At 46.4% G+C, this 56,760-nt stretch carries 61 protein-coding genes, 2 tRNA genes and 1 pseudogene (1 of these 64 only partly in view); 44 read left to right on the top strand and 20 right to left on the bottom strand.

Annotated elements, in window-relative coordinates:
* The 3 genes in view from H6F63_RS20810 to H6F63_RS20800 are tightly spaced (at most 7 nt apart) and all read right to left on the bottom strand, a layout consistent with a single transcriptional unit that may run on beyond the window.
* A protein-coding gene (locus H6F63_RS20810; protein ID WP_190639377.1) for a hypothetical protein crosses the window boundary here: on the bottom strand, positions 1 to 102 show its beginning. The gene continues 252 nt to the left of window position 1, outside the view; the window shows 102 of its 354 coding nt (coding positions 1-102); it begins with the start codon at positions 100 to 102; the stop codon falls past the left edge of the window.
* Positions 95 to 910 carry a hypothetical protein gene (locus H6F63_RS20805; protein WP_190639376.1) on the bottom strand — a complete coding sequence of 272 codons (816 nt, stop codon included), beginning with the start codon at positions 908 to 910 and terminating at the stop codon, positions 95 to 97. Before H6F63_RS20805 ends, H6F63_RS20810 begins: the two co-directional genes overlap by 8 nt.
* A 7-nt stretch (positions 911 to 917) precedes the next feature.
* The gene (locus H6F63_RS20800) at positions 918 to 1,142 is read right to left on the bottom strand and encodes a hypothetical protein (RefSeq protein WP_190639375.1); all 225 of its coding nucleotides are present in this window, start codon (positions 1,140 to 1,142) and stop codon (positions 918 to 920) included.
* A 146-nt stretch (positions 1,143 to 1,288) separates the two neighbouring features.
* On the opposite strand from H6F63_RS20800, the gene H6F63_RS20795 reads away from it, so the two are divergent.
* From H6F63_RS20795 to H6F63_RS20670, 26 genes are all read left to right on the top strand, one after another.
* Complete coding sequence (locus H6F63_RS20795; RefSeq protein WP_190639374.1) at positions 1,289 to 3,175, top strand: hypothetical protein; 1,887 nt, start codon at positions 1,289 to 1,291, stop codon at positions 3,173 to 3,175.
* A gap of 15 nt (positions 3,176 to 3,190) precedes the next feature.
* On the top strand, positions 3,191 to 3,445 hold the full coding sequence (locus H6F63_RS20790; RefSeq protein ID WP_190639373.1) for a hypothetical protein: 255 nt from the start codon (positions 3,191 to 3,193) through the stop codon (positions 3,443 to 3,445).
* Position 3,446: 1 nt separating this feature from the next.
* Positions 3,447 to 3,779, top strand: coding sequence for a hypothetical protein (locus H6F63_RS20785; RefSeq protein WP_190639372.1), 333 nt, complete (start codon positions 3,447 to 3,449; stop codon positions 3,777 to 3,779).
* A gap of 86 nt (positions 3,780 to 3,865) precedes the next feature.
* A complete protein-coding gene (locus tag H6F63_RS20780) occupies positions 3,866 to 4,645 on the top strand; it encodes a hypothetical protein (protein ID WP_190639371.1) in 780 nt (259 codons plus the stop codon).
* Positions 4,646 to 4,648: 3 nt separating this feature from the next.
* Positions 4,649 to 5,341: a hypothetical protein gene (locus H6F63_RS20775; RefSeq protein ID WP_190639370.1), complete on the top strand. Its 693-nt coding sequence runs from the start codon at positions 4,649 to 4,651 to the stop codon at positions 5,339 to 5,341.
* Positions 5,338 to 5,736 (top strand): hypothetical protein, encoded by a 399-nt coding sequence (locus H6F63_RS20770; RefSeq protein ID WP_190639369.1) that lies wholly within the window; start codon positions 5,338 to 5,340, stop codon positions 5,734 to 5,736. Before H6F63_RS20775 ends, H6F63_RS20770 begins: the two co-directional genes overlap by 4 nt.
* A 34-nt stretch (positions 5,737 to 5,770) precedes the next feature.
* The gene (locus H6F63_RS20765; protein ID WP_190639368.1) at positions 5,771 to 6,190 is read left to right on the top strand and encodes a hypothetical protein; all 420 of its coding nucleotides are present in this window, start codon (positions 5,771 to 5,773) and stop codon (positions 6,188 to 6,190) included.
* A 27-nt stretch (positions 6,191 to 6,217) separates the two neighbouring features.
* Positions 6,218 to 6,913, top strand: a complete 696-nt coding sequence (locus H6F63_RS20760) for a hypothetical protein (protein WP_190639367.1) — start codon at positions 6,218 to 6,220, stop codon at positions 6,911 to 6,913.
* An 82-nt stretch (positions 6,914 to 6,995) separates the two neighbouring features.
* Positions 6,996 to 7,694 (top strand): hypothetical protein, encoded by a 699-nt coding sequence (locus H6F63_RS20755; protein WP_190639366.1) that lies wholly within the window; start codon positions 6,996 to 6,998, stop codon positions 7,692 to 7,694.
* 29 nt (positions 7,695 to 7,723) lie between these two features.
* Positions 7,724 to 8,221, top strand: coding sequence for a hypothetical protein (locus H6F63_RS20750; protein WP_190639365.1), 498 nt, complete (start codon positions 7,724 to 7,726; stop codon positions 8,219 to 8,221).
* Complete coding sequence (locus tag H6F63_RS20745; protein WP_190639364.1) at positions 8,206 to 8,607, top strand: hypothetical protein; 402 nt, start codon at positions 8,206 to 8,208, stop codon at positions 8,605 to 8,607. The genes H6F63_RS20750 and H6F63_RS20745 overlap by 16 nt, the downstream gene beginning before the upstream one ends.
* Complete coding sequence (locus H6F63_RS20740) at positions 8,607 to 8,981, top strand: hypothetical protein (protein ID WP_190639363.1); 375 nt, start codon at positions 8,607 to 8,609, stop codon at positions 8,979 to 8,981. The genes H6F63_RS20745 and H6F63_RS20740 overlap by 1 nt, the downstream gene beginning before the upstream one ends.
* Positions 8,982 to 8,996: 15 nt before the next feature.
* Positions 8,997 to 9,428, top strand: a complete 432-nt coding sequence (locus H6F63_RS20735; RefSeq protein WP_190639362.1) for a hypothetical protein — start codon at positions 8,997 to 8,999, stop codon at positions 9,426 to 9,428.
* Positions 9,428 to 9,823 (top strand): hypothetical protein, encoded by a 396-nt coding sequence (locus H6F63_RS20730; RefSeq protein WP_190639361.1) that lies wholly within the window; start codon positions 9,428 to 9,430, stop codon positions 9,821 to 9,823. The genes H6F63_RS20735 and H6F63_RS20730 overlap by 1 nt, the downstream gene beginning before the upstream one ends.
* On the top strand, positions 9,820 to 17,472 hold the full coding sequence (locus H6F63_RS20725) for a tape measure protein (RefSeq protein ID WP_190639360.1): 7,653 nt from the start codon (positions 9,820 to 9,822) through the stop codon (positions 17,470 to 17,472). The genes H6F63_RS20730 and H6F63_RS20725 overlap by 4 nt, the downstream gene beginning before the upstream one ends.
* Positions 17,469 to 17,948 carry a hypothetical protein gene (locus tag H6F63_RS20720; RefSeq protein WP_190639359.1) on the top strand — a complete coding sequence of 160 codons (480 nt, stop codon included), beginning with the start codon at positions 17,469 to 17,471 and terminating at the stop codon, positions 17,946 to 17,948. Before H6F63_RS20725 ends, H6F63_RS20720 begins: the two co-directional genes overlap by 4 nt.
* 98 nt (positions 17,949 to 18,046) lie before the next feature.
* Positions 18,047 to 20,128 carry a hypothetical protein gene (locus H6F63_RS20715; protein ID WP_190639358.1) on the top strand — a complete coding sequence of 694 codons (2,082 nt, stop codon included), beginning with the start codon at positions 18,047 to 18,049 and terminating at the stop codon, positions 20,126 to 20,128.
* On the top strand, positions 20,125 to 20,826 hold the full coding sequence (locus tag H6F63_RS20710) for a hypothetical protein (RefSeq protein WP_190639357.1): 702 nt from the start codon (positions 20,125 to 20,127) through the stop codon (positions 20,824 to 20,826). Before H6F63_RS20715 ends, H6F63_RS20710 begins: the two co-directional genes overlap by 4 nt.
* Complete coding sequence (locus tag H6F63_RS20705; RefSeq protein ID WP_190639356.1) at positions 20,827 to 22,545, top strand: hypothetical protein; 1,719 nt, start codon at positions 20,827 to 20,829, stop codon at positions 22,543 to 22,545.
* Positions 22,526 to 23,092: a 2OG-Fe(II) oxygenase gene (locus tag H6F63_RS20700; RefSeq protein ID WP_190639355.1), complete on the top strand. Its 567-nt coding sequence runs from the start codon at positions 22,526 to 22,528 to the stop codon at positions 23,090 to 23,092. Before H6F63_RS20705 ends, H6F63_RS20700 begins: the two co-directional genes overlap by 20 nt.
* Before the next feature lie 119 nt (positions 23,093 to 23,211).
* Positions 23,212 to 23,418 carry a hypothetical protein gene (locus H6F63_RS20695; protein ID WP_190639354.1) on the top strand — a complete coding sequence of 69 codons (207 nt, stop codon included), beginning with the start codon at positions 23,212 to 23,214 and terminating at the stop codon, positions 23,416 to 23,418.
* A 96-nt stretch (positions 23,419 to 23,514) separates the two neighbouring features.
* On the top strand, positions 23,515 to 24,321 hold the full coding sequence (locus H6F63_RS20690; RefSeq protein ID WP_190639353.1) for a hypothetical protein: 807 nt from the start codon (positions 23,515 to 23,517) through the stop codon (positions 24,319 to 24,321).
* A gap of 10 nt (positions 24,322 to 24,331) precedes the next feature.
* Complete coding sequence (locus H6F63_RS20685) at positions 24,332 to 25,636, top strand: hypothetical protein (protein ID WP_190639352.1); 1,305 nt, start codon at positions 24,332 to 24,334, stop codon at positions 25,634 to 25,636.
* Positions 25,636 to 26,310 carry a hypothetical protein gene (locus H6F63_RS20680; protein ID WP_190639351.1) on the top strand — a complete coding sequence of 225 codons (675 nt, stop codon included), beginning with the start codon at positions 25,636 to 25,638 and terminating at the stop codon, positions 26,308 to 26,310. Before H6F63_RS20685 ends, H6F63_RS20680 begins: the two co-directional genes overlap by 1 nt.
* Complete coding sequence (locus H6F63_RS20675) at positions 26,307 to 26,765, top strand: hypothetical protein (RefSeq protein WP_190639350.1); 459 nt, start codon at positions 26,307 to 26,309, stop codon at positions 26,763 to 26,765. The genes H6F63_RS20680 and H6F63_RS20675 overlap by 4 nt, the downstream gene beginning before the upstream one ends.
* A gap of 466 nt (positions 26,766 to 27,231) precedes the next feature.
* A complete protein-coding gene (locus H6F63_RS20670) occupies positions 27,232 to 27,921 on the top strand; it encodes a hypothetical protein (protein WP_190639349.1) in 690 nt (229 codons plus the stop codon).
* Between the two features lie 23 nt (positions 27,922 to 27,944).
* On the opposite strand, the gene H6F63_RS20665 is transcribed toward H6F63_RS20670, so the two are convergent.
* Complete coding sequence (locus H6F63_RS20665) at positions 27,945 to 28,103, bottom strand: hypothetical protein (protein ID WP_190639348.1); 159 nt, start codon at positions 28,101 to 28,103, stop codon at positions 27,945 to 27,947.
* A 152-nt stretch (positions 28,104 to 28,255) separates the two neighbouring features.
* On the opposite strand from H6F63_RS20665, the gene H6F63_RS31145 reads away from it, so the two are divergent.
* The 10 genes and pseudogenes from H6F63_RS31145 (at position 28,256) to H6F63_RS20625 (ending at position 34,737) form a co-directional block, all read left to right on the top strand.
* Entirely contained in the window at positions 28,256 to 28,462 is a 207-nt protein-coding gene (locus H6F63_RS31145) for a hypothetical protein (protein WP_347276821.1), read from the top strand.
* Positions 28,459 to 28,728, top strand: a pseudogene (locus H6F63_RS31140) (hypothetical protein). Before H6F63_RS31145 ends, H6F63_RS31140 begins: the two are co-directional and overlap by 4 nt.
* Positions 28,703 to 28,930, top strand: a complete 228-nt coding sequence (locus H6F63_RS20660) for a hypothetical protein (RefSeq protein WP_190639347.1) — start codon at positions 28,703 to 28,705, stop codon at positions 28,928 to 28,930. Before H6F63_RS31140 ends, H6F63_RS20660 begins: the two are co-directional and overlap by 26 nt.
* Positions 28,931 to 29,003: 73 nt before the next feature.
* The gene (locus tag H6F63_RS20655; RefSeq protein WP_190417924.1) at positions 29,004 to 29,204 is read left to right on the top strand and encodes a hypothetical protein; all 201 of its coding nucleotides are present in this window, start codon (positions 29,004 to 29,006) and stop codon (positions 29,202 to 29,204) included.
* A gap of 989 nt (positions 29,205 to 30,193) precedes the next feature.
* Positions 30,194 to 30,260, top strand: a tRNA-Leu gene (locus H6F63_RS20650).
* Between the two features lie 68 nt (positions 30,261 to 30,328).
* Positions 30,329 to 30,712, top strand: a complete 384-nt coding sequence (gene rplL, locus H6F63_RS20645) for a 50S ribosomal protein L7/L12 (RefSeq protein ID WP_190639346.1) — start codon at positions 30,329 to 30,331, stop codon at positions 30,710 to 30,712.
* Positions 30,712 to 31,146 carry a hypothetical protein gene (locus tag H6F63_RS20640; RefSeq protein ID WP_190639345.1) on the top strand — a complete coding sequence of 145 codons (435 nt, stop codon included), beginning with the start codon at positions 30,712 to 30,714 and terminating at the stop codon, positions 31,144 to 31,146. The genes rplL and H6F63_RS20640 overlap by 1 nt, the downstream gene beginning before the upstream one ends.
* Positions 31,147 to 31,378: 232 nt before the next feature.
* Positions 31,379 to 32,812 (top strand): hypothetical protein, encoded by a 1,434-nt coding sequence (locus H6F63_RS20635; protein WP_190639344.1) that lies wholly within the window; start codon positions 31,379 to 31,381, stop codon positions 32,810 to 32,812.
* Positions 32,813 to 32,955: 143 nt separating this feature from the next.
* Positions 32,956 to 33,618 carry a translation elongation factor Ts gene (gene tsf / locus H6F63_RS20630; RefSeq protein WP_190639343.1) on the top strand — a complete coding sequence of 221 codons (663 nt, stop codon included), beginning with the start codon at positions 32,956 to 32,958 and terminating at the stop codon, positions 33,616 to 33,618.
* Between the two features lie 294 nt (positions 33,619 to 33,912).
* On the top strand, positions 33,913 to 34,737 hold the full coding sequence (locus tag H6F63_RS20625) for a hypothetical protein (RefSeq protein WP_190639342.1): 825 nt from the start codon (positions 33,913 to 33,915) through the stop codon (positions 34,735 to 34,737).
* Positions 34,738 to 34,901: 164 nt separating this feature from the next.
* Here the strand turns inward: H6F63_RS20625 and tnpA are convergent, their stop codons facing one another.
* Positions 34,902 to 35,297 (bottom strand): IS200/IS605 family transposase, encoded by a 396-nt coding sequence (gene tnpA, locus H6F63_RS20620; protein ID WP_190639341.1) that lies wholly within the window; start codon positions 35,295 to 35,297, stop codon positions 34,902 to 34,904.
* Positions 35,298 to 35,428: 131 nt separating this feature from the next.
* On the opposite strand from tnpA, the gene H6F63_RS20615 reads away from it, so the two are divergent.
* The 3 genes from H6F63_RS20615 to H6F63_RS20605 all read left to right on the top strand — a co-directional run bounded on the left by H6F63_RS20615 (position 35,429) and on the right by H6F63_RS20605 (position 37,647).
* Entirely contained in the window at positions 35,429 to 36,226 is a 798-nt protein-coding gene (locus H6F63_RS20615) for a vWA domain-containing protein (RefSeq protein WP_190639340.1), read from the top strand.
* Positions 36,227 to 36,468: 242 nt separating this feature from the next.
* Positions 36,469 to 37,329 carry a TlyA family RNA methyltransferase gene (locus H6F63_RS20610; RefSeq protein WP_190639339.1) on the top strand — a complete coding sequence of 287 codons (861 nt, stop codon included), beginning with the start codon at positions 36,469 to 36,471 and terminating at the stop codon, positions 37,327 to 37,329.
* A 75-nt stretch (positions 37,330 to 37,404) separates the two neighbouring features.
* Entirely contained in the window at positions 37,405 to 37,647 is a 243-nt protein-coding gene (locus tag H6F63_RS20605) for a hypothetical protein (RefSeq protein WP_190457407.1), read from the top strand.
* Positions 37,648 to 37,734: 87 nt separating this feature from the next.
* Here the strand turns inward: H6F63_RS20605 and H6F63_RS20600 are convergent, their stop codons facing one another.
* Positions 37,735 to 39,090, bottom strand: coding sequence for a GTP-binding protein (locus H6F63_RS20600; RefSeq protein ID WP_199298187.1), 1,356 nt, complete (start codon positions 39,088 to 39,090; stop codon positions 37,735 to 37,737).
* 233 nt (positions 39,091 to 39,323) lie between these two features.
* Here H6F63_RS20600 and H6F63_RS20595 point away from each other — a divergent pair, with 233 nt between their 5' ends.
* Entirely contained in the window at positions 39,324 to 39,554 is a 231-nt protein-coding gene (locus H6F63_RS20595) for a DUF433 domain-containing protein (RefSeq protein ID WP_190639338.1), read from the top strand.
* Positions 39,551 to 39,916: a DUF5615 family PIN-like protein gene (locus H6F63_RS20590; protein ID WP_190639337.1), complete on the top strand. Its 366-nt coding sequence runs from the start codon at positions 39,551 to 39,553 to the stop codon at positions 39,914 to 39,916. Before H6F63_RS20595 ends, H6F63_RS20590 begins: the two co-directional genes overlap by 4 nt.
* Before the next feature lie 96 nt (positions 39,917 to 40,012).
* Here H6F63_RS20590 and H6F63_RS20585 read toward each other — a convergent pair whose 3' ends face one another.
* Entirely contained in the window at positions 40,013 to 40,438 is a 426-nt protein-coding gene (locus H6F63_RS20585) for an FxLYD domain-containing protein (RefSeq protein WP_190639336.1), read from the bottom strand.
* A 169-nt stretch (positions 40,439 to 40,607) separates the two neighbouring features.
* The gene (locus H6F63_RS20580; protein ID WP_190639335.1) at positions 40,608 to 42,029 is read right to left on the bottom strand and encodes an NAD(P)/FAD-dependent oxidoreductase; all 1,422 of its coding nucleotides are present in this window, start codon (positions 42,027 to 42,029) and stop codon (positions 40,608 to 40,610) included.
* Between the two features lie 14 nt (positions 42,030 to 42,043).
* On the opposite strand from H6F63_RS20580, the gene H6F63_RS31135 reads away from it, so the two are divergent.
* Entirely contained in the window at positions 42,044 to 43,948 is a 1,905-nt protein-coding gene (locus H6F63_RS31135; RefSeq protein ID WP_190639334.1) for a right-handed parallel beta-helix repeat-containing protein, read from the top strand.
* A 213-nt stretch (positions 43,949 to 44,161) separates the two neighbouring features.
* On the opposite strand, the gene H6F63_RS20570 is transcribed toward H6F63_RS31135, so the two are convergent.
* From H6F63_RS20570 to H6F63_RS20530, 9 genes are all read right to left on the bottom strand, one after another.
* On the bottom strand, positions 44,162 to 45,676 hold the full coding sequence (locus tag H6F63_RS20570; protein WP_190639333.1) for a DUF697 domain-containing protein: 1,515 nt from the start codon (positions 45,674 to 45,676) through the stop codon (positions 44,162 to 44,164).
* Positions 45,677 to 45,768: 92 nt separating this feature from the next.
* A tRNA-Met gene (locus tag H6F63_RS20565) sits at positions 45,769 to 45,842 on the bottom strand.
* A 49-nt stretch (positions 45,843 to 45,891) separates the two neighbouring features.
* Positions 45,892 to 46,845, bottom strand: coding sequence for an asparaginase (locus H6F63_RS20560; RefSeq protein WP_190639332.1), 954 nt, complete (start codon positions 46,843 to 46,845; stop codon positions 45,892 to 45,894).
* A 147-nt stretch (positions 46,846 to 46,992) separates the two neighbouring features.
* A complete protein-coding gene (locus H6F63_RS20555; protein WP_190639331.1) occupies positions 46,993 to 47,493 on the bottom strand; it encodes a CGLD27 family protein in 501 nt (166 codons plus the stop codon).
* Between the two features lie 4 nt (positions 47,494 to 47,497).
* Positions 47,498 to 47,977, bottom strand: a complete 480-nt coding sequence (gene rsfS / locus H6F63_RS20550; protein ID WP_190639330.1) for a ribosome silencing factor — start codon at positions 47,975 to 47,977, stop codon at positions 47,498 to 47,500.
* A 153-nt stretch (positions 47,978 to 48,130) separates the two neighbouring features.
* Positions 48,131 to 48,751, bottom strand: coding sequence for a bis(5'-nucleosyl)-tetraphosphatase (symmetrical) YqeK (yqeK, locus tag H6F63_RS20545; RefSeq protein WP_190639329.1), 621 nt, complete (start codon positions 48,749 to 48,751; stop codon positions 48,131 to 48,133).
* Between the two features lie 161 nt (positions 48,752 to 48,912).
* Positions 48,913 to 50,142, bottom strand: a complete 1,230-nt coding sequence (locus H6F63_RS20540; protein ID WP_190639328.1) for a glycosyltransferase family 4 protein — start codon at positions 50,140 to 50,142, stop codon at positions 48,913 to 48,915.
* Positions 50,143 to 50,429: 287 nt separating this feature from the next.
* Positions 50,430 to 50,882 (bottom strand): ATP-binding protein, encoded by a 453-nt coding sequence (locus tag H6F63_RS20535; protein WP_190417888.1) that lies wholly within the window; start codon positions 50,880 to 50,882, stop codon positions 50,430 to 50,432.
* Between the two features lie 22 nt (positions 50,883 to 50,904).
* Complete coding sequence (locus H6F63_RS20530; protein ID WP_190417886.1) at positions 50,905 to 51,903, bottom strand: anti-sigma factor antagonist; 999 nt, start codon at positions 51,901 to 51,903, stop codon at positions 50,905 to 50,907.
* 299 nt (positions 51,904 to 52,202) lie between these two features.
* On the opposite strand from H6F63_RS20530, the gene H6F63_RS20525 reads away from it, so the two are divergent.
* On the top strand, positions 52,203 to 52,991 hold the full coding sequence (locus tag H6F63_RS20525; protein ID WP_190417884.1) for a 7-carboxy-7-deazaguanine synthase QueE: 789 nt from the start codon (positions 52,203 to 52,205) through the stop codon (positions 52,989 to 52,991).
* A 225-nt stretch (positions 52,992 to 53,216) separates the two neighbouring features.
* On the top strand, positions 53,217 to 54,692 hold the full coding sequence (locus tag H6F63_RS20520; protein WP_190639327.1) for an esterase-like activity of phytase family protein: 1,476 nt from the start codon (positions 53,217 to 53,219) through the stop codon (positions 54,690 to 54,692).
* 76 nt (positions 54,693 to 54,768) lie between these two features.
* Here the strand turns inward: H6F63_RS20520 and H6F63_RS20515 are convergent, their stop codons facing one another.
* The 3 genes from H6F63_RS20515 to H6F63_RS20505 form a co-directional block, all read right to left on the bottom strand.
* Entirely contained in the window at positions 54,769 to 55,413 is a 645-nt protein-coding gene (locus H6F63_RS20515) for a DUF3318 domain-containing protein (protein ID WP_190435492.1), read from the bottom strand.
* A 79-nt stretch (positions 55,414 to 55,492) separates the two neighbouring features.
* On the bottom strand, positions 55,493 to 56,050 hold the full coding sequence (locus tag H6F63_RS20510; protein WP_190435701.1) for a hypothetical protein: 558 nt from the start codon (positions 56,048 to 56,050) through the stop codon (positions 55,493 to 55,495).
* A gap of 161 nt (positions 56,051 to 56,211) precedes the next feature.
* Positions 56,212 to 56,445 carry a hypothetical protein gene (locus H6F63_RS20505; protein WP_199298185.1) on the bottom strand — a complete coding sequence of 78 codons (234 nt, stop codon included), beginning with the start codon at positions 56,443 to 56,445 and terminating at the stop codon, positions 56,212 to 56,214.
* Between the last annotated feature and the right edge of the window lie 315 nt (positions 56,446 to 56,760).

Genomic DNA, 56,760 nt, shown 5'->3' with positions numbered 1-56,760 from the left:
TGCCGGGTTAGTTGTAGCAATAAGGGCTGCGTTGATGTGAGCTGGAACTGCATAAGACGTAGCAGTGGTAAATCCATAGAAGCGGGCAACGAAGTCAGTCATAGTTTCTCATTCCGTATTCAATCCCCTCAGCAATTGTGGGGAATGGGTTCTTGAAAATTTCGTCTATCTCGTCCCATTTGGAAAAAATGGCATTTTCATACGACTGCTCACCATACTTAAGGAGTAACAAAAGGTACTGGCTGATCTCTTCAGACCATGTATAGCCCACGAAGGTGTACATTTCGCCTTTGTATCTGCAACTATCCCCTAGTTGTGTGCGACTCCAGTCCTTTGGTTTATTCTTATATTCGATTTCGTATGGTTTGCCACAGTTCAGGCAGTCCACCATATAAGTAATTGCGGGATGTCCGCACCAGGGGCATAGTCCTGCTTGAGTTCTGGCAAGGCGTTGGGCTTTGATTCTTTCTTCCTCTTGTCTAAGCCTTTCTTCTTTTTGTTGTTCTAATCTTAACCGCTCATTCCTGGCTTCCTGAATTGCTTTCTGCCAAGGTTTGTTTAGAGTGTTAGGGTCAACATTGAGCAAGACAATTTTCTCAAGAAAGTCAATTTTGATTTCCCAGTCAGGTCTTAATGTCCAACCCTTCCACTTTTTTAATTCTCGATATAATTTCCGTGAATTAGAATAATTTAATGCTGGATGAGTGTGGCTCCAAGATATAAACTGAATCATCCAAGAGTCCCAAAGTTCTTGGCGGTGAGTACGTGCTTCCGGCTTCCAAACGTTGCAGCCCGGCAACCCTGTCCGTAGCTCATCAGGTTCCTCGCACTTGTACCAGCGACGCGAAAGAAACTCACATAAATCCCGCCACATCCTCAGCTCTTGATAGCTTAAAATCATTGGAGCCACGGCGCTATCAAGCCTTGGAGAAATCTACATAATATTCGGCACCTACGGCAAATAAAGAAGTTGTATCCGGATTATTGATTTGCATTTCAATCTTGCCAGTAGGGGTTGCCTTCCAAAACTGTTGGTTTTCTGGACTGTCGCCATAAACTGGATTCATTTCAACTTTGATAGCATCAAACTCAAACTGAGTAATTGATGTAACTTTAAATTTAGCTCTAACTGTTGTTTCCATAGAAATCTCCAAGCTTTGATTCAAATATTCTAACCTTCCGCTCTTCCGCTAAGAAAGCTCAGTCACGACGAACAAGACCCATAAAAACTAAGTTCAGAGTATGGAATTTTACTCTTAGCTGCGACAGTGGTTTTTATGGGGTTTTTATGGATTTGAATAAAAATAAAAAAGTAAAAGGGTTTGGTGTTAAGGGGAATGATGCGGTAGGCTCTGGCGGCTCTGAACTAGATGCCATCCGCGCAACCAACGCTAAGAAAGGCTTTCGCGGCAAAGACGGTAAGGACTCCACTGAAGCCCAGCCTGAGACGGAAGCTCCCGCTGCCACACCCGCCACTGTCGCTGGTAGCGATAGCGCTGCACCACAGCCACCTAACAATAACGATATAAATGTCAGCGCTGATGGCGCTTTGACCCTGACCAAAGAGCAGCTACACGCTCTGATGGACACTCAGGTCAACAACAAACTTCGCCAGGTCAATGACGAACTGAACGCGCTGAGATCCAGAGTCGAGAATTTCGACGCGGAAGCTGATGCAGCTAAGCGTAAGCACGATGAAGAATTAGCTACTCTTGAGCGCCAAATTGAAGACCAAAAGCGTCAGAAGAATCAGCTCTCTGACATCTTCACTGAGTTCGGTTATGCAGTCCCCGGAAGCGATGCCTCCGCTCCCCAAACTGCCTATATTGCTCCTGCCTCCATGCGCGGCGGAATGAGCAAGCGCGATGCCGTCCGCGAATTTGAGAAGATTCGGGAAGACAGAACCCAGACCAAGCCTCAGATGGTCGTCAATCCGGAAACTGGGGAACAGTCATTACATACTGATAACCGGGCGTTACGCAGATTTATCAGAACCCACCGCGAAACCTTGCGCGATGGCATGGAAGATTTAGCACGAAAATCTGGACTACTCCGAGGTCAGACATCTGACTATACAGGCAGTGACGCTCCTACAAGTTTCGCAACAATTCCCCCAGCACTGCAAACCTATTTGAGCGAAATTACTCGCTCAGAGCATAGCTCCAAATTTATTCTTTGGCAGTTCCCGAATCGCAGCGTTGCCAACGGTATCCCACCGGGACAGACCATATTAGTTCCCCGCGTACTTCACCTAGAAGCAGGCACCTCTTCAGCAGATTGGCAGCTTGATCCATCTGTAGCGATTGTTAACGACTCGCAGCCATTACAAGGTTCGGGTCAGCCAATTGTTATTCGGGAAAACGGTATCGGCAAAACTCCAGCCTCTGGCCCCGCACTGATGCGCCCAGTCGCAATTCCTGAATTTGTGATGAGTACATCACTGATTCAATTGGAGAACGTCCTACAGCAACGCCTGGGCTACAACTACCACCTGTTTGAAGAAATCTCAATCCTAGAAATGTGGCTGGCAACAACTGCCGTCGCCTACAACCGGAATGGAGATGTAGCAACAGCAGCGGCAGATGTAACTGCTGGTAGCGGCGGACAGTTGGGTGTTGACTTCCTGGGTTCCCTGTTTGCTCACATGAGCATGATGAAAATCCCAACCTATCGCGATGGGTGCTACGGATTTGCGGCAACTCCTACGCAAATCGCTCAACTGAACAAAGATTTGCGAATCAACCATCAGTACCTTGATCGCCAAGGTGTTGAAGAATTGACCAATATGCTGTTTGCCTCCACAGGCAACGAAGATACAAGCGATCGCATCTCCGGTTATGTCGGCAAGATTGCTGGGTTCCACCTGTTCCAAGGCAACAACTTCTCTACAGGCATTGTCGGCACGCCTGGAGTTCAATCCGAATCTTTAGGCGGTTCCGCCAAAACCACCCGTTCCGGTTTTGCGTTCGGCGCTGACAGCATCGGCTGGTCAACTGCCATGCCAATGCAGGTTCGCGAATCCAATGACAACGATTATCAGCGGATGCGGAAGTTTATCTGGAAATCCCAAGAAGGTTGGGGCCCGTTGGATGTTGATCCAGCTTCCAATCCTCCTACTTCCAATAACCAGCAGCTGCGGGTTATTGAAGTCAGAACCGCTGACACCAAAGTATAGGAAGTTAAAAACTAGATGGCAGAAGAGACAGAAGGCATGGAACAAGCTGAGACTCCAAAGGTTCAGCCTCCAGACAAAAAGCCAGCCAAGCGATCGCTTCCAGAGATTCCAGAAACACAGTCGGAATCCCCAGAACCGCAATCGGTTTTTGCAACTGGATTTTATCGAGCCGCTGGGATTCCTTTTTGCAGCTCATGTGGCGAAAAACGCCGCACTAACGAAAGCGGGGTGTTTTGCCCCAGCAATAAACCTGATTGCCCAATGCTTTGATATGCCATTCTCCCGAAGCGATCGCAACCAAATCCTAGAAGTCCTCGAAGTTCCCGCAGGTTGTCTCTCCACGCTAGAGGCGTGCCTGCGGCGAACTGAAGAGGAATCAGAAGACTTAGTGAACCGAGCGATGGGTTTGGTTGCCAAGTTGCTCAAGGCAGATGAGGCGCTTGACGAGGCGAGTACGGATGAGGCTGGACTGCTCAAAGCTGGGGAACTCCAGTATTCCGAACACAAACCTTGCTCCATCGAAAAGTACAAGGCAAAGCTCAGACTCCGGTTGGCGAGGCTCATCGACTACAAACTAACCTCTGAGGTCGCCAATATTTTTTAGGGAAGACGGGAAAGCGATCGCGCCCGTAACACCACCCAGGTTAAAGACTATGCGATCGCCAAAAACCAGAATTAGGTTTTCATATTATGCCTGGAAGTTTTACCAATTACGGAAGAAATAAGGTACAGGATAAAGTCTTCGGAGGGACTGAGTTTTCACCTCCAAGTCTTTATCTTGCGCCTTTTGTGACAATGGCTGACCCCAATGGGCCTGGTGCTGAACCAGCAGGAAGTCAGCGGGCATCCGTACCTCCCAGCATTTGGCTGTCTTCAACAGCGCAGATGACTCAAAACCTTGATGACATCAAGCTGCCTCGCTCTGGCAACCGTCAGGGTGACATTATTGGGCTGGGTGTTTTCGATTCCTCTGTTGGTGGGAATTGTATTTCTTACTTCCCTGCCGAAGATGGGATGCTCATTGAGACAAATGACTCGCTAGTAGTTTTGGCAGGTGGCTTGGTTCACCGCTGGCAGCCTGGATGCTATAGCAACTGGCTGAAAAACCAAATATTAAATCATATCTACAAAGGCATTCCAATGCCTGCTTTCCCTGTACTGGATTCCGTGTATTTCACGAGCGCTCCTAGCGATGTCGCGGCGGGGACTGTGCCAAATGTGGGTGGTTTTCTTGCCCAGCCTTACGCCAACAATGCCAGCAATTTTGCTGCTTCTGTTGGTGGGTTGAAAGAAAACAGCACGAGGATTGAATTTCCTGTAGTGACAGCAGCTCAGGGAACGACCAACTGGTTTGGCTTCATGGTTGGAAATCAATTGCTCTCTTATGCCGAGCTAGATTCAGCTAAGTCGATGGCAATTAACACTCAGCTAATCATTGAGCCTGGTGACATTGAATTCAGGCTGGTGTAAGCAATGACTACCAAGATTTACGCCAGAGCCATAGGAATAGCCACGTCACAGACCGATGATGTCCCGGTGGCAAAGTTTAAAATCCTGCACTTTGCCGTAGCAAGAGGCACGGCAGTAACTCAAGGCGATTTGTCTTTGTGGGGACGCAACAGGCATCTGAAACTAGAAACTGCCATTAGTAAAGGGACAGGTAAAGCCAAAGCATTACTAAAGCATTTCACGAAAGTGGTAGGCGAGGCAGTTTCAGAGACGACTTGTAAATACTTGGATGTCAGCCCGCCAATTCCAACGCCAGTGGGAGAACTGTTTCTTAATAGCAAGCGATTGCAGGAACAGCGGCTGCCAAAATCACGCCGTCACAGCTTTAGTTTCTCAATTTCTGGTAAGCGCCTAGCAAGGATTCAAGACGGCTGCCCCGTTCTAGAAGGTGGCCTTGAGTTTAGTTTTAGCCTGAGAACTTTGTCAGGACAAACTTTACTAACTAAGACGAACCACTCAGGAATTTATTTGGATGAATTGGTCACTCATTCAGATAACTCGCAAACTCTCACCGGGTTTGTGAACCTGCTACCTCACGAAACAGTTTTCCCTGATACGTCCACTGAGGTCGAGCTTAACTACATCTTCTCGCTGGGGAATGGCTCAACCCGCGATTACCTGATCGAATCTGAGTATTTCACTTTTTATTCCGCATGAGAAGTTACAGGTTCTACCGCAAAAGCACTAATCAGCCAATAGCTGGCTCAACCTTCATGAGAGGCGATGACCTGGACGACATAGCCGTATTGGTTGTCGATCCCTCTCAAAAAAGTGAAGACGGACAGCCAGCAAAGGTTATCAGCTTGCGATTGGTAATCAAGCTTGCCTCCGAACATCCCCACGGTGCGCCTCTGCTGGTCAAGGAAGGAAGCGACTTCCTGATTAGCGTAACTGGCAACGTGCTGGAAGCTTCTACCGATTTATCAGGGCTAGAAACCTCCATCTTCCCAGAGGTAACTACTTTGATCTACGACCTGGAGCGCACGATTGACGGCAAGAGAAAGACGATTGAGCAGGACAGGTTCACAGTGATTCCAGACGTAGCGGTTTGACGTGCGGATTTACGCACATTTTTGAGGTAAAGCAATGTCAGAGAAAGTCCTAAGTATTGACCTGTATTACGAGCTGACTGGAAAGCCGATTAATTCCAGGTCAGAAGATCCCACTTTTATTCGCGGTGATTCCATCTTGATTGAAGGCAAAGTCTTCGGCGCTGTATTGACGGGAATAGCCGCAACTCTGACCGGAAAGATGATTTTGCCTGATGGCACCGTTGGGCCAGTTGTGTTCACAAAATCTTCGACGGGAACCGGGGCAGCAATCACGCTCACGACAGTAAACCCCAGTATCTCCCTAGTAGATATTGCCTTGCTCCCAGAGGACACCAAAGCTTTCGAGCCAGGTCAGAGGTTTGTGTTCGATGTGGAGTTCAAAACCACAACGCCTGCCATTACCCGCACTATCAAGGGCGGCTTTGGGATTGAGGAAGACTACACCACCGTTTAACTACTACTAGCTAACTAATTAATTATCATGAGTAACGGACAATACGAAGTAGGAAGAGGCACTAAGGTGCGCGTCGCAGTTTTGAATGATTGCGATCGCGTTTTCCCCGAAAGCACCGTCTTTACGGTTGCCACTACCGCTGTACTAGCAAACGCTACTAGCATCACAGTCACCGTAGCTCCAGCAACTACCCGCATCATTAAAGCACCTGTATGGCTGCTGTTTGAAGATGCAACCGGAAAGCAGGTTCCAGTGAAGGTAACTGCTGACATCGCCGCTGGCGCAACAACCTTAACAATTCTCGCTCCTAAGAGAGGTATTGCCATTGGAGCAACGGCTCCCTATCCAGTGCTGTTGAGAAACCGCACCAACGCGAACTTGACCTCCGACGACGCGCAGCAGGACGTAATGACCTTCGACAACGACGGTTGGAAGGATCAAATCACTACGATGCTGGGCAATGGTGTTTCCGCCAACGGTTATTTCTCCTCCACAGATCCGGGCTTAAAGTCCATCATGTTCGCCCGTGAAAACTTCAAAGAGCTGTATCTAGAACTAGAACTTCCTAAGCCGGGGTGTGATAACACCTACACCAAAGGCTTTGTCTTTAGGGGCTTTGCTGGTGTCCAAGGTGTGCCAATCGAAATCCCAAGTGACAACATCATGAACTGTAACCTGGAATTCAAATTCCGGGGGCCGGTTACGACAGTTGAGCCAACCTAAGAAATATCAGACTCGTAATTGTGAGAGCAAAATCAGACAGTTGTGGATGAGATCGTCTGCAACTGTCTATTTTTTTTAAGTTATGAAGAAACTGCCTTTCAAGATTACTCCGAAACAAAACACTAAATTAGTCGGCGATGAAGCTTCCGGCGTTCTGGAAATTCCTGTTCTAGGTGGGTTGAAAGTAGGGGAGCAAATTGCTGTAGATGAAGCAATCCGTAGCTTGCCTAATACTTTCGCTGAAGCTTCTAGACTGGCAGTAAAGGTTGATGCCGAGCAAGAGTTAGGCGATTTATTATTTGCTTTTGATATAGTTGCCACTCCCAGCTGGGAAGAGTATCAAAAAGAGGAAATTGAAATCCTGCAATCGGAAGGTAAGCTTTCTCCTAAAGAAGCGCAGAAGCGCCAAAGTGAACTTGAAGCGAAAGCTAAAATTTTCCGCCAGTGCCGCATTCGCTACGCTCCAGATATTTTGGCTCTCAATGCCAACTCTGAACAGGCTGGACGCGCTAAGCAACTGGCAGCAGTGTCAGCAATTCTCGCTCACCGGGTTGATGATAGCTGGACAACTGAAGATTCTAAAGACCTTTCTGACGCTCTGTTCCAGAAGATTTGGGAATTTGCCCAAGACGAAATGACCGGGGAAGCTGAACCGGAAAAGCCAACCGCTGAGACGGTGGGAAAGCAGCTAGAGGAGAAGTCCGAGAATCCATCGACTGGGGAAAGCTCTACTGGAGAATCCAGCACTACTGGCCAGGAGATTCCCGCTTTAGCAGTTTAAATTTCTCAGACCAGCCAACGTGGTTAGTGTTGCAGGCGCTAGAGCAAGGAAAACAAATTGAGCGTGAACAAGACCATAGAAAAGAGTTGCCCACTGCTCTTTCTACGTCTATTTACGCCAATAGCCAGAAAACCAAACCGCCTTACTTCTCGCCTGTAGACTTCTGTTTCTTTCACAATCCAGAAGAATCGCGCATCCCATCTGATATCTGTGATGCGTTCACTGAGTTATCCAGAGACGAGATGCTGCCCACTTGGGCGCTGGAATATGCGCCAGTAGAAGACCTACGGAAGAACGTCAAAGGTGAAAAAGCTAGAGGCTCCAGAGCCTGGATGACCAAAGGCTTAATCGTAATCCTTCCCGTAACTTCAGGCAATTTGGTGAGCGGGATGGCGATCGCATCCGAGGATGTTCCACAAGGCAAAACACTTCTCTGGGATATCGACACTCAAGAAGCCCACACCATCGTTATCCCACCGGGTACAGAACCCGGAGCCAATCTAAATTCCAAGTGGATATTGTTGTAAATGCTAATGCTATGGAAGAAACTTACATCCTAGTTCGTTCTCACATCAATCCTTTAGACGGTAGCGTTTACAAAACCTACGAATGGCAAGACACAAGCGCCCCAGTCCGAATCAATCGAGAGTTGTATCCAGAAATAAAAGACCTTTGGCAAATCGAAGTAATTAAGGAGGATAGACTCTATCTGACTTGCATTCGTACTGATACGCCGTTCCCTTGGTATGCCTATCACCGTTTCCAAAGAGATATCTGCAAATTAGTTGACTTTTTTAAATATGAAATAGGTTGCAGGCTAATACTAACCGCTCAAGTTTGGGGCTTGGCTTATGTGCCTCCAGGCGAAGTACCCAACTGGAAACACTTAGGCAAGAAGCGGTGGGGGATATAATGCGTTCTCCTTTTTCCCGCTACGCCAATGCACTTTTATTTGTCCCAGTGATGGGCGATCGCATTAAGGTTGACCCCGAAACCGGGAACGAAACCCCAGTGGAGGAAATAGTGGAGATCGTAGCAATGCTGAACCAAAATGGCAGTTCTAAAGAGCGATCGCTTCCGGGCGTGGACTTGAGCGAAGTTTTTCTAGAAGGCTATTTGGTAGCGCCCATGCAGCTACCGGAGCGCGTCAGATTGCCATTGGAATGTGATGCGATTGTTGATGGATGCAAAGGACGAATAAAAATCCGGCTTCTAATGAAATCCTCCTACAGGAGTGAGAAGAAGAGCGGACGCAAAATTCAAGCTTACTTTCGCCAGTCTTCGTGAGGATTTCCGCACAAAATGAAATTCACTTTAAATCCCAAAGGTATCGGCAAAGTTAACCAGGCTTTAGATGAAGCCTGGGGTGATGTTGTCGCATCCCTGGAACTAGAAATGGAAGCGGTCATCCGTGATCCCAGCGCTTTCGCAGATCAGGGGTTCACTGACCAAGACATCGTAGACACAGAACGATTTGTAAACTCTCAAGTTGTCACTGTCGAGAACCGCGTGGCGAAGTTTGCCTGGAACCCGACCAGCCCAGAGACGGGATATAAATACGCGATCGCGCTTTACTCCGGTTTCAGAGCTTACGGGAGAGGCAAATATATTCCCGGTCGGAAGTGGCCCGAAAAAGCCGTAGACCGGGTAGACGTACCTGAAAAGTTAAAGGCTGCCATGAAAGAGCGCGGCATCAAAGCCAAAGTCAAAATCAAGCGGAAGGTCTACAGCTGATGGAAGCGCGGGAGATGCGATCGCTTGTTGAGTCAGCTCTAGAAGGAATGTTGGGCTGGTACGTTTTCCCCAATGGTCGGAAGGTGAAAGCGATCGCGGTCATCAAAGCCTTTGAAACTTTTCCACCTGACGGCACTCAGATTCAGGGATTAGAAATCGTCATCCCCTACCCGCGGCCTATTACTCAGGCTTTGCTCGACTGCTACCGGGTCGAAAACGAATGGACGATTCACATCAAGCAGTGGGACAGAGGCAAGTCTATGAGAGAGGTGTTGCCCAAAATCCTTAGTCTCAATGGCATCAAGAAAACTCTATTAATTCCCGCCGATGACCAGATGGGAACGCCTGAGATTTTGACAATTACTCTATCTGAATTTGAAGGCTTAGGATCATGACCAGCATTGGAGAATTATCAGTCGATCTTAAGCTCGATACCGCCCAGTTTGATCGCCAAATTAAGGGGCTGGGAAATCAATACAAAGATTTCCAGATGCCAGTTCGGTTTGAATTTAGCGGACTAGAACAAGAATTTAAACATTATCGAGACAAGTACCGCACGCAAGGGATTAACGTACCTGTGAGGCTAAAGCTTGATATGCAGAGCCAAATGGCTCAATTGCAGCGGCAGGTGCGATCACAGGTTTTAGAAGTTCCAGTCAACGTCAAATATGCCAGCTCTAGCGGCTCTCGAAGCGAAAATAATACTACAACCATCATCCGTATTGATGAAGCTGCATTAAAACGAGTCATCTCATCTTCAATCGATGATGTTGAAGAGGGTTTATCAAAAAGTATTTCCAATTCTCTTCGTAAAATCCGCTCCGGAGGTTTGCTTGATTTATTAGCCTCCCCGTTAAAAAATGCGGTTCGCGGATTTCAAGAAGGTATCGGTCTTACTTATGCCCAAAAGCTAACGACTGGATTTGTTAAAAATCTAGAGTCAGAAATAGGCACCTCTTTAATTAATGTTGGGAACAACCTTTCAAAATATTTCACCAGTATTGGCAAAGGAGTTGGTAACAAACTTCTCCAAAAAGCCGGGTTTGAACAGGGCATTGAAGACCTGAAGCCCAAGCTCCTAGAAATCAGAAATGTTTTCACGGAGATAATTGATACCCAGGCAATAAACAATAAGCTAGAGGTTTTAGAAAAAAGAATCGTCACATTTTTCGACGGAATTCTTCGCTTAAATCCGCTCAAGGCGAACCTGAAAAATCTAGCAAGAGTCGGAGAAACCTTTGGTGACATCGCTGCAACTCCTTTTGAAGGAATGGGAAAGCGCAGGCAAAGGATAATTAGGGAGACAGCTAACGACATTAAAAAAAATTACGCCCCGAATGAACAAGCCGAAAGTGTTTCTGAATTAGCAGAATATATAACGTTAGTTTCGGGTGGGTTTGCTGGCGAACAGGGAAAATCATCTGAAAAGGTAGCACAGAAGGTAGGGGCGTTACTTGGCTCAAAACACCATATTGTACCTATCAAAGATATACACACTGACGTATCTGAATCAGTAGGGAATCAAGGCGCATTAAAATGGACTGCTGAATCTGCGTTAAAAATCGCGTCCCATAACCTACAGAACGGAATAAACCCTGATGCTGTTGAAATGGCAAAAAAGGCCTATGAGTTACACCAGCAAACAAAAAAGCCCGTTAGATTAGTTGGTTATTCGGCGGGTGGATTTGTCGCTCATGATGCCGCAGAAATTCTTAAACAGCTAAAAGTTCCTGTCAAAGCTATTGGGTTAGGAACCCCTCATTGGGGTAAGCTTTCAAAGCTAGATCCTGCAACATACCAGACGGTCTTAAGAGAAAGCGACGGGGTAACAAATCTTGTTAATAAAGCAGCTCCAATCTTAGGAGCCGTTTCTCCGAACAAAACTAAGATTACACCTGGCTTTGGTCATGAATTAGCAACCTACTTATCGGAGCCGACTGCCCAGAAACATCTGTTGTCTTTTCTCGAAGGTGCCTCATCCGGAGTAAAAAAGGATTTTCTAAATCCTGAAGCTTTTAGGGTTTTTGATTACAAAAAGAACATTGAAGTATTGCTATCTCAAGTAGAATCTTCAATCGCTTCACCCATCAAAGACCCCACTATTCAAAAAGCTATTCTTAGCCAAAGTTTAGAAGGAATAAAAGAGCTAAGGGTAGAACTTGACAAATCCTTAGAAGGATTATCGGAAAATTTAAAAGAGGGAATAGACGAGTATTTGGATGCCCTAAAAGAGGCAGAAGAAATTCTCTCGGATATGCTAGGGGTGTCCAAGCAAGAAGTAACACCTAATGTCAAAATTTCCCAAGAGGAAATAACAGAAGTTGCTAACAAAGTCAAAACCGAGCTAGAGTCAAACTTAGAGAGCAAGCCAATAAACTTGCACCCAGACATGGAGATTTCAGAGGAGGCCTTGCTTAAAGAAGTAAAAAGCATCCAATCCAAAATCACCACCAATCTAAGGAAGGCTTTCAAAGGAACGGGTAAAAACAAGCAATTAGTCAACGAACAATTAGCAGGGGAAACCTTAACCGAGGTAGATGTTTTAAGGGCAAGACTAGATAGAATCTTGGCTGAAAGGAAAGATTTATCGTCTAAAGCTAGGCAAACGCTAGGACAAACACTCGGTACAACTGCTAATCAATACAATAATTACTCTCCCCTACTTAGGGATGCCCAGTCTAAAAAAGTCAAACAAGCTTTAAATAACGAAGTAGTAACCGCTTCAAATCTAGATATTGAAGGTCTACCCAGAGTTGACACAAGTAAGGAAAATGCCCTCCAGAGAATAAAAGCAATTGCATCAAGGTTACTTAAGCGTCAAACCTCTTCTAGCGACCCTCAAAAAATTTACGAATCCATTATTAGAGAATCAGCTAGAGTATCCAAGGTCAAGCTCAATCAATCTGATATTCCTAAACTGGTTGTCGATGACACGTACCTAAAAGGAATTGGCGCAAAAGCATTTTATTCAATCAAGAAAAATCAAATAATAATCTCTAAAGAAACGGAGAAGATATTAAAATCAGGCTATGACCAAATCATTAAAGACTCCAACAAGTTAGTAGATATTGTTCACGAGTCTCGCCATGCTTTTCAATTTGATTTTGGCAGAAGTTCTTTAGCGCAAGTATTCACGGGTATTAAGAAGTTAGGGGTAAACTTAATTCCCAAAGAAGCTGCTCCGCAACGAGCGTGGTTAAACGCCTTGCGATCCATGCAGTCAGTCAAAGAAGGTGCTGGAAAATTATTACCCAAGGATTTTGTAAAGTTAATTGGGCGAACAGAACTCGATGCCTACGCTTTTGAGTCTTTCACTCCGGATATTATTCGGGGTGCCGTGGGGAACGTAAAAAATAAATCTTTAGGCAAAACTATCACAGAAGGTCTTTTTGGAAAAGCGTCGGAGATCAACAACAGCGTCAGGAACCAATTTAAAGATTTAAAGAGTATAGGGAGAGAAATAGGTAATGCGTTCAATCTTGGAGGTGACTTCAAACAGAAGTTATCAAGCACTATTGAATTAGTGCGAGAACTAGGCAACAAAGCTATCCCTGGTTTAGGAGATAGCATTATCAATCTAGGTGGGGCATTGTTATCGCTAACAGCTCTAAAAGCTGCTTTTAGCACGTTTAGTAATTTTGTCAAAACCAGTTTAGATATCAGCCTGAAATTTGAAACGTTATCCAATACGCTTAAGTTTGTTTCGGGTGGCTCAGCACAAGCTGCACGGAACATGAGCTTTATTCGAGAGGAAGCAAAGCGGCTAAACACGCCACTAATGGCAGGTGTAGAAGGATTTACTAAATTCAGTGCTGCCGTCAAAGGAACTCTTTTAGAAAAACAAGCGCAAGGAATATTTGGTGCGGTCAGCCAAGCATCGTCGGTGATGGGTTCTTCAGCAGAAGAAACTCAGGGGATATACGTTGCCCTCCAGCAGATGTCTGCAAAAGGCAAAATTAGCGCCGAAGAATGGAGGGGCCAGCTGTCAGAACGCCTCCCAATGGCAACGGCTGTTGCTACTAGAGCGCTGGGAGTTACAACCGAAGAATTTAGCAGAATGCTGGACAATGGACAGCTATTATCTCAAGATTTCTTACCACGATTTACCCAGCAATTAGCATCAGAAACAGCCGGAGGTGTAGCAGGAGCCGCCAATACAGGACAGGCAGCTTTGAACCGCTTTAATAGTTCCCTGACAGACCTACAGCTTTCAGTCGGGCAAGGGGCGCTCCCCATTCAAAAGCTAGGTTTGAACTTATTGTCGGGAATTTTAGAGAGTGCCAGCAAAAATGGTGCAGCGTTGACACAAACCTTGTCAGCGATGGCAGTAGTAGGAATAGCTCAACTGATTCCTCCGGTTTTTGCACTAATCAAGTCTTTACCCTTTGTGAAGACTGCATTAGGAGGCATTTCAGCAGGGATGGCAGCAGTAGGAGCAGCAGCAAAAACAATGGCGCTTCAATTTGCCTTTGTCTTCGGTGCAATTGAATTATTTAAGCTGGGGTCTACCCTGTTTAGCGGTGGCGACCTTGCTAAAGATTTCAAGAATCTAGAAAGTGCAGCTAATGACGCAGCCAAGGGAATTTCTGAAGTTAAAAACGCCACAGACAGCCTCAGCAAAAATGAGTCCCCTTCAGCCTCTAATTGGAGTGATGCCGGAATTCTAGGCTTGCGCTCTATCGACCCAACTGGACTCTCAAAAAACATTGTTACGTTTAGCGAACTCGACCGTGATCGCGCTGTGGAGTCCATTTATGAATCTCGCGGGGCTATTTTTGAGGCTCTCTTAGAGGTTAGAAAGCAGGTGGGAGCCGTAGAAAAAGGCTCATCCCCACTTAACCTGCTTGAAGGAGTCGATAGTGAGTTACAACGAGTCTCCCAAAACCGCAAAATCCTACAAGCCCAAATCAAGCGAGAGTTCACAGACCTTGGAAAAGCAGTTCCTCCCGAACTAAAAAAACAACTCGCCGAACTAAACACGCAGTTTGGTAATTTATCTCAACAAAGAACTGATATTGCTAAACCATTTACAGAGAAATTAACCCAGCTTCAGAAAGCCGCTGACGAAGCCAAGGCTAAGTTAGATTTTCTGGACACGCCGGAGGGGAAAGATTCAATGGGGGGAGCGGATATTGAAGGGTTGAGGAGAGAGCTAACCTTAACCTTCAATCAAGCTCGTGAAGGGCAGATGGCACTTGAGAAACTGCTACAAACCAGTAAGGCAGACCCAGTGTTGGCACTTTCTCAAGCCTTCCGCCTATTGAATATTGAATTGGCAAATAATGCCGAGAAGTCCCAGTTTGCAGCGGCTGCTAGGCAGGAAGGAATCGCACAACAGCAGTTGTCTGGCTTCTCCAAAGATTACTTCGCTCCTCAACGGGCGGCACTGGCGAACGCTCAGGCAGAACGCGATCGCATTGAGCGTGAGATGTCCAACTTAGAATCTTCCATCCAAAAGCGCCGTACAGCTATCGGAGAAGGCGCTAACGCCCCAATCCTGGCAGAGTTAGGAGTTACCACAGAAACCTCGGCAGCTGAGATTCAATCAGTATTGGACAGGCTTCCAGATTCTTCTGAGGCTCAAAAGAAGGCGCTGGAGGGCATGAAGGCAATTAAGGAGGATGAGCTAAAACTAGCTCAGTCTCGTGTCCAGGTGGCGACAAGTGAATTGCAGGAAAGGCAGCAAGTGGAAGCGGCTAGTCTCGCCATCATGCAGAAAGCTGTCAACGAGCGCGAATCCTTACTTAAACGCGAGGAAAATGGCACGATTATTGCTGTCCGCCGTAAGCAGCAGGGATTGCTGCTCACTGAAGAACAAGCGGCTGAGGAGATAGCTAAAATCTCCCTCAAATCCACAGAGCGTCAGATTGGTAATATTTTCGACCAGCGCAAAGCCTACTTTGACTTGTTCACTCAAGGCAAGATTAGCGCCCAGCAATTTCATGATAAAGACCGTGAACTCACCAACCAACTATCTGACCTTAAAAAGCAGGCAGTAGAGCAAGAGCTGCAACTGAGGCAGCAGGCTAATCAGCGCATTTTAGCTGATCTAGAACTAGCCAATCGCAAGGTTGAAAGCTCCATCGCTCAACTTCAACAATCGCAAGTTGCTGGAGTAAAGGACGCTCAGCTTTCTGGCAAGCTAAACGAAACCGATGCTCAAGCTCAAATCCATACTATTGGGCAGAATTCAGCAGTTCGGGAAATTGAGCAGACTAAAAATAAGCTCACGCAGCTGGATGACTTGGGCAGAAGAGGCGTTAAATCAGCACGGGAAGTATTAACTGAAAAGCTCCAACTTCAGCAGCAACTAGGTCAACAACAAATCCAACTGTTAGACACCCAGCTCCAAGAGCAGAAGCGCCTACGTGATGAAGCCAACGCTCAGCAGGAGGCAGATTTAGCTCAAGGTAAAGAACTTGCTATCCGAGGGGTTAAGTCCCGTCAAGCATCTGGGGATATCTCCGAGCGTGAAGCCGCTAAGGAGATTGAGGCAATCCAAGCGCGATCGCTTTCTTCAGAAATTCGCCTAACCGAGCAGAAACTAGCGCAGAACATTTCCACTCAGGAACGCCGCCAACTCGAAGGGCAGTTGCAGCAACAGCTCACCCAAACAGTAGACTTCCAAATTTCTGCGGAAAAACGCACAAGAGAAGAAGCTCAATTTGCGCTGGATGATAAGATCCGCAACCACCAGCGCATTAGCGAAGAACAATCTCGTCAGATAGACCTGCAAAGCAAGCAGAACGAGCTGTTAGTCAAGTCAGATGAACAGCTAAAAACCGTTCTAGAGTCCCGCCAGAGCCTATCTAAAGCCCTATCGGATGCCAAGATAGCGTCTCTGGAAGCTCCCCTAGAACAACTCAAAAAAGCTGAGGAATTGTTTGGGCGGCTCTTAAGTGAAGATGGATTGCTCAACGCCGCTGGCAACTCGTTAGCGAGTAAGGCTACGGCTAATCTTAGAGATGTGATTGTTGGGCAAATCCGGGCGGCTGGCGTTGCCATTGACCCGACTCAGTTGCGATCGCTTATTGCCCAATCCAAACAGTCAGGCAGCGCTGGCGAGGCAGCCAAAGGGAAGCTGGCAGAGATAGAACTTGCGGTTCTTAATAATCGCTTCGCCCTAGAGAATCAGCTGGCAGAAGCCAAGAAACAGGCACAGGAGGCAGAGCGAAAGCATTCAGAAGTGATGATGCAGTTCGACCTCAAACGCACCGAGATGCAGGCAAGGCAAGCTCTGTATGCCGCAAAGAAAGAGGAAATAGAATCCAGAAGCGCGATTGAAGCTGCCAAAATTGAAGAGGAAAAAGCGGCGCTACTCGAAGACCCCAGAGAGCGGAATCGTGCGATCACTGATGCCCGCTCGAAAGAGCGTCTGGCTAAGGATGCGTTTGCTAATGCTCAGGGCAATCTGCAATTGGCTCAGGAAAATTTGAGCTATCAAAGTGAGATGCAAGCCAATGCCCTAAGAACGATGCAGGCAACCCAGCAGTCCCAGCGTTCTCAGGAAGCAGCGGCGGATGCAGCGAGAAACAATGCTCAGCAGCTAGAAAGAGCTGAAAAAGCAGCTAAGCGGCTGGCAGAGAGTGCGGCATCGGAAGCAAGCTCCAGAAGTGGTGGGGGCGGCTTCACCTTCCGGGTTGGCTCCAAAGAATGGGAACAGAATCGTCAAGCCAAGGACGCATTCCAGCAGTCTTTCAATAGTGGAGTTGGCGATCGCAAGTCCAACCTACTCACAACAGCTATGTCAATGCAGGACAATCCATTCTTCGCCATGATGCTGCAACAGAACAATATGGGGGACATCGCCCAACTAGCCGGACAACTCAAGGATGCAAACCCGATTCAGCTACAGGCAACGATGGCATCTGCCAAAGTCGGCAATAAAGATGTAATCGAAGAGTTGAGAAAACTCAACGAAAATATCTCCAGCATGGCATCCCGCCCCACAAACTTAAACGTATCGACAGCCAGCCCAGTACGAGATGCCGCCAGCATTTATGGAGACTTGGGCAAGCAGTCAATGAGGAGCAGTAACTTATGAGCATTCAGCTAATACTTGGCAGCTTGTCCGTCACCCTTACCAAGTTTCCCGACAACAAACTACCAAGAGCAGTTGTAGAGCCTTACGCTGGACTGGAATACAGCATTTACGGTACCAGTATCGGTGTCGGGCCGCGAGTTGAACCAAAATTCATCTGGTCAGTGAACGCCTTTGTAGATCAAAACCAAGAAGCTCTAATCGGAGCAATCTACTTTGAGTTCGATTTACTCCGGAGAACCCAGCCTTATACTCCCGCAGAAGTCCGATTAATAGACACCAACCAGAAATATCAAGAGCGATTGCCGAGAACGAGAGCGATCGCATCTGGGACAACCGCCACCAATATTGGCAGCAGTCACGTTAGCTATTTCGCTCAATTCAATGTTTGGTTTGTCAAGCCTCCAGACTTCACGGAATTAGGAAGAATCCGAACGGTGAATCTGACATTTCAAGAATCCTCAAAAGTACCAGCTTAGTGTCTGGACTTCCTGCGGATTTCCGCACATCTAACTCAGCCTAAACAAGTTGGGGCATAACTTTTAAGCTGAGACAAAACACGGTCTACCGCGCCTAGATGCCCCTTGTCAACGTTTCAGCCAGAGATTACGCCCTTACTATCGGGGGGCTAAACTGCACCACCGCTCTTAAGAGTGCTGATGGTGGCTACGCCCATCGTGATCAATCGGGGTTGATATTAATCTCGGCGACTTTTGTTTTGGGCAGAGCTTTTGGCTTCGCCGAGAACATGGACGACCGGAGCAATCCCCGCTGGGCTAGGGGACAGCTTATAAAAACTTTTATTGCTGATGCTTCTGGGGAGTTAGCGATCGCGCCCATCCTCGGCACTCTCTATATTTTGAATGCCGAGTACAACGGCATCAACGAATTAAAGATTGAAGCAGGCTGCATCTTATCCCTGTTGAGCTTCCGCAGCGCCGCCGATGATGGCGCGTGCGTAGACCTTGGAGAATCCAGAAACTTTGATTACTTTGCTCTCAGGCTGTTACAGAGGGCGGGGATCTCTGGATTCGTGGGGTCATTGGGCGGCTACACACTAAAGACAAGTTTGCCCAAGCTCACCAACGAAAGTTATATCGAATTGTTTGGAAAGCTTTGCTGGGCATCAGGAAATATAGCTTTTCAAAATAAGCATGGGCAAATACAAGTAAAGTCTTCAAATCCAAAAATCTCACCACGAATACTTAGCCGCCAGCTAGGTTTAAATGATGTCCGTTACGAAAGACTTACAGGCGCAGAAAAACCCTGTGATGTTATCAAAGTTTCTGGAGTCATTCAGGAATTAGAGCCGACAAAGAAGGACGACACTACCACAACAATCGAGTACGGCCCTGCCAGGATGGTCAATCCACTCGCGGGGCTGAGTACCATCATCGTTGAGATCACTAAGACTAAAGAAGAACTAAAGTTCGATAACCGGACAAAAATAACAACTACAACAAAGCGCCAACCATTAGGCTTATTGATGCCAGAGCAATCTGTATTTAGAGGCAGAGTATCCTTGGCGACTGGCGAACAGAAAGTAGAAAAAAGTTATTACGAGCCAAGCACAAACGCCAAATGTAATGAGCCAGACGAAGGACGTATCACCAGAACGGAGATTTCAGTCTATAAACCTTACGGCGTTGCCTATCGCGAATACATTGCAGCTCAGCCTACCAATAGCATTAGCTTCGGGTTAATGCAGCTCGTACTTGAAAGCAAAACTGTTATTGAATATGAATATGTGGACAGTGATGCCACGCCACTCATCAGCCCTACAATCACGACTACAACTTCCCAGCCAGCGGCGATAATCCTACCTGAAGAAAAATTCGCAGTTGGAACTAGCAGCCTTTTCGCAGTCGAGCGCCGCATTCAGAAATGGCGAAAAATCCGGGAGGGTGAGTGGGAAGAGACAGAAAAATCTTACAAGCCGCTGGGTGTAGCAAGACCAGAAGTTATTGAGAGCCTGGAAGCGAATAATGTCTTCCTGACATTGAATGCAAAGCTGGCTCTGGTTCCCTTTGAAGATAGGCTGGTGAAATCAAATTCAGGAGGAGCGCAGCCACCAGCTCCCGACAGATTTCCCCCAATTTACGAGATCAAAGAAAAGCAGACTAGCGTCGAAGTTCGCCTCCCCTCCATGTTTGGCAATCCTCTATTCAGGGAACGGGAGCGGGAATTCATGGTGGATGGCGGCTTGCTGGTTTCGGAACAGCAGGCTCGGATGATTGGGGAGATTGAGGGCGCAATCCTCTGGGGACGCTACAAGGGGCAATCTTGTTCTGTCTCCCTAGAGCAGTCGATGTTTAGCGCAACGCCTTTAGATCGGGTTGATTGGCTCGATCCGTTCAATAACTTGAGCCACGCCTTCGCCATCGACGGGTTAACAATTGCGCTGGCTCAAAAGCGCGTTGTCATGCAGTTTGACGGTATCTGGATCGGGACAGTCCCCACCCTAACCCCAAATGCTCCCCCAGTTCCGCCCTATCTCGTTGTCTTTCAGGCAAAAGCAGCGATGGGCATGGAGTTTAGAGTCTCCACATCATTGCAACCAGACCAGGGAACAACAGTTAGCAATATCGTCTCGGTTGTCAGCAGTTCGCGCCTGGTGACAGTTGGAGGCGATCGCGTAGTAGTGGAGCAAAACACATGAGCAGCGGATTTTTTACTAGCTGGATACTTCACAGCACAAAGCTAAATCTGGGACTTGCCACGCCCATCGACCCCAACAGAACCAGGCTTATCTTGTGCAATAGCGCCACCTGGACTAGCATCAGTTCCGAAGCAGCGGTGTTTGCTTCAGAAGTAAAGGAAGCCAACGGATACGAGAGGTTTAGCATTGTTGTAGACTCTCAAGCTATTGCCTACGACCCAACGACAAGACGAGTAAAAGCCCCTATTGTGAACTGGACTTTCACTCCGACACAGGATATTTACTGGAATGCGATCGCGCTTATTGGTAACTCCACCAGCACCGCAAACAAAACCGTCACTGATATTGACCTCAGCACAGGAATTTTCACCATACCCGATCACGGGCTTTCCTCTGGAAGTAAAGTTACTTTCAGTATTAGCGAGAATGGAAGCTTCCCAGGTCAAGTCAGCAGCTCTACATATTTCGCTATAAACACTACTGGCAGCACCTATCAAATTGCCTCAACTATTGGCGGAAATCCGATTATCCCAACATCAAATAAGTCCGGAATCTTAACTTGCCACTACGCGGATGGAACTCTAATCAGCGGTCACAAGGCTGATAGTCTTCAGGTCGTGCCTGCAAATACGCCCTTTAAGGCTGTCCTCGATTTGAGTTTCTTCAATACGAATCTTGGCACGGGGGTGAACTGGTAAATGGCTACCCCGGAAGAACTAGCAGCAAGACGGATCGCAATTAACAGAGCAGTATTCAATCAAAAAACAATAAATTCCCAGGCAAGACTAGATAACCAAACCCGCCATACTCAGTACAAAGGCTTCAAGTCTTCAGAGGGTCGTGGCATCGTGCAATCCCTTGGCAGCGAACCTTTAGGAGCTAAAGTCATCACCAATGGGCAAATACTACCCAACGACCAAGTATTGTTCGCACAAACTTTAGAAGGTGGATTAAGCGCTGACTTCACACCAAGAACTAAAAAGGAGAAAAAGGAAGAAAGATTCTCTACTAATAAAATTAAATATTTTGTTCCTATACTTTTTACTACTGAAGCTAATTCCCCAACAAATTTCGACTGCCCCACTTGGGAAAAATCAGGCGAATTCTGTATTCAAATGCCGGATGCAACTGGAGTATACCCAACGCTTGCATCTTGTCTATACGAACCTCCGCCGCCTCCACCTCCTCCACCGCTTCCACCTCCGCCTCCGCCTCCACCTCCTCCACCGCCTTCATATCCACCTCGCAGAAAGCCCAACAAATCGGTTTCCTTTGAGCTGCGGTACAAGGCCTCGGTGTTCTATGTCGAGGTCTGCCCTAATGACTTTGATCCCCCCGCCGCAGATTTTAGGGAATATACTGCGGGAGAACTCTTCTGTAATGCTGATTTTGGGGATACATACAGTTTTGCCAGAGTAACCTCTTTCCATGAAGCCGTTATTTCAGCTCCGGGAGTTTTCGATCCCGATAATGATGCTTGCATTAATGGACAACAAACAGCACCTGCTTCTTATCCGTTTTATTTTTATGTTCTTACAATTTACAAAGCTGACGGTAGAATTTTTGAAATAGCCACTCCCGGATCAACCGCTGTTAATAATAGTTATTATGATTTACCTTCTCTTCAAATCCAGGGGCTAACCGCCTATCTTATTGCAGATGATGGCGAAAAAATCCATCCTGACGAACCACCACCACCACCACCACCACCACCACCTCCGCTGCCACCTCCGCCACCTCCGCCGCCACCTCCGCCGCCTCCTGTAAGAACAGAGCTTCGACCAAACAAAATTATCAAGTTTTGGATCGGAGGCTTTTGCAAGCCAAGGTTCCTGAACTTCTCAATCGCTAAAGGTGAATCTTTTGAAACTTATTTATCCGCTTTTCCAAATGGTAAGTGGATAGCAACTATCAAGCATGGCAGGCACAAGAATAAATCTTGGTGCAGGATTACGACGATTACAGGAGATAACAAAACTGATGAAAACAATCAACTAAAAATAACCCCATTAATTACCACAACCTATAACCCTAATCCACCAATAACAGACCCTGAAGATTGGCGGAAGTCATTGACTTGGAGTTTTGCAGCTTTAGCTCCGCCTGACGCTGATAAGTGCATCCAACTTTACCGGGATGCCACTACTAAAAACCTGGTCGTCACGCCCGACCAAAAACAGCTTTTTGATATAGATCCAGCTCAAATCATTGAGGAGTTGCCTCTAGGTGAAGCTATTAAGGCTAGGAACGAACTAAAAGCCATTATCAAAATTTCTGATTTAGGCATTGAAGAAGGAGCCTGCAAGGTAGCTTCTGCTCTCAAAGAAGAACAAGTCAAATTGCTGCGAATTACCGCAGCATCAGTCACTGAAAATCCAACTATTGTTATTCGATGCTATGCTCCTGTCTCCTCATAAACAATTCGTTAGTCAGTCCAACTTTCTAGATCCAGAAACTCATCGCGAAATTTTAGAGGTTGCGATCGCATCCGAATCCAAATTTCACTCCTCTGTTAATACCAGCGCTATCTATCCCGATTGGCGGCATTCCAAAATTCTGTATCACTGGGATTTTCTGGAGCATTATGAAAAAATCTCCCAAGAAGTGCTAAAAGCTGTACCGCAAGCTGCAAGGGCGTTATCCCTGCCTGAGTTCAGCCCCAGACAAGTAGAAATGCAGATGACTGGTCACAATCACGGACAGTATTTCCGGAGGCATAAAGATAATGCTTCCGCTGACACAGCAACGCGGTGCCTAACGTTTGTTTACTACTTTTTCTCTGAGCCACAAGCATTCAGCTACGGAGAGCTACAATTTTGCGACTCCGGAGAAAGATACTGCCCGAAAAACAACGGCATTGTCTTCTTCGATAGCGGCTTAGACCACGAAGTGCTGTCTGTGACTTGCCCTTCCGGGCTGTGGCGAGATTCAAGATTTACATTAAATGGATGGATTAGAGTATGAGTTGTCCCTTGGGCGGGTGCGGTAATAGCTCGGAATGCTCCGAGTATGTCTCGTGTCTAGCTACAGCAAGGCTAGGCAATTCAAGAGTCGGTTTATATCAGAAGACTGCTCAGGTTCAAATGGCAGTTGATAACTCGCAACAAGTATCGGGAGCCTACGCAGGATATGACTGCAAGAGCGGGGAATGCCTGATCCGGAACACATCCGGAGGCGTAATTCGCGCAAAGTCTATCTCTAATGGGCAAGCTAGATTAGATGATCCGCTCAACGCCACAATTCCTCTGGGGGCTGCGAGAGCGATCGCGGACTCAATGCCTCGCGGTTAATTTGTGCGGAAATCCGCGCAAACACACATAAAAATCAGCCTAAACAACAAACCTACGAGTAACTAAGCTGAAAACTAAAGTTACTCGTAGGTTTGTGTGGCTGATGTTCTCTTAACTGAAGTTCATGGTGCGGGGCCGCAGGCGCTACGCCCGGAAGCGGAGCCAGATAATGCTGGCTATTTTTGGCTGTCTTCAGACGTGAACAACGGAACGCTCTATCGGAGTGATGGAAGTAGCTGGGTACAAATGGCCCCAGGACGCACAGAGCTAACTGCGCCCGATGGCAGCGCCGCAGTGCTTTGGGAAAATATCAACAACAAGCCATCGATTTTAGTCGCTATCGGCGAGTTAGCTGGTGCAGGATTACTGCAAAAAAACGCAGACGGGACAGCCTCAATTGTCTCGCCTGACTCGTTTGCCGGGGTGATATTTGGTTCTGGATCTCCTGAAGGAGTAGTTGCTGCCGCAACTGGCAAGTTCTATATCAACACAACAGCAACAGCCGGGAATGTTCTCTGGTTCAAGGAATCCGGTATAGGTAGCACTGGCTGGGGGCTAATCTCCCCAGCTCAGCAGAATACGCCGTGGGTGGAGTTGAACGTTAGTTCTACCTTGCAAGTCAACCGCGGATATCGCCTGACAAATTCTAGTCCGATTAATTTGAGCCTACCTGCAACAGCCGCTACAGGCGACACCATTTATATCTTTGGCGAAGCTTCCGGACTGTGGAAGATCGTCCAAAACGTCAATCAATATGTCATTTTCGGCAACCAAAGCTCGACCCCAGGAACAAACGGCTTTATAGAGGGCGGGGACACTGGGGACTATCTGGAATTGGTGTGCATTGAAGCCAGCTTCAAATGGCTGGCTCGTTCAGCTCAGGGAAACTTTTCTATTAACTAGATAATCTAAAATGGCTCTACAAAATACTATTAATAGATCGCTTGTTGCCGGAACAAAAACCGCGTTAGGTGGCGATGCTCCCGGCGATTTATATTACAGAGATCCGTCCGGGTTACTGACCAGGCTTCCAATAGGAACCCCTGGACAACTACTCTCTGTTTCGGGTTCTAACTTCCCCTCATGGACTGCTGCACCGAGTACGCACACCCAGAACACGGACACCGGAACAACCAGCAGCTTTTTCCAAATAGATTCCGGGAACGTTGGCCCACGGCTTAAAAATAGCGCCGGGGGATTGCAAATTAGGAATGCTGGAGATACAGCATTTGCAAACCTAGAAGCCCTAGATTTAATCATCAACGGGAATCTGGTTGTCAACGGCACGACAACGACAATAAACTCAGCCACTCTCACGGTTGACGACATTAATATAGTTCTCGGCGACGTTGCCCCTCCGACCGATGCCACGGCAAACGGTGGTGGCATCACTCTAAAAGGAGCAACCGATAAAACTATTGTCTGGGATAGTTCCAATACGAACTGGACTTGCTCCGAGCATTGGAATCTTCTCTCAGGGAAGAGCTACAAAATCAATAATGTCAACGTCTTAACTGCAACAGGATTAGGTTCAACTGTTGTTAGCTCATCATTGACTTCTGTTGGAACAATCACCACAGGAACCTGGAATGGAACCAACATTGCTGTCGGTAATGGCGGTACAGGAAGGAACACGGGCGGAACAGCTTATGGATTGATTGCAGCAGGAACTTCCGCCACTGGAACACAACAAACAGTCCCTACGGGCACAGCATCACAAGTTTTAATTGGCGGCGGCGCTTCGGCATTGCCTAGCTGGGGGTCTTTAAACCTAGCTTCGATGGTTACGGGCAAATTACCCCTGGCTAACGTTGCTAACGGGACGGCACTCCAACAAATTCGAACCAATTCATCTGCGAACGCATTAGAGTTCTTTACTCCTGATCCGTTTGGAATGCCTCTTGTCGCTGCTTCGGCATCACTAACAGCCGCAATTAATACGCGATACGTCTGCGATGGAGCAACCCTGGTAACGCTCACACTTCCAGCAACTGCACCAGCCGGGAGCGTGATTCAAGTAATTGGACGCGGAGCCGGAGGCTGGAGAATAGCGCAACCAGCAGGTATAACAATATTCGCTGGAGATGTGAGTACAACTGCTGGAACACCAGGTAGTGCGAATTCAACCCACCAAAGAGACTGCCTGACGCTGACTTGTATCATCGCCAATACAGAGTGGGTGGCTGAGATCAATCAAGGAAACGTGGACTTTATCTAATGCCATTTCAGAATGCGATCAACAATAGGGCCAGACAGCCATTCTCCTTGGCTTCCTACACTGTGGCGGGACTCCCAGCAGCTTCCCAAAATCAGGGCGCGATCGCATGGGTTACGGATGGCGATGGCGGCAATAGACGCATGGTATGGAGCGATGGCTCAAATTGGCGCTATGCCTACAACAACGCAATAGTTTCAGTGTCTGCATCCTCCGGATTATCAGGGGATTATATATTAATTGCCGACGAAAAAGCTAGTGGAACTCATGGAGGCAGCTTCACTTCTGGAGCATGGCAAACTCGGATTCTAAACGTAAAGAAAAGCGACACAGGAAATAATGCAAGCTTGTCCAGCAATCAAATAACATTGCTTTCCGGCTCTTATCGCTGCAAGATTTCCGCTCCCGCTTACTACGCTTCAGTACACAAAGCACGGTTAAGAAATATTAGCGATAACTTAACGGCTGTAGTTGGATCAAGTGAACAAACCCAAGACGCTGGGAGCGGAGTACAAACCAGAAGTTTTATTGTTGGAGTGTTTACCATTACTAGCAGTAAGGCTTTTGAAGTTCAGCATCGTTGTGGCAGTAACGCCCCCACTACCGGGTTAGGAGTAGCAAGCAACTATGGAGAAGTTGAGATTTATACCATAGCTGAATTCTGGAAAATTTCATGAACTGGAAACTAAGTAGCAACCCGAAACTAATAATTAACCTAGACAACGAAACTTTTTATCCAATTGAGAATGAAGAGTTTCAAAAGTTTTTAAACAACGGTGGCAATCCCATCTCAGCAGATCCAGAAGCAAAAAAACCTGATTGGGGTAAATTTCGCTTCTCTCTTGGTGGAAACTTTGCATTCAGGAGAATGAGGTTGGCGCTCAAAAGCTCGCTTGATGGCGACGAGGCGATGCAGAATGCCGTATATTTCACTCTGCTTGAATCACATGAGTGGGCATATTTATGCGCCTACTGGAATACAGCATGGTATTTCTGTCCCACAGTCAGCCGGCCTAACAAACTTGAGACATCTGACTGGAATTTGCTACTTATCGAATGCGGATTAGATCAATATGTCAGTTTTTTGGCAGACGGGCAAATGGTAGAAACCGCCTTGGTATCACATTCTTAGATAACTGTCAAATAAAGATGCGTAAATCCGCATAAAACATACTACAGGATGTATTAGCCAAACTATTTGTCATTCGCCAAACTATTTGTCATTGGCTGGACAATCTATCTGTCCCTCCATATACAGGTGATACCTGTAAGGGTTCGATTCCTTCATCTTCTGTTTACCCACCGGAAGCCGAGAAGCGAGGCACTGTGCTGATAACGCAGAGGTAGAAGGGGCAGTACCTTCCCGGTGGATTGCTCATAAGCAGACCGCAAGTGCGGGATAATATTACCAATAGGGGAGTTAAACTGTAGCTGCGGCACAATTAATAGTTAGACGCTTTTGGTTATCTGTGAGGATGGTACTTTGAGATGATTGGTGGGTAGCCTAAGCCTGTTTAGGGCATCGGTAGAAGCTACAAAGTGGAAGTAGATCTGAATTACCTATTTCATTTAGGGTACTGAGAGGTTATCCGTCAAGCATGAACACCGAACAAAAGAGTTTGTTAACGACACTTGGTATAGGAGCAGCGGTTACTCTGTTTCTATTCTCGATTGGATTTGGTGCAGGATGGTTTACCTCCCCCAATTCAACTTCTTATAAAGACGAAAAGATAAAACGTGAAAATTTAGAGCAAGTAGTCTTAAAACTGACAGCAGAGAATGAAAGGCTAAAGGCGGATTTACAGGGTGGTCGAACAGCTTCTGAAGAACAGTTGTCTCTGGAGAAAAGAGGGCAAGAACTAGCTAGGCGCGAACAACTTTTAGACAAACGTGAAAACGATCTAGAGAGCAGAGTTCAAGATTTTAATTCTACTGTTAGAACGACAGGAGAAGAGGTAGGACAAGCATCACAGATTCAGAAGGATTATGAAGACACGAAACAGCTACTGAGAGAGGTTACAAATTCAAGAAACACATGGCAAATTTCGTCAGTAATATTGCTTGTTGTCTCACTAATAGCTGGCTTGTTTATTTTTGACTACATCCGTAAGCTCCGATACTCAAAATGGAGTTTGGAGAAAGTTATAGAAGTGCTGCGAGGTAAATTCAACAATCCGTCTGTATCTGTGGAGGAAGTGAAAAGTGTAGTTGATGCATTTACACAGCTATCAGCTCAAACTTCAAAGGCTCTACCTCCTAGCAACAAACCAGAAGAAGCTGCAACATGAAATGAGATGCAGTTGCCAAGCGTCTAACAACCCTGTTGCAGCGGAGACGAACGAAAGCCACTGTGGGGATGCAAAGGATGCTTGCCGCCGCTCAACGGGAACGTTAGCGCACCAATTATGCGATCGCACCATAACTTCTGCAAAACTTGTGTAGAGAGAGTGCGATCGCGCTTACCTTCCATCTCGCTTCAAGCGTTCGACTTTGCTTTGGGGTTATCGGTCACTGATGAGTTTAGCTGTTAGCTTTCAAGGATGCGATCGCTGTATATTGCTATGATGCCTCTTAGAGGATTACCTACCTTTTGGAACCAGGACTGAATTACTTCAGCGCGTCATCGCAGAGCTTGAGAAACTGCCACAGGAAGAGCAAGATGCGATCGCTACTCGTCTTCTAGCTGAATTAGAAGATGAACGGGCATGGAAAGTCCGCTTTGAATCCACTACAAACGAGCAATGGGATCGTTTAGCCCAAATGGTACGTCAGGAAATCGTTGCTGGTGATACCACTCCACTCGATGAAGTTTTTCCGCCTAAGCAATGAAATCGAGTGTAACAAAAGCATTTCGTAAGCAACTCAGTCAGTTACCTGAATCGGTTCAGGAACAGGCTACCAAAGCATAAGCTCTCTGGCGATCAGACCCTTATCAAAACAGTCTTCAGTTCAAACGGGTTAGTCAGCGTCAACCTATTTACTCAGCTCGCGTTGGACTGAACTACCGAGTTCTCGGTTTAGTGGAGGAAGATCATATTTACTGGTTCTGGATTGGGACTCATGCAGAGTATGACGAGTTGCTTGGGCGGTTGTAGTGCGATCGCCCATCGTCATAGCTTGAGTTGGCGCAAGGAAACCCAACCTATACTTCTGCTTTGCATATACGCCAATACGAGTTTAGCTGTTAGCGTTCCAAGGATGCGATCGCTTGCGCCGATACCAAAGGGTATGGCTTGCTTTCAGGATGAAAGAAAGAATTTTTTCCATCCCCTTGACAATCATGTATTACAATTGTAGTATATAAATTAAGGCAAACAAATCAAACCTGTTTAATACGCTTTGCCAACCAGCTTTTAAGGAGGTGTCTAAAATGGTTCACATTCGTTTTGAAGGTCGTTCCTACGACATCGCAGAAAATCAACTGGGTGTGACGGCTGGAATGAACGACAAAGCCGTTAAGGAACGCCTCGCACAGCATTTTGATGTTAGACGCGATCGCTTAGAAACATACGTTATTGAGCGTCGTCCTAGCGGCGATCTAATCATCCGTCCAGAAGCCGTATACGGCTAGATAAAAACTTTCACTCCGTGTCCCGATAGAAGAAGCATACACTCTTTTCGTAACTATAACGGCCCTAAGGTAGCGATGTTCGGGCGACCGACTAGCGAAGCATTCTAAGTCTCACGTTAGATGAAGTTTGCGCGTCCACTGCCAGGTGTAAACCTGGTAAGAACGGCAGATGTGAAATAGCTTTTTCGACTTGCATGGAGCAACCTTTTAAAAGCTTTTCCCGCGCCCTAATTTGTGAAGCATACACACATTCCCGCTACGACCGGGGAGGTAGTGGGTACTCTTCGAGAAGGCTTCGCCTACGATTCCCACCAGCTGCATTAAAAGCGGCTGTAGCTCAATGGATAGAGCGCCAAAGTGAAAACAGCTTTGCTAACTTGTGCGGGATTAAAAATTACAAATCGTGGGTGTCGATGGCACGCGCCCCGACTTTTGAAGCATACAAACTGGTAACGTTCGGGACACCGAATTGTAGGTTCAATTCCTACCCTCTCCGCCTTTTGGAGAGGTGTAAAAAAAGCTTCTTAGACTTGCGTGTAGCCTCCCATATTTCTCCACAAATGCAGAGAAAAATATCCACTTCGCACCCTAACTGAGAAAGCTTACATACTAACTCTGTGGTAGAGTGATCGACTCTTAATCGATAAGTCGGGTTCAACTCCCGAAGCAGCTTTCTGAACTTGTGCGAGGTGACAATTTTTTCAAAAACAGATTGCAAACTAGATAGTGTCTTTTATGGATACTCAGCTTTAAATTTTGTGTTTCGCGCCCTAACCTGAGAAGCATACCTACATTTCCCGCTTGATAAGCGGGAAATGTAGGTATGCGCTTACGCGCAGGCTACGCCAACGATTCCTAGCGCTGCCATTATTTGGCAGTGTAGAGTAACGGTAACTCTCCAGTGAATAGCTTTTTAAACTTGTGCGGGACACTCATTATTTCTAATTGTCAAAATTTCCACTACGCGCCCTAATCGATAAAGCTTACATACTAGCTCATCTGGTTAGAGCACTTGACTCAGAATCAAGCAGTGACGGGTTCAACTCCCGTGTATATCCGAACAGCTTTCTCAACTTGCGCGTAGTGTCAATATTTCATTTCTAATTATGAGGAGGAGTATAACAATGTCTGTAAAAACACTTGATATTTTAGAACAGTTGAAATCTTTAACGCTAATTGAGACTGCTGAACTGGTTACGCAAATTGAAAATACTTTCAGAGTTGATGCTTCTCCTCGCCAGTGGACAGTGATTACTGAGGAAAAGGAAGACAAGTCTGAAAAACCACCAGTACAAACTGAGTTTGATGTGGTTCTGGAGGAAGTTCCTGCTGATAAGAAAATTGCAATCCTCAAAGTTGTACGGACTTTGACAGGATTGGATCTGAAGGCAGCAAAAGACTTTGTTGAGTCAGCGCCGAACGTGGTGAAGGAAGCGATCGCTCTCGCCGATGCCAACGACATCAAGCAACAACTGGAAGCAGCAGGCGCAAAAGTTTCTCTCAGTTAATGGCGGTTGTGAAATACCAATCAGTCGGTGAGATAGAAAATCTAATTGCGGCATTCGAGAATTGCACCTTGCCACGAAGCGAGTGGAATCATCGCGCACACTTAACTGTTGCATTATGGTATCTCACTCGTTACTCGAAGGCAGAAGCGACGAATTGCATACGCGATCGCATCCAGCACTACAACAATGTGAGTGGCATTCAAACCAGCAACGACAGCGGCTATCACGAAACCATCACTCTATTTTGGATTCGGATAATCGGTAGATATCTGCCGATTGCAAGGCAAGATTTCTCCCTCCTAGATATTGCGAACGAGTTTATCAAAAATTACGGAAAAAAGTCTTTTGCCTTACAATACTACAGTCGCGATCGCTTAATGTCTTGGCAAGCTCGGATAAGTTGGACTGAACCGGATTTGAAACCTTTAGATTAGCAGGGATGACAGTCTCTTGCTTGGCGAATTATAATGGCAGTTGTCGCCGCGCCCCAATCGGGTGAGCTTACATACCTACAAAAAACCAAATGGTGCGTACATAGGTTAGTACGCTGCAAGCCTGAGACCTATAGCAGGCATAAATAAAGCTCTCCCAACTTGCGCGGCACCAAATTACTTGCGTGCGACATCTGCCTCCTCAACACTTCAAGATGCAATGGAGGTAGTTGCAATGAATACACTAGAACGCGACTTGCGTTTGGAAATGCTCAACAGTCTGCTGACTACACCACACCGGGAATTGGGTAAGGTAGCAGAAGTGCATAAGATGATGGTCGAACTTGACCCCATCTTTTACGGACACCTGGCTGTATGGTATCAGCGTCATGGGGATGTGCGCGACCACAAGGAAGTTTTTGTCGGTAATTTGCTGACCAGCAGCTTGAACGAACATCGCGGCGCGGGTTTCATGATGCTACAAGAATTTCCGCCTTACCAGGTGGCGCGGATTGTAGACTTTATGAAGCAGCATCAGCAAAAGTTGCCACGTTCGGCGCGGACTGCGGTGCGGCGATATTTGCAGGAACGGGAGAAGAATGCTGCGTTTTTTGATCGCGCTGCGGTGCGGGGACGCAAGGCGATGAAGCATCTTTATGCAAGTTTGCACATACGCCCTAGCGATCGCGCTAACGCCGTACTATTCAAAGATGCACCGCCTGAAGATAGTCTTGCGTTTGCACTCAAGCAACTTGCAAAAGCAGAGACACCAGAAGCACAAGCACAACTGATTGCAGAACACAAAATTCCTTACACTGTCGCTATTGGTGCGGTGAAGGAAGTAACGCCAGAGGTACTGATGGCGCTGGTTAACGCCATGTCACCGCAGGAGGTCATTAACAACCTCAAGTCACTCCAAGCGCGAGGTGCGATGGAAAACGCTGAGGTGAAGGTGTTGATTGATGCAAAACTGACAGAAGCTGCAACAAGCGATCGCGTGTCTGCATTCAAAGCGATGAAAGCCGCAGGTGTCGCCAATGTCGATGATGCAACTGTGGCGCAGCTAGAGCAAGTTGTTAACGAACAGGTAAAAAAGCGGGGTAAGATTACCAAGCCTACCGCCTTGTTTGTAGACAAAAGTAGCAGCATGACTGAGGCGCTGGAAGTCGGAAAGCAAATTGCAGCTTTGATTTCTGGAATCAGCGAAGGCAATTTATTTGTTTATGCTTTCGACACCAAAGCTGTTGAAGTAAAAGCACAAGGTAAGGCGCTATCAGATTGGGAGAAAGCTTTCCAAAAGTTGTTTCCCGATGGTTGCACTAGCATCGGCGCATCGCTGGAAAAGATGCGGCAAAACAAACAGTCGGCAGAACAAATCATCATCGTTACCGATGAAGGCGAAAACAACGCCCCTTACTTCAACACAGTTTATCCTCGCTACTGCGAAGAATTGAAGGTTGTGCCGAATGTAATTATTGTTAAAGTCGGCAATCACAGCAACTACTTAGAAAGGCAGTTGCAGCAATCTCAAGTACCGCTGGAAACATTCACCTTTGCAGGTGATTACTACTCGCTGCCGAACTTGGTGCCATTATTGTCTCGTCCATCTCGCCTTGAGTTGTTGATGGAAATTTTAGAGACACCATTGCCAGTGCGAATTGATAACTAGATCGGCTCAATTGTAGCGCCATAGTAGCGTGAGAAAACCTAACCCCTAACCCTCGTAAGGAACGGGAAGAAAAAAGCCCCTCTCCTCGCAGGAGAGGGGTTGGGGAGAGGTCAACAAAATTATTAGTCAAGGAGGAATCAAACATGGTGGAAATAACTGCAAAAGCCGTCAAAGAACTGCGCCAACAAACAGGTGCAGGCATGATGAATTGTAAAAAGGCGCTGGATGAAACCAATGGCGATATGGCGAAAGCGATCGCATGGTTGCGGCAAAAAAGTATGAGTAGAACATGCGACGGAAGCCATCGTATTTCGGCAGAAGGAATTATTGACAGCTACATTCATACTGGCGGTAGAGTCGGCGTGCTAGTAGAAGTGAACTGCGAAACTGATTTTGTAAGTCGCAGTGAAGTATTTCAAAACCTGGTGCGAAACATCGCCATGCAAATTGCCGCTTGTCCGAACGTGGAGTATATAAAGGTAGCAGACATTCCGGCTGCAATTGTCCAGAAAGAAACACAAATCGAAATGGGACGCGATGACTTAACTTCCAAACCAGCAAACATCAAAGAAAAAATTCTTCAAGGACGAATTGAAAAACGCCTGAAAGAAATGTCTTTGATGGATCAGCCTTACATTCGCGACCAAAGTATCGTGGTGGAAGAACTGGTGAAGCAAAGCGTAGCTCAACTCGGCGAAAATATCCAAGTGCGTCGCTTTGTCCGCTTTAACTTAGGCGAAGGCATTGCAAAGCCTGAAAGCAACTTTGCCGAAGAAGTCGCTGCACAAATGGGCGGTAGGGAATAAAGCTGACAGTTTATACTTGTGGGGTGGGCATCTTGTCCGCCCTACTTGCTGGAGAAGAAACCCAAATAGCAATCACTTGAAATGCTTAACGGGTATTCAAAAAAGGGAAACCGAGACTGAAAGTTGTCGGATGAGCATAACTTACTTGGAAAGCGATCGTGCTTAGAGGTGTTCATGGAAATTCTGGAGACACCATTGCCAGTGCGAGTTGATAATTAGGTTAGTTTAATAGTAAGGTGGGCAATCTTGCCCACCTTACTAAAAACTTGTCTTATAATTTTCTTCATATAAGTAATGACAGAAATAACAGATTCTTCGAGTGGTAACAATTTCGTCTTGGGGCTTGAAGATAATGCGATGGACTCCCTTGAGCATTCCGTTGAGCATTTGTGCGCTGCTGAAAGGGATACTGACCTTAAGTACACAGTCCTTCACATTTTTCATGCAACGGAGTTATTCCTCAAAGCACGACTTGCGAAAGATGGTCTTGAACAGATTTATAAGAACAAGAAAGTAGAACCTGATGGTTATACGGTCGATTTTAAAAATATAATAAAACGCCTACATCAGATTGGGGTTTGTTTATCAGAACAGGATAAAAGTGATTTAGAGTTCCTACGAAAGGTAAGAAACTCCATCGAACACTATGAATTTGCTGGCGATTATGAGCAGATTGAAAACTACGTCGGTCGGGCTATGCGTTTTTTGAAAATATTCCTTTATAAAGAACTAGGACTTGATCTTCAAAATGAACTCACAGAGCGTACCTACGAAGCACTGCTAAATGCCTTCGGCTCCTATGCCGAACGAATGGCAGAGCATAATATCTCACTGCATCCTAAAGACTATGGAGTAGAACATGATTTGCTTTTGTGTGAGCAATGCCATAAGGAGGCAGTCGCTTTTCCCGATCCAACCTCAAAGGATAGGACTGTCCATTGCTTCCGTTGTGAAGTCCGCTACTTTGTAAAATTCTGCTTGCGATGTGAATGCCTCATTCTGTCACTAATCGAGCCAGGAGAAACCACAGCTCAAGATTTCGGCGATGACTTCAATGAGGATGAGGAAGGATGGTTTTGTGATAGGTGTATAAAGGAAATAGCCGAGCGCGATTATTAGAGCCTCGGCTAATATAATTCGCGGCTACACAAACATAGTCTGCCTTCGCGGACTATCGGAAAATTGAGAATCTTGAAACCCGCGAAGGCGGGTTGAGCCTGTGTAGCTGCGGTTTCAACCGCTCAGACAAATCAGACAAAAATAAATTATTTAGGAGTCAATTCTCAAGTAGAAATAGTTGATTTCTGTTGGTGATGAATCGCCTGGTCTCGGATGTAATCAGCCGCTTTATCGATAGCATCATGGCTGATAGTAAAAGCCCCGTAGCTGCCTTGCCATTTAAAGAATTCACCAGGTTTAATTTCGTGAGTAATTAGATGAGAAGAACTACCTTTAACTTGCTTAACTAAATCAGATACAGCCAGTGTAGATGGGAAACTCGTCAAAAGATGGACATGATCTTCAATACCACCAACAGCGATCGCTGTGCATCCGAGTTGTTTACACTGTCTAACAATGGCTGCATAGATTACCTTCTGGATATCCGGCGTAATTATAGGCAATCTATCCCAAGTAGCCCAAACAGAATGGAGATACAACTGCGTGAAATTCGACCTCATCTGCCCTCAACCTAAATCTGCAAATTTTCAACCACGATTATCGCATTTAGTCCGCGCAGGCGGACTTCGTTTGTGTAGCCGCGAATTCCATTCGCCGGGTAATTTTTTAACTAAAATAGGCGAAACTAATTATGAAAAAAGGTCTTAATCATGTTGATGTGTGCTTTGTAATTGATACAACTGGCAGTATGGGTAGTTTCATCCAAGAAGCAAAACAGCAATTGTTGGATACAATTCGCCTGCTATCTGCTGACAGTGATATCGATTTGCAAGTCGGTTTAGTAGAATACCGCGATCACCCTCCACAAGACACCAGTTTTGTAACTCGCATCTATCCGCTGACTGCAAAGTTGCAGGAGATGCAGAAGAACATCAACAAACTAGAAGCTAATGGGGGTGGAGATCATCCGGAAGCTGTTTATGATGGTGTTCAGGATGCGGCTAACCAGATGAAGTGGAGACGCAACAGTTGTCGCTTTATTTTGTTGGTGGGTGATGCACCGCCACACGGTTTCCATGCAGATCGCGATGCTGAGGGCTTCACGCATACCGATCCGGCGCGATATCCTAATGGTTTAACGGTGCAGTCGGTAACGGCGGCGGCGGAAAATCAGCGGGTAACGGTTCATGCGCTGTGTATGGGAAGCGATCGCGCTACGTTGCAGTCGTTTACCGCGATCGCACTTGGCACGAGTGGGCAATGTGCCTCTGTCCGCAATGCTAAAGATGTTATCAGTCAGATGGTAGCTATGCTAACTAGCGAATTCCGCAACTTGGAATTTGACGGTAAAGTATTAGATACCGTACAGCGTCTTGGTTCTCTAGATGTCAGCGCTACTGCTGAAACTCTCGCTTGTCCAAGACTGCAAGTTGCATCTGCGATCGCACGACTTGGAAAGCGTGGTTTTTTGGATGCATTAATTGTCTAGGTAATGCTTGCGTGCCCTAACTTTTAGAGCATACATACTGCGTACGAGAGGATAAGTATCCGTGGCTTCGACTCGATCGAAGCAGCGAACGTGCGAGGAAGGGGCGAAGAACCTGGGAGGTAAGCGATTAAGTAGCTATCCTTTAAATAGTGTGTAATAACTAACCAGCGGAGTTACTTTTCTGATTGCGATCGCTTTGCTCTATTAACTTGCATGCAAGCAATCCCTAATATATATAATTAATGGCGAAACAACGACTCGACACCTTATTAGTAGAACTTGATTTATGCGCCTCCCGACAGTTAGCACAGCGGCTAATTCGGGCTGGGGAAGTAATGGTAAATCAGCAAGTCATTGATAAGCCGGGAACTGAGGTAGAAACCGAGGCGCAAATTAAAATTAAAGAGCGATCGCGTTTTGTTTCTAGAGGCGGGGAAAAACTTATCCATGCTTTAGAAGAATTTGGCATTCCTGTACAAGATCGGATTTGCTTAGATGGCGGAATTTCCACTGGCGGATTCACCGATTGTTTGCTGCAAGCTGGGGCAAAAAAAGTTTACGGGATTGATGTCGGTTACGGACAAGCTGACTGGAAATTACGCAACGATGCGCGGGTAGTGTTGAAAGAACGGACTAATCTGCGCTATCTCACACCAGAGGAATTGTACGGTGATGAACAGCCAGCAGATTTAACAGTTGTAGATGTTTCATTTATTTCCCTAACCAAAATTCTCGATGCTTTGTGGCAATTAACGCAGCCTCCCAGAGAAGCGGTATTGCTAGTAAAGCCGCAGTTTGAAGTCGGGCGCGAACGTGTTGGTAAAAAAGGCGTAGTCCGAGATACTGACGATCAGGCAAATGCAATTTTTCAGGTATTGCAAACAGCCCAACAATTAGGATGGAATTATCGCGGCTTAATTTGGTCGCCAATAACTGGCCCAGCTGGGAATATCGAGTATTTGTTGTGGTTAGGAATGGAGAACGCTACACCAGCTATAGACTCCACCCCCGTTAATCCACAGGGGACTAAGCTGAGCTTAGAGGAGATTAAACAAATTACTCAAGCTGCTGCATCTCACTTTCGGAATAATTTAAAATCGTAAATTTTTCTGTCATCTTTGTTACTGTTTCTCTAGATTCAGGTGAAATGAAGACAGAAGCATTCAGAGGGCGATCGCATGAGTACCGAAGAACAAGCACGGGGATTGATGGCACAACACCGTCAACACAAAGAACACTTGCATGATTCGATGTTAAGTCGTGCGGAAGCGGCGGAACCCGAAAACGCCCACACCCAGGAACAGGCGCGAGAATTGATGGCGCAGTACCGTCAACATAAGGAACACTTGCACGATTCGATGTTAAGCCGTGCGGAAGCTGAAATTGGTGTTCCCCAGGAAACTACCGACACTTCTGAGTAGCAACGCTTGCTTCTAAATTCTGCTCAAACTAGCCTTTGCGTTGGCAGGCTTTGTTTTGCTTCGCGACATGAATGTATAGCCACAATCTTAGTCGTTCGGCATTCCCAGGTTTTGCTGTAATTCCTGGCGCAAGCGATAGAGAATTGTATTCGGTTCTACTTGGCTGAGAATCTCTTGAATCACAGTATTAGCTCCCAGTTGTCCCCAGGTGCAGCCTTGTTCTAGATAAGCCTGCGCCGCACGACCGACCGCGTAAGCTCCGTATCCGGCGATACCAGCTTGCGCGATCGCCGCGGAGCCATAAGCAGTAAGATTAGTTGCATTCTCACCACTAGCGACAGCAGCAACACTCTTCCCCAACCCAAAAACGATACTTGTACCGAGTTCACCCAGCAGCAAGCCACCAGAACTCAATAGAATTGTTTTCAGAAGCTTGCCAGCTTCATATCCAGTCATGGGAAGACCGTACAACCTCGCTAGAGAGCGGATGAGAGCCAAATCCGCAACCGTTCCCCCCAAAACGTCCAAAATAGCAATCGGATTAAGGGCGACGGCGAGAGCCTTGTATCTGACGAAACTCCAAATCAACTTTTCTGCATCAGCGTCAAGCGCTGCTACAGTTTTTTCGGCAATATTCGCCTCAGCAACTCTTGCTTGAACTAAAGCATTGAGAGCTAAAAGCGATCGCCCTTCCCGATTTAAAATATTCAAAATCTTCTGCTTCAACTCGTCTACTTGTGGCGGCGGCGTTTCCCATTCATAACTTACACGACCATCAGGCCATTCAACGCGCACTGAAAGCGGTGCAGGTTCCGCCGCCACCATTACAATTTCATCCTCTTCTAAAGGCCTGGTTAATTGCGTCTCCAAGCTACCAGCACCCAGTTGTTGCAAATTGCGATAAATTGTTTTTCGGTCTATCTCAGGATATAAATCTATCTTGTTAAAGACCAAAATTAATGGTTTCTGAGTTTGGCGCAATTCGCAAAGCGCCTGATATTCAGTTCGCGTGATATCACCAGAAACTACAAACAAAATTAAGTCAGCTTGACGCGCTACACCCCGCGCCATTTCTGCGCGTGCTTGTCCCTGAATTTCATCCAATCCAGGCGTATCAATTAGCTCCACCTGCACTTTACTATTAGTGCTAGGTGTCCACCGCACCGACCGAGGCCACTGAGTCACGCCATTGAGGGGGCCTGTTTGTAAAATCTTTTCTCCCATCAAGGCGTTTAAAACCGCCGACTTACCGCGACTAACTAAACCAAAAGCAGCAATGTGAATAACGCTAGAGTCTAGCTTTTCTAAACTATTCGTCAAAACTTCTAGTTCAGTTTGCAACGCTGCTGTCGGGGAATGGGGTTTTACCCGTGCTTTGGAAGAATACCAGGATAGTGCTTGTCGTAAACTAGCACGAGCGCGGTTGATGTGAGTTTCTTGCAGGTTGGTACGTGCTGGCTTTGTCTGACGGTCAGCAGCTGCATTAGTTTGGGACGATTGAGGATTCAAGGCTACATAGAACCAGAGGCTACAGATCCATTTTCGTTTAATTACAGTTCGGATGCGATCGCTCTGGATTGGGAAAGTATACAATCAAGAGCGCATTTCTACAGATCAAGTGCAAGAAGCGATCGTACTATTGACATAGCGGTAAAATATCTAAACATAAAACAGGAATGAAACAACTAGCTAGAATAACGCTTAATCCCGAAGTAATGGGGGGAAAACCTTGCATTCGGGGTTTGCGGGTGACAGTTGGTACAGTAATCGGGTTGATGGCATCTGGTTATTGTACAGAGGATATTTTGAAGGCATATCCCTATCTGGAAGCGGAAGACTTGCGCGAGGCTTTGGCTTATGCTGCGTGGCGTGTTGAAGAAACGGAATTGCCTCTAGTTCGGGCATGAAAATTCTGATTGACATGAATCTTTCACCCGACTGGGTGCAGGTCTTTGAAAAATACGAATTAGAGTCAGTTCATTGGTCTACAGTTGGCGATCCGCGTGCAACAGATCGCACAATTATGGATTGGGCAAGGGATAACGGATATGTTGTTTTTACACACGATCTGGATTTTGGGGCAATGCTAGCAGCTACTCAGGCTGAAAGCCCCAGTGTCATACAGGTTCGCACTCAGAATACTTTGCCGTCGTATTTGGAAAATGTGGTAATTGATGTGTTGCGTCAGTTTGAATCAGTTCTTGAGTCCGGTGCTTTAATTATTGTGGATGAGGGTCGTTCTAGAGTGCGAATTCTGCCTTTAATTTAGTATTTCATAGTAGCGATCGCGCGATCGCTTCTTGCTGCGTGTAGCTATTAAAGCAGATGATTCCCACAGCCGCATTCAACTCAGCAGCCCAGCAGGTTACTTACTCCACTCCACAAAAGTAGGTTGTACCTTTGTACCCTTCGCCGTTACCCCACTAAATGAGGCGGAAGCACCAGGGGGAACAGTTGCAGGTTGAGCCAAGATGAAGCCATTATCTATTAGATTGCCTTTGCGATCGCGTACTTCATAGTTGACTTTGATATTTTGCACTATATCGCCAGTTTGATTAGTAAGTCGTCCCTCTAGCAAATTACCATCATATTTCACATTACTGATAGGCATTCTGGCAGCTTCAGCATCAACTGCACTTAGTCTAGGTGGATTAATTGGAGGAGTATTTTGTTTGCACAAAGCACCTAAATTCACAGTTCTGCCATCAGCAGTTTGCATATAGCAAGCTAATGAATCAGTCGGTGATTGTGCAACCAACCCAGATGCAGTGAAAAAAGAAAGTAATAACAATGATATAATTGTTGTTGAGCGCCCAAGTTTTACCATAATATTTTTTACGTATTATTCATATCTTGCACTATTTTTAATAATCTGGAGGCTGAGCCTGGTAAGGAGAATTAGCCTGCAAAGGCAGGCTTTGTTTGTGTAGCGCCAGACTAAAGTCTGAGCGCACTTTTTCTTAAGGGATTGCCAGTCTCCGATTAACACGGCGACGAGTTCTGAGAGTGTCATCTATTCTGGCTTTCTGTGCCGCTGCACTAGCTGTCAAACTTAAATCTTGCATAATTCTCCAAGCAGCAAGTTCACCAGTTGCACAGCCACCTTCCATGTAACCTTGCGCCGCTAAAGAGCAATGTTCGCCAGCAAAAAAGAGATTGCCTACACGCTCTCTTTCTGCACCAGCAATTGTACTATATTGCCCGACTAACCAACAGGAATAAGAACCACGACTATAACGTTCTCCAGGCCAATAAGCTCGAATTGCTTCGCCTTGTCGCTTAGCAGTAATTCCGGGGAAAATTCGCTCTAATTGCGGTAATAATATTTGAGCTTGAGTTTCCGGAGTTCCACCCCCCAAAGCTACACCGTTGCTTCCGCCTGTATAGTTAGTTATGAAACCGCTAGTACCAGGGGCGTAACGAGTTGGTTCCCAGCTAGATTGAAATCCTAAATCTGTATATACTGCTGCGGTTGAATTATAGCGAGTGCGCCAGATTCTTTCCTGGTAGGCTGTGATTAATTTAGAATTAGTACCATAGCCTAATTGAGCGATCGCTAACTTTTTCGCAGGCGGTAAATCAACAGCTAGGGGAATTTGTCGCAGGACGCTAAAAGGCAACGTTAATAAAACTCGTTCATAAATGCGATCGAAAGCGCTTGCTCCCGATCGTAAACTTACTTGGTAGCGACCATCAGGAAGGGTGCGAATTGTATCTAAGGCTGTCCCTAATTGGATAAAAGGTGATAATCTCGCCGCGAGTCTTTGGGGGACTTGTTCGTTACCTCCGACGACATGAAAACGTTCATCACTGAACCCGTAGACGCTAAAATCTTTTGGCAAAGGCTCATAAAAGAAAAACAATAAATTTAAACAAGATTGTTCTTCTGGTTCTCTCCCAAATTCTGTGGTGTAAGCTAACCGAATCATTTGCCGCAAAATTGGGCTGATTGGTGCAGAGTTTAAATATTGAGCGATTGAGGTACGGTCTAAATTAAGCCCCGCCTGATTGTATGATTTGTAGGTGACTCCATCGCCAATTGCTGCTAAATCCTGAGATATCTTCTGCGCCAAAGGTACGAAAAAATTAGCAACATCGGTGAGAGTATATTTTGTTCCTTGAAAATACCAAGTTTCTTCTACTAACCCGCGATCGCTAGGTTTCAGGTTAATCGCGGTTAAGCCGAGTTCGCTGACAAGACGGCGCATGAAAGTATGACCGGAGTCGATAAATTCTCCGCCGAGTTCTACGGTGGTAGCGGTTCCGGCAGCGTTGGGTAAACTACGCATTCGTCCGCCGATGCGGTTGTTCGCCTCGACGATATCGACAGGAACACCAGTTAGCCGACGAATCGATCCCCCAGGGGGACAGCAACGAAGCAAGAATTTCCGAAGATGTGAGTTTCAGTCCCCGTTTTAAAGTTGGTTACAGCACATCAGGTGCTGGTTTTGATGCGTTTACCAGCTTCGAGGGTTTTGTTCCCCTATTGCAAACTGTGGAAAGCAACCTGACGTTTTTGGAAGGACGGTTGCTTTGGTCAACAAATAATTCTACACTCGGCGGCAATGTATTATTGGGACACCGATTTTACAACTCGTCTGATAATAGAATCTTTGGCGGTTACGTTTGTTACGACAACCGCAACACGGGGAATGCTGTTTTTAACCAACTCGGTACGGGTTTTGAAAGTTTGGGTGAAAACTGGGATTTCCGAATTAACGCCTATATTCCTGTTGGCGATACCCGACAAGTAGTGGAAGAAAATGTTTTTGATACGGGTTTGTCGGTTTCTGCGCCTTTTTTTGCCGGAAATTTTTTAAGCTTTGTAGGGGAGACTTCGCACCAAATTAACCGCCGTTTGGAAGCAGCAATGGCAGGATTTGATTTTGAGGCGGGGGCAAAAATAGCGAGTTTGGGCGATTCTGGTGACATCAGAGGCTATGCTGGGCTGTATTATTATGATGCGAATGGTAGCGATGAAATTCTCGGCTGGCGCACCCGCTTAGAAGTGCGTCCAACTGATAGTTTAAGGTTGGGTTTGTCGGTTCAAGATGACGCAACTTTTGGCACTAATGTTGTGTTGAGTGTGGCGGGAAATTTTCCCGGAAGCCGCCCCAGAGGTAGCAAAAATCAAACATTAGCAAGAATGGGGGAGTCGGTAGCGCGTCAAGTTAATATTGTTGTTGATGAACAATTTGAGTCTGAGACGATACGCGATCGCTTCACAGTTCTGGCAACTAATCCCAACACCAATGAGCCATATTTCTTCCAGCACGTTAACTTAGATGCACAGGTAGGAAATGGTACTTTTGAGCTTCCATTTGCTACGCTACAAGATGCGCTAAATGTAGCTAAGTCTGACAATATTATTTATGTGCAACCTGGTAAAAATTATACTGAAATTCCCGCCTTCACTCTCCCCAATAATGTAGCGTTATTGTCAACTGCCCCTGTGCAAAATATTAATGGTGTAGTATTACCGCTTTCTGGTGCTGGGGTACAGCCTATAGTTACAGGAGGTGTCACTTTAGGGAATAATAACACCATTTCTGGGTTTGCGATCGCTAACCCCAACGGCGCTGGCATCACTGGAAATAACATCAGCAACCCCACAATTCGAGAGAATGCGATCGCCAACACAGCAACTGACGGCATCCGATTAGATAATCCTACTGGCAAAGTTACTATTTCCAACAACAACTTTTCTAATATTGATGGTAATGGCATTAGTATCAACACTGCCATTACTCAATCCGAGTTAGTCATAGATTCAAATATCATTACCCGCGACATTAGCGGTTTTGGTTTCACAGGAATTAAGATTGTAGCTGGTGATGATACCGTAACCACAGCCACAATTTCTAATAATCAAATTTCAGAAAGTATGTTTAGAGGTATTCAAATAGATGCTTTGGGCAATTCCCAAACTCGCCTGTTAGTCGAGTCTAATACTATTAGCGGGAGTCAATTTAATGGGATTACCATCAACGCCGATGAAAACGCCCAAATTTCTACAAGTGTCCGATTTAATACCCTGACAAACAATAATGTTGTGGGCGCTTTTGGAGGCGGCGAATTTGACGCGCAAACTTATAGTAACTCTTCCGTTTGCTTGCAACTTGATAATAATAAAAGCACACCGAGTACCAACGGTGAGGATTATAATTTAGCCAATAACAATGTTGGCGGTTCTACATTCCAAGTTGAGGATACACTGGCGACAAATACTGGCACTGTTACTGAGAATCCTGCACCATTAGACTTCCCCAAAGTACCGCGTGGAACTTGTAGCTTTCCGTAGGATTAAGAATGAAACCCGGTTTGCAACTATCCTAAAATAATACCGTAAGCGCGGGGGCAACGAGCTATCTAATGCTACAACTAGCGTTTGATCCCTTCAACCCCTTAAAAAGGGGGCTTTCTAAGATAAGCACATCGCGTGAATCAAGGTAATAATTAAAGCCCGTTTGTGCGGGCTTTGTTTGTGTAGCTGCATTCAGTCTGTCGGCGTTTTCTAACTTCCCGCGATCGCGCCTTGCTGTGACTCCGGCAAAATCCGCCCTACCGCTTGTTTCACGAAAGACTGCAAGAAAGCTGTGCGTTGATTTTGCTGAAAAACTCTTTGCAGGGTCTCTTTTAATTGGTCAATATTAAAAGGATGTCCCTCAGCGGTTATACTGGCTTCCTGCGCTTGGAAGTATTCAATCAAGCACATCCCTGCCAACCGAGTTAGATAGGCGGCGCTGACGCCCTGAACTGCACCTCCAGCGACAAAAGTGATGGCATTGCCTTTGAGAATACCGCCGATGGTTTGAGTAGAAAGTTCTACCAAACCAAGTTTAAGCATTAAGCTACCCATTGTTCCCGCCACTGTCTGGGCTTGCTGAAGGGAGAATTTCTGCTGATACATAGCACCCAAATCTATTACCATTTGGGCATTAATCGCCGCAGTTGCCAACAAGTCTAGGGCTGGTACGGGGTTTGCAAAAGCTGTAGCAGCTGCTATCCACTGGAATTGTTCAATTACAGGTAAGGCGCGATCGCGTCTTACCTCATTTAAGGCTGTTTTCGCCTCTGCTTTCAACACACCAGCTGTCCGGAAGGTAGTTGTCCACACCAACTGTTGACTTTCTTGGGCTAAAATCTCACTCAAGCGACCAGTCAGCACACTCATGTCTGGGGCTGGAGTTTCCATCCATTCTTGCACCGAACCATCAGAGGAATGCTGACGCACTTTTATTGGACTAGGAGAGGCAGCGATCGCTACTACATCCTCTGCCATCATCATTGATAGCATCCGTTGCCGCAACTGTTGCAACACAGTAGCGCCCTCTTCTGGCAAATATTGGTCTTGCTTGTTAAAAACCAAGACCGGGCGATGATTTGCTCTCACCAGCTGCTTTAATGTTTGATACTCTGGGTCTGTCAAATCGCCATTTGTGACAAATAGCACTAAATCTGACCTCTCCACGCTAGTCGCCACAACGGGGGGAAAATACGCAAGGCGCTGGTTTCCCAGCCCCTTCCCTTCAAGGGAAGGTGGTTGAATCATTAGGTCAGTCGCAGTAAATAAAGCTGGTGTCTCCTGCAAATCCAGTTTTTGCTGCTGTTGAGGAACCCAGTTTGACTTTAAAACTTGAATTAAGGTAGTTTTCCCTACCGCCTTCCCACCAGTAACAGCCAGGTGTATCTCTTGGCGATCTATTTCGGCTAGGAGTTGCCCAACTTGTTCTCGAAGTTTAGCATTGGTAACGCGACCTTCTGCTTCTGTCTCTAATTGAGTAATAACAGCTTGTGCTTGCGCGATCGCACTTTCCACCGTTTCCCTGTCTATCTTACCCATCTCTGGCAGCTTAGTTTCTTTAGCTGTCCTTCCAAACCACCAGAAACCAGTACCGACGGCTAAAGCGCCCAATATCCCCAACTCACCGAGATGTAATACCGAATGATGCAGACTCTGCAACATCCACAGCGATAATGATAAGCCTACTCCTCCCACCAAAACGGGTCGCCGCAAGTTGACAGCCATAAACAGTTAAATGTAATTCTGAATACTTGTTTACCAGCATAAAACAAAACCCTGCAACCGTTTCCGATTACAGGGTTTGTTTTACTAGTAAGTGGCGGGAAGTGGATTTGAACCACTGACCTTCGGGTTATGAGCCCGACGAGCTACCAGGCTGCTCTATCCCGCGTTGCCGCGTTCACTTATTTAATATAACACTAAATTCACGAATGTGACAACTAAAGCAAAGATAATTCTCCAACTACCTCTAAACGCTTGAATTTGCCCAGGCTCATAAAGTGTTCAGAGAGAGTTTCCGCCATTGTGGGGGTAATCCAGCCCATCTGCTTGAGTAAGTGAATGGCAACGGCATATTTAGCTCGTCCGGCACCATCCATCACCTTAATTGCCAGCCCCATGCCAACGCCTTCTCTACCGATGCACTCAATCCCTTCAGCACCGCCTTTGCTGACGATTTCCCCTTCGGTTAAGCGCATCAGTTCTGTATCAAATTCCCCTTCTCCTGCCACCAGAGTCGGGTGATGAGTCATAGCGCGGACGATGCGCTCCATATCCAAATTGTTACCAGAGGCAAGCTGAGCAAACAAGGTAGCCATTTGCCCCAGTTGCATGAAGTAGGTAGGAGCTCCACAATCATCGTGGGCGCTAATAAACTCTGCCGCAGGCATTCGCAGCAACTCGGCAACTTTGCCTAAAATTAGCTGCTGAACTGGGTGATTGCGCTGCAAATAGGTATTCAAAGGCCAATTTCTTGCCTGACAAACCGCGAGCATCCCCGCGTGTTTCCCGGAACAATTGTATTCCAGAGGACTCTTCTTGCCTGGTGGAATTGGACACTGGAGTGCCGAAGGATCGACATCACTGCGCCAAAGGATGTTAAACGCTTGCCTTATCTGCTGGGTAGTCCCCTTGTGAGAACTACAGATAATCGCTAAGTCTCGATCCGTCAGGTTGTAGCGTTCCAGGGTACCAGTGGTGGTGACTGCTAGTGCCTGAAATGGCTTGAGTGCGGAACGGACAAAAGCGGCTGTTTCTGCGCTACCCGCAACCGATAGTACGCGCCCCCGGTTGTCGCATACGACTGCTTGGGCGCGGTGTGTTGATTCGATAATGCCTTCGCGCAGCAACCGGACTTCGAGTTCTGCGGCTTGAGTTCTTTTTCCCCTTGTCATGGGTAAGACTTTAACATTTTTTGTCGATTGTCAGTAGTCATTTGTTCATTGTCAGTAGTGATTTGTTAGTTGGGGTTGGAACTGGGAAAGTTGTTAGAACCTCCTGCAACGTTTCAACTTGACAACTATTCTCTGAGCAATGAGTAATTACAAAAAGTTCCAGATTATGCCACCAGCAACGAAAAATAAGGCGAGGATGCCAAATGTTCGCTGCAAGCGCTGGAAAATCGGCTGGATTTGGTAGGTGACAATGAAGCGATCGCGTGCCAAAATCTCTTCGGGCTTCGTCCAGCATTGACCGTCATACCAGCCTGATTCCTCATAAAATACTGTAGAACTCGAAAGGCGCGATCGCACGTAAGACCAGCCTAAATATAGTCGCAACAGTGCGAATATGACTCCCACTGAAGCGATTGCCCCACCACAGAGGATAAACTTGCCTAGATACTTTCCCGGCGCAAAACTAGCCGCTGACAGTGGTGCTGCTATCATCCACGATATCCCCCAAAGCATCGCCAGCTTTTTGAGATAATCTCCCAAATCTTGCGTCACCCAGCAAAATAACCAGGAATCCTTCAACTCCTGGTACTCATTGATAGGTTGCTGTTCAGTTGGAACCGGGCAAACAGTAACTGTCGATTCCATCATTGTCTTATTCTCCCACTGGCTGGGATGCTGTGAACTCTATTCGTTCAGCGTGTCCCCAAAATGCTTCCAGATTATAAAACTCGCGCTCTGGAGGAAGCAAGATATGAACAATTACATCGCCGTAGTCCATGACTATCCAGCTGCCCTCTGCTTTTCCTTCCACACGTAGTGGTAGCCGTTGGCACTGTGTTTCCACCTTTTCTTCAATCGACTGCGCGATCGCCCTTACCTGTACCCTAGAGAATCCGGTAGCGATCGCGAAGTAATCTGCTAAATAGGATACCTCTGCCACATTTAGCAATACAATATCAGACGCTTTGCGGTCATCCGCTGCTGTGGCAACTGTCATTGCCAGTTCTTTAGAAGCGTTCTGCTTTTCTGCATTTACGGGACGCACGGGTAAACCATTCGTCCCTGTTCGGCTAGAGAGTAACGTTTCGTCTGTGCTGGGCGTTGTCGAATGTACCTTAAACTGTTCTGACATTAAATCCTTATTTCCTTGTTCAAAAACACCTATAAATTCGTCAACAATTGATTTAACTTACAGCCACCCTGACTAAATCCCCAATTATGAATTTTAAATTTCAAATTATGATTTTTGGGCTTCCCGCCTCAAGTTTCTCTAGCTTCCAACTTTTTAACTTTTCATCATTTCTTCTGCTGATTGCTGCTTTTTGCTAGCCATTTGCAATGCCCAATTCCGGGTACGGATCGTGCGCGGATGAATTAAGCAACGGGTATCTAGTAGATATTTCAGAGAATAATCGCAAACCAGCCAAACAGCTTTGTAGAGATTTTCCCAGGCAGCTTGTCTTAAAGCTTCTAACTCACGAGTATCGCCTCTACCTGGTTCTAGGCTATCAGCTAAAAATACGATACAACTCAAGTTACTCATCCCTGGTCTGCCCAAGGTGTGATCCTGAATTGCCTGCAAAATTTCTTCATCAAATATTCCAAATTTGTCTCTAGCTACAATTGCACTGACATCTGCGTGCAGCAAATGCGGATTCTCTTCCTCCACAGGGTCTATTTCCAGTCCTGCTTCCTGTGCCATTTGCAACAGTACAGAAGGCTTAAAATATTTAGCTAGGTCGTGCATCAAGCCGCTGGTTGCCGCTTTTTCGACATCAAGGTGATAATGCAGCGCTAGAGATGCAGCCATCTGCTCAACGCCCAGAATGTGTTTTATCCGAGCGGCAGGGACATTATCTGCTAACCAGGCTAAGACGCGATCGCGCTTAATTGCCACAAATTCCATAAAATAAACGGTAGATGCGTTGAACGACTACTCTGGCGAGAGCAAGAGCGGGTGCTTTTTTCCCAGCAGTTAGTAGGGCGTGATCAACGCCTTAGAGGTTCGCTTGCTGCGAGCATCGCACATAAATCCAAAAGCAACCGCCGCATTGCTCCCATTCTAGATCAATGCAACGAAACCTCGCCAAACAGCTTCTCATACCTGTCCAGAGCTGTATTGAAAGCATAATTTTCGATAGCGTACTCTCTGCCTTGCTTACCCAGCGCTTCGGCTTTGTCCGGATTTTTATACAAATCTAAAATTGCTGCCGCTAGAGCCTCGCTATCTTCCGGGGGTACGACAATACCACCTTTGCTCTGCTGCACTGCTTTAGCTGCCGTACCAGTAGAGGGAACAGAAGCTATTATCGGGCGACCGCTGGCTAATAACAGCTGGATTTTAGAAGGCATATTGAAGGAGATCACGTTTTCTTTTTGCATCACCATTCCAATATCAGCCGCCGCCAGCATTTGCGGCAGTTCTTTTCGCGGTTGAAATGGTAGCAGCAAAACGTTAGTAGCATCTATGTTTTGACGGTACAGCTCCAAATCTTGCAACGCTTTTTCCTCTCCCACAATTACAACAGCAATTTCTGGAATATGCTTGAGGCGAGCGGCTGCATCGATAAGGGCTGTCAAAGGTTGGGTGCGACCAATATTACCGGAGTAGAGAACAACAAATTTACCGTTAAGTTGATGAGCCTTACGGAAGGGACTATCTTCTTTTGGTAAGGGTTGGATAAAGTTAATATCAACCCAGTTGGGAATTAGTACAATTTTGTTTTCTTGGACACCTTTGCCCACCAAATTGTCAACAAACCCATCACTAATGACACTAATCTTAGTTGCACTCCAATAGGCAAATTTTTCCAGTCCTTCAAAGATGCGAATCATCCGTTTGTTTGTGAGCAGGCCTGTATGGACGGCTGCTTCCGGCAAAATATCCTGAAGATTTAATATCACTGGGCAACGATGCAACCATCCCAGCATCGCCGCCGGAACGGCAACTGGCAGGGGCGGCACAGTTAAAAGAATCACATCCGGGCGCAGACCTTTAAGAGCATGAACTAAGCTGATGAGGACAAAGCTGGCATCCAACATAATTCGATCCAACAAACCCGGATTAGGGCGAATCCAGACATAATTACGCTGAACTGCCACACCCTTTTTCTTTTCGGTCATGTACAATTTGCCCTTATATTCGTCGTATATGCGCCGTTGCGGATAGTTGGGCATGGCAGTGACAACACGCACTTCATGACCTTGTTGTACTAGACCTTCTGCTAGTTCGGTCATTAAAGGGGCAATGCCTATAGGTTCGGGATGGTAGTTATAGGAATAAATCAAAATCCGCATTTTTCTAGGTTCAACCAAATTTTGAGCGGAAAGCTTCTACCTAGTTTAATCGCGGCTAGTCCTATGTGGCAGCAATCGCGTATCCTGCTTGTAGTTGATTTCGCTCATAATCCGTAGCTAAGTGAAGTGTGTAGTTACTACAGACACACTCTTAACTGTAAATTGTTCCATATTTAATTTGCCTACCAAAAGCAGCTAAGAGCCTAGCTAAGACTGGATTTTTCCTTCTTGGCTTGTAAATGCCCTACTTTGGCTAGCTTACTACTGCGATCGCAGTAGTAAGCCACTCAGCGAAGGATTTTTCTTCGCATCAACAAGCAATTTCGCCGGTCACTCATCCGGATGTAACAAAGTTCATCCGTAAACTGTTGCATAAATATCAATCCCCTCCCCCCTTCATTTTCCAAGGGGTCAAAATCCTTTTGGTTTAATAATGAAAGCTTTGATTGCAGCTTTGCTTCTAAATCAAATCGCTCTCCGTAGTCCCAAATCCGCATTTCCAGGTAGCTAGCAAAAACTTTCACCTGGATTTCAATTGGAGTATTCTGCGGTAAGTCTTTGTGAGCATGGCGAACCGCATTGGTGAAGCCTTCTGTCAAGGCAACCTGACATTGCCACCATAATTCATAGGGCAGCAACGGTAGAGTAAGTTGCTCAAACCATTGCAAAACTTCTGTTAAAGCATTCAAATCCGTCTCAACCTGAAGACGGGACTGTACCAGGGGTTGTTCCTTTTGCATTAACAGAAGTAATTGGGGTTTCCTAATAAGCACCACTGTTTTTGCGAAATAAGATCAGGACAGTTTTAACAATTAGCTGGATATCGTAAATCAAGCTCCAGTTTTGCTGATAACGTAAATCTAAGCGGATTACGTCTTCAAAATTGCGTACTTGGCTTCGCCCATTTACCTGCCACTCCCCTGTCATACCGGGTTTCACATCTAAACGCTGCCATTCTGGCACTTCATAGCGCTCAACTTCATCCGGCGTAGGTGGTCTAGTGCCTACCAAACTCATCTCCCCTTTGAGTACATTCCAAAACTGAGGCAGTTCATCCAAACTACTCTTACGTAAAAAGCGACCCACCCGCGTCACTCGCGGATCGTTTTCATTCTTGAAAAATGCACCCGTAGCTTGGTTTTCGATTTTGTCTTTCAGTGCTTCCGCATTTACGCACATCGAGCGAAATTTCCAAACCCGAAACCGCCTACCCATCCAACCACAGCGAACCTGACTAAAGAAGATTGGCCCAGGATCGTCTACTTTTATGGCAATAACAATGGGGATAAACAAAATTGCTGAAATTACCAAACCTATCAGCGCCCCCACCACGTCAATACAACGCTTCACCCAGGAACGCACCGAAGGATGAGTTTCTGGTAGCTGTTTGTCTGACTTTTGTCCAGGTTTAGGTGTGGTGGCGTCTTTCGACTGCTCAATTGTCAAAACCTGATCCAGTCCCGTCATCGCCAAAACCGCCATCACTTGAGGATGGACGCTCCGGAGTACCAATTTTACTCCTTTGTCCCGCGCTACTTTTACATTACTAACCAGTGCGCCGACACCACTGCTATCTATAAATGTCGTCTGGCTCAAATCCAGAACTAATTGGTCGGTGACGGAACTCCCTTGCAAAAACTGCTGACAGCTTGTTTTAAAAGCCACTGCCTCCAGCACTGTGAGGCGAGGGGGCAGTTGCACTACAGGAGTTTCGTTGTAGAACGTAATCTGAAATTCTGCCTCTGGGTTGGGGCCTACCATGAAAACCTGGTACTAAGTTGCCACTTAATATTCTGAGCAATATTTTGCCTTAGTCAATTCAACTTCATCAAAAGTTTTTGTTAATTTTTTTTAATGCTTAAGAAATAATAATAAAAGTATATTTTTCTCTTTACAAAAATACAATAACCAAGCTTGTACTAGCTGACACCTTCACAGCAACAGCCGAGCCAAAGACAGAGTGGTTAATTGAGGCACTCCAGGCAGACAATAGATTGGTAGAGAGACACACTCAATGAGTACAGCGTGAGCGAGTTGCTTGCCCTCACGCTTTTTGCAACATGACCCCTAAAACCTCCGAATCCTCGAAGGCGCGGCTGATTGAAGTCTTTTCCGCTATTCAAGGCGAAGGACTCAACGTCGGCACCCGCCAGATATTCATCCGCTTTGCCCTCTGTGACCTCCGCTGTTACTTTTGCGATAGCGCCCATACCTGGCACACACCAGCCACCTGTAGCATCGAGCAGACACCCGGAGAGCGCGATTTTGAAACCCACTCCAATCCAGTAACTATCCCAATGTTACTGGATTGGATAAATCGGCAAAATCAACCAGGTCTGCACGATAGCATCAGCCTCACTGGTGGCGAACCCCTGCTTCATGCACCCTTTTTGGTAGAATTTTTGCCCCAGTTGCGCGACTTAACTAAATTGCCAATTTATCTAGAAACTGGCGGTCATCGCCCGGAACAGCTTGCAACAATTTTGCCCTATCTCGATTCTGTGGGCATGGATATTAAGCTGCCTAGTGTGAGCGGGGAAAGCTACTGGCAAACTCACGCGGAATTTCTCCAGCTTTGTTGGGACTCACAAGCTGAGGTTTTTGTCAAGCTAATTATTTCCAGTAAAACTGAGCCAGATGAGTTGGAACAGGCATCTGAGTTGGTAGCATCTGTTAGCCCTGGCATCCCGGCGTTTCTACAGCCAGTGACACCCCTGGAGATGCCTCATAGTATGGCAGTGCTTCCGCCAACGCCCCAGCAGGTTCTGGAGTGGCAGGTGTTGATGAAACGAAACCTTAAGCAGGTGCGAGTTGTGCCACAGACTCATAAAATGCTGGGGCAACTTTAAATTGTTCATGGTTTATTGGAAATTTCCAATGAACCATGAATAGTCCTGATTACTAAATCAGAGTGCTAAAAATACGGTGTTTGTATAAAGAATTGATAAAGAACCCAGAAATTTATGTGAAATTACGGTGTAGAAAATCGTCTTGAAGTATCACTTAAACTGTTCTAAATCTCTTCTTAAAAGAAACGCCTGATGCTGAGAAAGTAAAATTTCCTCGTTTTAGACATGATGCAAGCAAGGCATTGGCTTCGGGCGTTTAGTTGTTCCTTGGTGGTATCTGCGCTCTCTATCGCGGCAAATACTACCTCAGCTTACGCAGTTTCCCTAGAAAACACTCTGGCGATTCCGGGTGAAAGTACAGATTTATTCCCACTCAATGGTAGTAGTGGTGGTGCCAACATCAATCGCTTAGGTTTTTTCTCGGATATTTATTACGATCGCTACGAGAATGTTTACTACGGTTTGGGCGATCGCGGCGCAGGAGGCGGCGTCCTTTCCTATCAAACGCGGGTTCAGAAATTTTCTTTGGATGTTGACCCAAACACGGGGGCTATTAGCAATTTCAATGTGCTGAAGACAATTCTGTTTACTAAGGACGGTGAGAACTTCAATGGGTTGAACCCCACCCTACTCAACGGCGATGCTGGAAATCTCGGTCTTAGCTTTGACCCGGAGGGCTTTGCAGTTGCTCCTAATGGGAATTTCTACGTTTCAGATGAGTATGGCCCCTCTGTTTATGAGTTCAGCTCGACGGGTTCGTTCCTCAAAGCATTTACGACTCCAGAAAATATAGTTCCCAAAGTGGGAAGCGTCCCCAACTATGTTGATGGTCGGGGTACGATTACCAGCGGTCGCCAGGATAACCGAGGATTTGAGGGGGTGACTCTCAGTCCTGACGGTAGTAAACTGTTTGCGATGCTGCAAGACCCTTTAGTAAACGAGGGAAGCCCCGATGGACGACGCAGCCAGAATTTGAGAATTGTGGAATTTGATACGGCAACGCGATCGCCCGTCGCTCAATATATTTACCAGCTAGAAAGTCTTGCCGCTATTAATGATCGCATTCCGGGAACTGATGACGATTTTGGGCAAAATTCTCAAGGTCGCAATATTGGCATTAGCGCTATTACCGCCCTCAATAACAATGAGTTCTTGGTGCTGGAACGCGATAATCGCGGCGTAGGCGAAGCTGATCCTCTAGGTGAAGCCCCAGTAGCCAGTAAGCGCGTTTACAAAATTGATCTCACAGGTGCCACAGATGTCAGCAACATCAGCTTGGCAGGTACAAACACGCTACCAGCTGGCGTAACACCTGTTAGCAAGTCTCTGTTTCTTGACATTGCCGAACAGCTGAAAGCGGCTGGGCAGGTAATCCCTGAGAAGTTGGAAGGTTTGGCAATTGGGCCTCAACTCAAGGATGGTTCCTACGCAATTATACTAGGCACCGATAACGACTTTAGCGTTACTCAGGGAGATGCTGGTCAGCTGGATGTTTGCACTGATGGTACAGCCTTTAGTCTCGTCTCTATTGATAGCGGCTGTCCCTCTGGACAAAAATTGCTTCCTGCCTACCTCTACTCGTTTAAAGCTAGTGCTAAAGAGTTAGAGGGGTTTGTGCCGCCAGAAAAAGTGCCAGAACCAGCTGCAACTGTTGGGTTAATGCTACTGGGTTTTGGTGGTTTGTTGCTCCGGCGGCAATAAAAAGGCAAAAAATGAAGAATTCTTCAATCTCGTTACCAGGCCCAGCCTGGTAACGAGAATAACTTCGGCTTTCCGTTTAAGGTGTCGCCTCGCGTGAACCTTTTACTTTAGCTTTTGCTTTTGATGCACTGCGTTTGAGAGCAGTGAGTCGCGTTTCATATTTGTTACGTTGACGCTTACTAGGGGTTTGCTCAAGCAGAGCTTTCAAGGCGCTACCGAGACTTTTATAGGCATTGGGGAGAGAATAGCCGAAGCGGGTGGCTAGCGCGATCGCTTTCTCATCCGCTTCAATCATTTCTTTTACTTGCTTGTCCCCATTATTTTTCTGATAAAGTCGGTAGCCTGATACGCCACACAACGCCAAAGCTAACAACAGCAGCAACCCATCTTGTACCCAGAGTTCGCCCACTGCGCCACCTAAACCAATGGCTAGCGCCGCCATTTCCCAACCATCTCTGGGAATGGTGTCATTTTGAATCCGAGCGACTTCGTGCCAAAATAGCAAGTTGCGCTGATCGAGTGCCAATTGATCCCATTTCACCAGGTCAATTTGAATCTCGATTTGATCCTTGCCAATTTCTTCACAGCGGAGCAGGGGGGGATTTACCTCAGTCGTTCCCTCGACTGTTACCCAGCTTTGCAATTCTGGCGGCAGTAAAGTTTTTAAACGCCGGAGTTCACTCATCTCGGCTCTGGCAGAAGAGGTTACATAGGATGTCATAGTCCAGCCCCCGGAAGTTCGCTTCTCTACAGTAAGGGTATCATTTTGCAGTATAGCGATCTTCTGGCTACAAACAGATTTACTCGGAGGGGAATCTTCCCCGCTTCTTGCGAGCTTCCATTGCCTTCTCTAACATTTGTAGTAATCCTGGGGCTTCTTCTTGAAGGGTGAGTAATAATCTCTCTCCCATTTCTTGATCCCCTGGATCGACGCCTGTTTCCATCACTTCTTTGAGGCGAGGCACCGCTACATTATCCACAATTTGAACTAAACCTGCCAGACAGCGGTGAAATTGTCTTTCTGTGAGAATCGAATCTTCCAGGGGAAACTCAATGATGGCACGAATTTCACCATCGGTTGGGTCATACTCCCATTGCAGCATTTTGGTTTCCCAGGAAATGCAAAGCATTGTCTGGAGGATAGCTTCTTTGTAAGGATGGTCTTTAACTCCAGCTATAACTTGGGGAGCAAATAGTTTGAAGAACTCTCCCTCTTCATCTAGCTGGACAACAATTAAGAATTCTTCTACGTTTTCGGCTTGCACACCCGTCAGAATGCGGTAAGCTTCTTCGTCGATATGGTATTTCCAACCTTGGCTGTCTAGATACTTGGCAATCTGTTGTAGGGTAGTACCCATGAAAGTTCGCGACTCAGGGTGAGCAGGAGTAATCTGCACCAGTATAATATAACCCGCTACCGGACAACGGCATAGAGTTGCATAGCGACTACTGGCCTAGAAAAAGCGATCGCTCCTCACGGTGCTTTTGTCTTTTAATTGTCCTTGGTGGCGGAAGCGGTTTAAGTCCTGTGGTAAGAACGACCACCCAGGTATAAAGCTGCTGCTAAGGCTATCCCTGGCAATGTAATAGCTGCTGCCATAGGAGTGTTTAACCAACCGGGTTGCTGATATTGTTGCCGATAATAAGCAGATTTTAATCCACAAGGTTGAGCTTCACTTGCTGAAGCGAACAAAATGCCACTTGCGACAAGGGCGGTGGATGCGATCGCTGCCACTGAGGATTTTACTTTCATGAGAAGATTTTTCCTGCTTCGCACAATTTCCATTTATTGTAACTGGCTCTGACTGAAGTGGGATGCGATCGCGCAAATTCCCACCCTCGAAGACTCCTAAATCCAGCTAATCTGAGTCTTTGAGATCAGCCGCAATAAAAAAAGAGCGATCTGAATGCGATCGCTCCTAATATATCTCTTACAGCCCTCTCCGCTTGCAAAGCTACCGTGTACACACAAGTCGAACCTAGACTAGGATAAACCCCTGAAAGCAGCACTGATTATGGATAACCCAATTCTGATTCACGCCCAACAAATCAAAGGGACAGCTTTTGG

The organism is Trichocoleus sp. FACHB-40 (assembly GCF_014695915.1).
GTDB classification, from domain to species: domain Bacteria; phylum Cyanobacteriota; class Cyanobacteriia; order Cyanobacteriales; family FACHB-T130; genus Funiculus; species Funiculus sociatus.
Note: the sequence above shows the minus strand (reverse complement) of the source record. Positions and strands in the feature narration are given on the sequence as shown.

Coding starts and splice junctions, on each gene's coding strand:
- H6F63_RS20735 (WP_190639362.1), top strand. CDS start 8,997: ATGAAATTCACTTTAAATCCCAAAGGTATCGGCAAAGTTAACCAGGCT.
- H6F63_RS20800 (WP_190639375.1), bottom strand. CDS start 1,142: ATGGAAACAACAGTTAGAGCTAAATTTAAAGTTACATCAATTACTCAG.
- rsfS (WP_190639330.1), bottom strand. CDS start 47,977: ATGTCAGAACAGTTTAAGGTACATTCGACAACGCCCAGCACAGACGAA.
- H6F63_RS20675 (WP_190639350.1), top strand. CDS start 26,307: ATGAACTGGAAACTAAGTAGCAACCCGAAACTAATAATTAACCTAGAC.
- H6F63_RS20590 (WP_190639337.1), top strand. CDS start 39,551: ATGAAAATTCTGATTGACATGAATCTTTCACCCGACTGGGTGCAGGTC.
- H6F63_RS20780 (WP_190639371.1), top strand. CDS start 3,866: ATGCCTGGAAGTTTTACCAATTACGGAAGAAATAAGGTACAGGATAAA.
- H6F63_RS20680 (WP_190639351.1), top strand. CDS start 25,636: ATGCCATTTCAGAATGCGATCAACAATAGGGCCAGACAGCCATTCTCC.
- H6F63_RS20775 (WP_190639370.1), top strand. CDS start 4,649: ATGACTACCAAGATTTACGCCAGAGCCATAGGAATAGCCACGTCACAG.
- H6F63_RS20770 (WP_190639369.1), top strand. CDS start 5,338: ATGAGAAGTTACAGGTTCTACCGCAAAAGCACTAATCAGCCAATAGCT.
- tsf (WP_190639343.1), top strand. CDS start 32,956: ATGGTGGAAATAACTGCAAAAGCCGTCAAAGAACTGCGCCAACAAACA.
- H6F63_RS20705 (WP_190639356.1), top strand. CDS start 20,827: ATGGCTACCCCGGAAGAACTAGCAGCAAGACGGATCGCAATTAACAGA.
- H6F63_RS20520 (WP_190639327.1), top strand. CDS start 53,217: ATGATGCAAGCAAGGCATTGGCTTCGGGCGTTTAGTTGTTCCTTGGTG.
- H6F63_RS20560 (WP_190639332.1), bottom strand. CDS start 46,845: ATGACAAGGGGAAAAAGAACTCAAGCCGCAGAACTCGAAGTCCGGTTG.
- H6F63_RS20695 (WP_190639354.1), top strand. CDS start 23,212: ATGGCAGTTGATAACTCGCAACAAGTATCGGGAGCCTACGCAGGATAT.
- H6F63_RS20535 (WP_190417888.1), bottom strand. CDS start 50,882: ATGCAAAAGGAACAACCCCTGGTACAGTCCCGTCTTCAGGTTGAGACG.
- H6F63_RS20595 (WP_190639338.1), top strand. CDS start 39,324: ATGAAACAACTAGCTAGAATAACGCTTAATCCCGAAGTAATGGGGGGA.
- yqeK (WP_190639329.1), bottom strand. CDS start 48,751: ATGGAATTTGTGGCAATTAAGCGCGATCGCGTCTTAGCCTGGTTAGCA.
- H6F63_RS20635 (WP_190639344.1), top strand. CDS start 31,379: ATGAATACACTAGAACGCGACTTGCGTTTGGAAATGCTCAACAGTCTG.
- H6F63_RS20760 (WP_190639367.1), top strand. CDS start 6,218: ATGAGTAACGGACAATACGAAGTAGGAAGAGGCACTAAGGTGCGCGTC.
- H6F63_RS20605 (WP_190457407.1), top strand. CDS start 37,405: ATGAGTACCGAAGAACAAGCACGGGGATTGATGGCACAACACCGTCAA.
- H6F63_RS20765 (WP_190639368.1), top strand. CDS start 5,771: ATGTCAGAGAAAGTCCTAAGTATTGACCTGTATTACGAGCTGACTGGA.
- H6F63_RS20665 (WP_190639348.1), bottom strand. CDS start 28,103: ATGGAAGGTAAGCGCGATCGCACTCTCTCTACACAAGTTTTGCAGAAG.
- H6F63_RS20715 (WP_190639358.1), top strand. CDS start 18,047: ATGCCCCTTGTCAACGTTTCAGCCAGAGATTACGCCCTTACTATCGGG.
- H6F63_RS20730 (WP_190639361.1), top strand. CDS start 9,428: ATGGAAGCGCGGGAGATGCGATCGCTTGTTGAGTCAGCTCTAGAAGGA.
- H6F63_RS20505 (WP_199298185.1), bottom strand. CDS start 56,445: ATGAAAGTAAAATCCTCAGTGGCAGCGATCGCATCCACCGCCCTTGTC.
- H6F63_RS20790 (WP_190639373.1), top strand. CDS start 3,191: ATGGCAGAAGAGACAGAAGGCATGGAACAAGCTGAGACTCCAAAGGTT.
- H6F63_RS20540 (WP_190639328.1), bottom strand. CDS start 50,142: ATGCGGATTTTGATTTATTCCTATAACTACCATCCCGAACCTATAGGC.
- H6F63_RS20615 (WP_190639340.1), top strand. CDS start 35,429: ATGAAAAAAGGTCTTAATCATGTTGATGTGTGCTTTGTAATTGATACA.
- H6F63_RS20785 (WP_190639372.1), top strand. CDS start 3,447: ATGCCATTCTCCCGAAGCGATCGCAACCAAATCCTAGAAGTCCTCGAA.
- H6F63_RS20570 (WP_190639333.1), bottom strand. CDS start 45,676: ATGGCTGTCAACTTGCGGCGACCCGTTTTGGTGGGAGGAGTAGGCTTA.
- H6F63_RS20670 (WP_190639349.1), top strand. CDS start 27,232: ATGAACACCGAACAAAAGAGTTTGTTAACGACACTTGGTATAGGAGCA.
- H6F63_RS20660 (WP_190639347.1), top strand. CDS start 28,703: ATGACGAGTTGCTTGGGCGGTTGTAGTGCGATCGCCCATCGTCATAGC.
- H6F63_RS20640 (WP_190639345.1), top strand. CDS start 30,712: ATGGCGGTTGTGAAATACCAATCAGTCGGTGAGATAGAAAATCTAATT.
- H6F63_RS20685 (WP_190639352.1), top strand. CDS start 24,332: ATGGCTCTACAAAATACTATTAATAGATCGCTTGTTGCCGGAACAAAA.
- H6F63_RS20510 (WP_190435701.1), bottom strand. CDS start 56,050: ATGGGTACTACCCTACAACAGATTGCCAAGTATCTAGACAGCCAAGGT.
- H6F63_RS20700 (WP_190639355.1), top strand. CDS start 22,526: ATGCTCCTGTCTCCTCATAAACAATTCGTTAGTCAGTCCAACTTTCTA.
- H6F63_RS20525 (WP_190417884.1), top strand. CDS start 52,203: ATGACCCCTAAAACCTCCGAATCCTCGAAGGCGCGGCTGATTGAAGTC.
- H6F63_RS20720 (WP_190639359.1), top strand. CDS start 17,469: ATGAGCATTCAGCTAATACTTGGCAGCTTGTCCGTCACCCTTACCAAG.
- H6F63_RS20515 (WP_190435492.1), bottom strand. CDS start 55,413: ATGACATCCTATGTAACCTCTTCTGCCAGAGCCGAGATGAGTGAACTC.
- H6F63_RS20710 (WP_190639357.1), top strand. CDS start 20,125: ATGAGCAGCGGATTTTTTACTAGCTGGATACTTCACAGCACAAAGCTA.
- H6F63_RS20725 (WP_190639360.1), top strand. CDS start 9,820: ATGACCAGCATTGGAGAATTATCAGTCGATCTTAAGCTCGATACCGCC.
- H6F63_RS20655 (WP_190417924.1), top strand. CDS start 29,004: ATGGTTCACATTCGTTTTGAAGGTCGTTCCTACGACATCGCAGAAAAT.
- tnpA (WP_190639341.1), bottom strand. CDS start 35,297: ATGAGGTCGAATTTCACGCAGTTGTATCTCCATTCTGTTTGGGCTACT.
- H6F63_RS20755 (WP_190639366.1), top strand. CDS start 6,996: ATGAAGAAACTGCCTTTCAAGATTACTCCGAAACAAAACACTAAATTA.
- H6F63_RS20740 (WP_190639363.1), top strand. CDS start 8,607: ATGCGTTCTCCTTTTTCCCGCTACGCCAATGCACTTTTATTTGTCCCA.
- rplL (WP_190639346.1), top strand. CDS start 30,329: ATGTCTGTAAAAACACTTGATATTTTAGAACAGTTGAAATCTTTAACG.
- H6F63_RS20555 (WP_190639331.1), bottom strand. CDS start 47,493: ATGATGGAATCGACAGTTACTGTTTGCCCGGTTCCAACTGAACAGCAA.
- H6F63_RS20795 (WP_190639374.1), top strand. CDS start 1,289: ATGGATTTGAATAAAAATAAAAAAGTAAAAGGGTTTGGTGTTAAGGGG.
- H6F63_RS20610 (WP_190639339.1), top strand. CDS start 36,469: ATGGCGAAACAACGACTCGACACCTTATTAGTAGAACTTGATTTATGC.
- H6F63_RS20530 (WP_190417886.1), bottom strand. CDS start 51,903: ATGGTAGGCCCCAACCCAGAGGCAGAATTTCAGATTACGTTCTACAAC.
- H6F63_RS20625 (WP_190639342.1), top strand. CDS start 33,913: ATGACAGAAATAACAGATTCTTCGAGTGGTAACAATTTCGTCTTGGGG.